At 38.7% G+C, this 57671-nt stretch carries 57 protein-coding genes (2 of these 57 cut by a window edge); 26 read left to right on the top strand and 31 right to left on the bottom strand.

What is annotated here, in order from left to right; translation table 11 throughout:
* The 5 genes from F2A31_RS09715 to F2A31_RS09695 all read left to right on the top strand — a co-directional run.
* Positions 1 to 914: the 3' portion of a type I glyceraldehyde-3-phosphate dehydrogenase gene (locus F2A31_RS09715; RefSeq protein ID WP_017396203.1), read on the top strand. It extends 112 nt beyond the left edge of the window; 914 of the gene's 1026 nt are visible here — the last part of the coding sequence; its start codon lies off the left edge, out of view; the stop codon is at positions 912 to 914.
* 33 nt (positions 915 to 947) lie between these two features.
* Positions 948 to 1259, top strand: a complete 312-nt coding sequence (locus tag F2A31_RS09710) for a hypothetical protein (protein ID WP_150026220.1) — start codon at positions 948 to 950, stop codon at positions 1257 to 1259.
* Between the two features lie 77 nt (positions 1260 to 1336).
* Positions 1337 to 2425: a hypothetical protein gene (locus tag F2A31_RS09705; protein ID WP_150026219.1), complete on the top strand. Its 1089-nt coding sequence runs from the start codon at positions 1337 to 1339 to the stop codon at positions 2423 to 2425.
* Between the two features lie 204 nt (positions 2426 to 2629).
* On the top strand, positions 2630 to 3796 hold the full coding sequence (locus tag F2A31_RS09700) for an ATP phosphoribosyltransferase regulatory subunit (RefSeq protein WP_150026218.1): 1167 nt from the start codon (positions 2630 to 2632) through the stop codon (positions 3794 to 3796).
* Between the two features lie 60 nt (positions 3797 to 3856).
* Positions 3857 to 5176 (top strand): adenylosuccinate synthase, encoded by a 1320-nt coding sequence (locus F2A31_RS09695; RefSeq protein WP_150026217.1) that lies wholly within the window; start codon positions 3857 to 3859, stop codon positions 5174 to 5176.
* 378 nt (positions 5177 to 5554) lie between these two features.
* On the opposite strand, the gene F2A31_RS15855 is transcribed toward F2A31_RS09695, so the two are convergent.
* Positions 5555 to 6559 carry a helix-turn-helix transcriptional regulator gene (locus F2A31_RS15855; protein WP_150026216.1) on the bottom strand — a complete coding sequence of 335 codons (1005 nt, stop codon included), beginning with the start codon at positions 6557 to 6559 and terminating at the stop codon, positions 5555 to 5557.
* 210 nt (positions 6560 to 6769) lie between these two features.
* Here F2A31_RS15855 and F2A31_RS09685 point away from each other — a divergent pair, with 210 nt between their 5' ends.
* From F2A31_RS09685 to F2A31_RS09665, 5 genes are all read left to right on the top strand, one after another.
* Positions 6770 to 8320 (top strand): circularly permuted type 2 ATP-grasp protein, encoded by a 1551-nt coding sequence (locus F2A31_RS09685; protein WP_150026215.1) that lies wholly within the window; start codon positions 6770 to 6772, stop codon positions 8318 to 8320.
* Between the two features lie 72 nt (positions 8321 to 8392).
* Positions 8393 to 8995: an alpha-E domain-containing protein gene (locus F2A31_RS09680; RefSeq protein WP_017396193.1), complete on the top strand. Its 603-nt coding sequence runs from the start codon at positions 8393 to 8395 to the stop codon at positions 8993 to 8995.
* Positions 8992 to 9771, top strand: a complete 780-nt coding sequence (locus F2A31_RS09675; protein WP_150026214.1) for a transglutaminase family protein — start codon at positions 8992 to 8994, stop codon at positions 9769 to 9771. Before F2A31_RS09680 ends, F2A31_RS09675 begins: the two co-directional genes overlap by 4 nt.
* A gap of 16 nt (positions 9772 to 9787) precedes the next feature.
* Positions 9788 to 10522: a proteasome-type protease gene (locus F2A31_RS09670; protein WP_004638533.1), complete on the top strand. Its 735-nt coding sequence runs from the start codon at positions 9788 to 9790 to the stop codon at positions 10520 to 10522.
* Positions 10523 to 10568: 46 nt separating this feature from the next.
* Entirely contained in the window at positions 10569 to 10994 is a 426-nt protein-coding gene (locus F2A31_RS09665; RefSeq protein WP_005090981.1) for a BLUF domain-containing protein, read from the top strand.
* Positions 10995 to 11031: 37 nt separating this feature from the next.
* Here F2A31_RS09665 and alr read toward each other — a convergent pair whose 3' ends face one another.
* The 3 genes from alr to F2A31_RS09650 form a co-directional block, all read right to left on the bottom strand.
* Positions 11032 to 12102: an alanine racemase gene (alr, locus tag F2A31_RS09660; protein ID WP_150026213.1), complete on the bottom strand. Its 1071-nt coding sequence runs from the start codon at positions 12100 to 12102 to the stop codon at positions 11032 to 11034.
* A 66-nt stretch (positions 12103 to 12168) separates the two neighbouring features.
* Positions 12169 to 13614, bottom strand: a complete 1446-nt coding sequence (gene dnaB / locus F2A31_RS09655) for a replicative DNA helicase (protein ID WP_150026212.1) — start codon at positions 13612 to 13614, stop codon at positions 12169 to 12171.
* Positions 13615 to 13733: 119 nt separating this feature from the next.
* A complete protein-coding gene (locus F2A31_RS09650) occupies positions 13734 to 14069 on the bottom strand; it encodes a winged helix-turn-helix transcriptional regulator (RefSeq protein WP_004682497.1) in 336 nt (111 codons plus the stop codon).
* Between the two features lie 135 nt (positions 14070 to 14204).
* Between F2A31_RS09650 and F2A31_RS09645 the strand changes: the two genes are divergently transcribed.
* Positions 14205 to 14759 (top strand): NAD(P)H-dependent oxidoreductase, encoded by a 555-nt coding sequence (locus F2A31_RS09645; RefSeq protein ID WP_150026211.1) that lies wholly within the window; start codon positions 14205 to 14207, stop codon positions 14757 to 14759.
* An 85-nt stretch (positions 14760 to 14844) separates the two neighbouring features.
* On the opposite strand, the gene rplI is transcribed toward F2A31_RS09645, so the two are convergent.
* From rplI to ppsA, 10 genes are all read right to left on the bottom strand, one after another.
* Positions 14845 to 15291 carry a 50S ribosomal protein L9 gene (gene rplI / locus F2A31_RS09640; protein WP_004638539.1) on the bottom strand — a complete coding sequence of 149 codons (447 nt, stop codon included), beginning with the start codon at positions 15289 to 15291 and terminating at the stop codon, positions 14845 to 14847.
* A 12-nt stretch (positions 15292 to 15303) separates the two neighbouring features.
* Entirely contained in the window at positions 15304 to 15531 is a 228-nt protein-coding gene (gene rpsR, locus F2A31_RS09635; protein ID WP_000090661.1) for a 30S ribosomal protein S18, read from the bottom strand.
* 11 nt (positions 15532 to 15542) lie between these two features.
* Positions 15543 to 15926 carry a 30S ribosomal protein S6 gene (gene rpsF, locus F2A31_RS09630; protein WP_150026210.1) on the bottom strand — a complete coding sequence of 128 codons (384 nt, stop codon included), beginning with the start codon at positions 15924 to 15926 and terminating at the stop codon, positions 15543 to 15545.
* 188 nt (positions 15927 to 16114) lie between these two features.
* The gene (gene cyoE / locus F2A31_RS09625; RefSeq protein ID WP_150026209.1) at positions 16115 to 16993 is read right to left on the bottom strand and encodes a heme o synthase; all 879 of its coding nucleotides are present in this window, start codon (positions 16991 to 16993) and stop codon (positions 16115 to 16117) included.
* Between the two features lie 10 nt (positions 16994 to 17003).
* Positions 17004 to 17333, bottom strand: a complete 330-nt coding sequence (locus tag F2A31_RS09620; protein WP_150026208.1) for a cytochrome o ubiquinol oxidase subunit IV — start codon at positions 17331 to 17333, stop codon at positions 17004 to 17006.
* Positions 17333 to 17953 carry a cytochrome o ubiquinol oxidase subunit III gene (gene cyoC / locus F2A31_RS09615; RefSeq protein ID WP_150026207.1) on the bottom strand — a complete coding sequence of 207 codons (621 nt, stop codon included), beginning with the start codon at positions 17951 to 17953 and terminating at the stop codon, positions 17333 to 17335. The genes F2A31_RS09620 and cyoC overlap by 1 nt, the downstream gene beginning before the upstream one ends.
* Before the next feature lie 4 nt (positions 17954 to 17957).
* Positions 17958 to 19940: a cytochrome o ubiquinol oxidase subunit I gene (gene cyoB, locus F2A31_RS09610; RefSeq protein WP_150026206.1), complete on the bottom strand. Its 1983-nt coding sequence runs from the start codon at positions 19938 to 19940 to the stop codon at positions 17958 to 17960.
* Between the two features lie 3 nt (positions 19941 to 19943).
* Positions 19944 to 21011 carry a ubiquinol oxidase subunit II gene (gene cyoA, locus F2A31_RS09605; RefSeq protein WP_150026205.1) on the bottom strand — a complete coding sequence of 356 codons (1068 nt, stop codon included), beginning with the start codon at positions 21009 to 21011 and terminating at the stop codon, positions 19944 to 19946.
* A 298-nt stretch (positions 21012 to 21309) separates the two neighbouring features.
* Positions 21310 to 22089 (bottom strand): RDD family protein, encoded by a 780-nt coding sequence (locus tag F2A31_RS09600; protein ID WP_150026204.1) that lies wholly within the window; start codon positions 22087 to 22089, stop codon positions 21310 to 21312.
* 66 nt (positions 22090 to 22155) lie between these two features.
* Positions 22156 to 24534 carry a phosphoenolpyruvate synthase gene (gene ppsA / locus F2A31_RS09595; protein ID WP_150026203.1) on the bottom strand — a complete coding sequence of 793 codons (2379 nt, stop codon included), beginning with the start codon at positions 24532 to 24534 and terminating at the stop codon, positions 22156 to 22158.
* Positions 24535 to 24692: 158 nt separating this feature from the next.
* Here ppsA and ppsR point away from each other — a divergent pair, with 158 nt between their 5' ends.
* Both ppsR and F2A31_RS09585 read left to right on the top strand, forming a co-directional pair.
* Complete coding sequence (gene ppsR, locus F2A31_RS09590) at positions 24693 to 25529, top strand: posphoenolpyruvate synthetase regulatory kinase/phosphorylase PpsR (RefSeq protein ID WP_150026202.1); 837 nt, start codon at positions 24693 to 24695, stop codon at positions 25527 to 25529.
* A gap of 294 nt (positions 25530 to 25823) precedes the next feature.
* Entirely contained in the window at positions 25824 to 27911 is a 2088-nt protein-coding gene (locus F2A31_RS09585; protein WP_456049274.1) for a sensor domain-containing protein, read from the top strand.
* A gap of 64 nt (positions 27912 to 27975) precedes the next feature.
* Here F2A31_RS09585 and F2A31_RS09580 read toward each other — a convergent pair whose 3' ends face one another.
* Positions 27976 to 28977 (bottom strand): LLM class flavin-dependent oxidoreductase, encoded by a 1002-nt coding sequence (locus tag F2A31_RS09580; RefSeq protein ID WP_150026200.1) that lies wholly within the window; start codon positions 28975 to 28977, stop codon positions 27976 to 27978.
* Positions 28978 to 29116: 139 nt separating this feature from the next.
* Entirely contained in the window at positions 29117 to 29614 is a 498-nt protein-coding gene (locus F2A31_RS09575) for a glycine zipper 2TM domain-containing protein (RefSeq protein WP_150026199.1), read from the bottom strand.
* A 237-nt stretch (positions 29615 to 29851) separates the two neighbouring features.
* Here F2A31_RS09575 and F2A31_RS09570 point away from each other — a divergent pair, with 237 nt between their 5' ends.
* A complete protein-coding gene (locus F2A31_RS09570; protein WP_150026198.1) occupies positions 29852 to 30568 on the top strand; it encodes a pseudouridine synthase in 717 nt (238 codons plus the stop codon).
* Positions 30569 to 30605: 37 nt separating this feature from the next.
* Here F2A31_RS09570 and F2A31_RS09565 read toward each other — a convergent pair whose 3' ends face one another.
* From F2A31_RS09565 to F2A31_RS09555, 3 genes are all read right to left on the bottom strand, one after another.
* Positions 30606 to 31049, bottom strand: coding sequence for a GNAT family N-acetyltransferase (locus F2A31_RS09565; protein ID WP_005082104.1), 444 nt, complete (start codon positions 31047 to 31049; stop codon positions 30606 to 30608).
* 98 nt (positions 31050 to 31147) lie between these two features.
* Positions 31148 to 31456 (bottom strand): type II toxin-antitoxin system RelB/DinJ family antitoxin, encoded by a 309-nt coding sequence (locus F2A31_RS09560; RefSeq protein WP_004638556.1) that lies wholly within the window; start codon positions 31454 to 31456, stop codon positions 31148 to 31150.
* Positions 31457 to 31565: 109 nt separating this feature from the next.
* On the bottom strand, positions 31566 to 32465 hold the full coding sequence (locus tag F2A31_RS09555; protein ID WP_150027754.1) for a pseudouridine synthase: 900 nt from the start codon (positions 32463 to 32465) through the stop codon (positions 31566 to 31568).
* 126 nt (positions 32466 to 32591) lie between these two features.
* On the opposite strand from F2A31_RS09555, the gene tsaE reads away from it, so the two are divergent.
* The 7 genes from tsaE (at position 32592) to F2A31_RS09520 (ending at position 38844) form a co-directional block, all read left to right on the top strand.
* Positions 32592 to 33068, top strand: a complete 477-nt coding sequence (gene tsaE, locus F2A31_RS09550; protein WP_004638558.1) for a tRNA (adenosine(37)-N6)-threonylcarbamoyltransferase complex ATPase subunit type 1 TsaE — start codon at positions 32592 to 32594, stop codon at positions 33066 to 33068.
* Entirely contained in the window at positions 33058 to 35031 is a 1974-nt protein-coding gene (gene mutL, locus F2A31_RS09545) for a DNA mismatch repair endonuclease MutL (RefSeq protein WP_150026197.1), read from the top strand. Before tsaE ends, mutL begins: the two co-directional genes overlap by 11 nt.
* A gap of 6 nt (positions 35032 to 35037) precedes the next feature.
* Entirely contained in the window at positions 35038 to 35982 is a 945-nt protein-coding gene (gene miaA / locus F2A31_RS09540) for a tRNA (adenosine(37)-N6)-dimethylallyltransferase MiaA (protein ID WP_150026196.1), read from the top strand.
* 90 nt (positions 35983 to 36072) lie between these two features.
* Positions 36073 to 36582 (top strand): RNA chaperone Hfq, encoded by a 510-nt coding sequence (gene hfq / locus F2A31_RS09535; protein ID WP_150026195.1) that lies wholly within the window; start codon positions 36073 to 36075, stop codon positions 36580 to 36582.
* A 78-nt stretch (positions 36583 to 36660) separates the two neighbouring features.
* On the top strand, positions 36661 to 37518 hold the full coding sequence (locus F2A31_RS09530) for a DMT family transporter (protein WP_150026194.1): 858 nt from the start codon (positions 36661 to 36663) through the stop codon (positions 37516 to 37518).
* Positions 37519 to 37552: 34 nt separating this feature from the next.
* Positions 37553 to 38149 carry a TetR/AcrR family transcriptional regulator gene (locus F2A31_RS09525; protein ID WP_150026193.1) on the top strand — a complete coding sequence of 199 codons (597 nt, stop codon included), beginning with the start codon at positions 37553 to 37555 and terminating at the stop codon, positions 38147 to 38149.
* Between the two features lie 71 nt (positions 38150 to 38220).
* Positions 38221 to 38844, top strand: a complete 624-nt coding sequence (locus F2A31_RS09520) for an NAD(P)H-dependent oxidoreductase (RefSeq protein ID WP_150026192.1) — start codon at positions 38221 to 38223, stop codon at positions 38842 to 38844.
* A gap of 56 nt (positions 38845 to 38900) precedes the next feature.
* On the opposite strand, the gene nfsB is transcribed toward F2A31_RS09520, so the two are convergent.
* From nfsB to F2A31_RS09505, 3 genes are all read right to left on the bottom strand, one after another.
* Complete coding sequence (gene nfsB / locus F2A31_RS09515; RefSeq protein ID WP_150026191.1) at positions 38901 to 39554, bottom strand: oxygen-insensitive NAD(P)H nitroreductase; 654 nt, start codon at positions 39552 to 39554, stop codon at positions 38901 to 38903.
* Positions 39555 to 39752: 198 nt separating this feature from the next.
* Positions 39753 to 40469 (bottom strand): UDP-2,3-diacylglucosamine diphosphatase, encoded by a 717-nt coding sequence (locus F2A31_RS09510; RefSeq protein ID WP_150026190.1) that lies wholly within the window; start codon positions 40467 to 40469, stop codon positions 39753 to 39755.
* A gap of 21 nt (positions 40470 to 40490) precedes the next feature.
* A complete protein-coding gene (locus F2A31_RS09505; RefSeq protein ID WP_150026189.1) occupies positions 40491 to 41000 on the bottom strand; it encodes a peptidylprolyl isomerase in 510 nt (169 codons plus the stop codon).
* Between the two features lie 167 nt (positions 41001 to 41167).
* On the opposite strand from F2A31_RS09505, the gene F2A31_RS09500 reads away from it, so the two are divergent.
* On the top strand, positions 41168 to 42895 hold the full coding sequence (locus tag F2A31_RS09500; RefSeq protein ID WP_150026188.1) for a glutamine--tRNA ligase/YqeY domain fusion protein: 1728 nt from the start codon (positions 41168 to 41170) through the stop codon (positions 42893 to 42895).
* Positions 42896 to 43322: 427 nt separating this feature from the next.
* Here the strand turns inward: F2A31_RS09500 and F2A31_RS09495 are convergent, their stop codons facing one another.
* The 5 genes from F2A31_RS09495 to F2A31_RS09475 form a co-directional block, all read right to left on the bottom strand.
* The gene (locus tag F2A31_RS09495) at positions 43323 to 44039 is read right to left on the bottom strand and encodes a glutamine amidotransferase (protein ID WP_150026187.1); all 717 of its coding nucleotides are present in this window, start codon (positions 44037 to 44039) and stop codon (positions 43323 to 43325) included.
* A gap of 167 nt (positions 44040 to 44206) precedes the next feature.
* Positions 44207 to 45019, bottom strand: a complete 813-nt coding sequence (gene eutC, locus F2A31_RS09490; protein ID WP_150026186.1) for an ethanolamine ammonia-lyase subunit EutC — start codon at positions 45017 to 45019, stop codon at positions 44207 to 44209.
* Positions 45020 to 45029: 10 nt separating this feature from the next.
* Positions 45030 to 46415 (bottom strand): ethanolamine ammonia-lyase subunit EutB, encoded by a 1386-nt coding sequence (locus F2A31_RS09485; protein WP_005082130.1) that lies wholly within the window; start codon positions 46413 to 46415, stop codon positions 45030 to 45032.
* Positions 46416 to 46432: 17 nt separating this feature from the next.
* The gene (gene eat, locus F2A31_RS09480; protein ID WP_150026185.1) at positions 46433 to 47869 is read right to left on the bottom strand and encodes an ethanolamine permease; all 1437 of its coding nucleotides are present in this window, start codon (positions 47867 to 47869) and stop codon (positions 46433 to 46435) included.
* A gap of 276 nt (positions 47870 to 48145) precedes the next feature.
* A complete protein-coding gene (locus tag F2A31_RS09475; protein ID WP_150026184.1) occupies positions 48146 to 49111 on the bottom strand; it encodes an alpha/beta hydrolase in 966 nt (321 codons plus the stop codon).
* A gap of 228 nt (positions 49112 to 49339) precedes the next feature.
* Here F2A31_RS09475 and F2A31_RS09470 point away from each other — a divergent pair, with 228 nt between their 5' ends.
* Positions 49340 to 51055 (top strand): AAA family ATPase, encoded by a 1716-nt coding sequence (locus F2A31_RS09470; protein WP_005082137.1) that lies wholly within the window; start codon positions 49340 to 49342, stop codon positions 51053 to 51055.
* A 10-nt stretch (positions 51056 to 51065) separates the two neighbouring features.
* Complete coding sequence (locus tag F2A31_RS09465) at positions 51066 to 51428, top strand: 5-carboxymethyl-2-hydroxymuconate Delta-isomerase (RefSeq protein WP_150026183.1); 363 nt, start codon at positions 51066 to 51068, stop codon at positions 51426 to 51428.
* 64 nt (positions 51429 to 51492) lie between these two features.
* Here F2A31_RS09465 and F2A31_RS09460 read toward each other — a convergent pair whose 3' ends face one another.
* Together F2A31_RS09460 and trmB are read right to left on the bottom strand one after the other, a co-directional pair.
* Positions 51493 to 51852 (bottom strand): hypothetical protein, encoded by a 360-nt coding sequence (locus F2A31_RS09460; RefSeq protein ID WP_005090952.1) that lies wholly within the window; start codon positions 51850 to 51852, stop codon positions 51493 to 51495.
* 375 nt (positions 51853 to 52227) lie between these two features.
* Positions 52228 to 52944, bottom strand: coding sequence for a tRNA (guanosine(46)-N7)-methyltransferase TrmB (trmB, locus tag F2A31_RS09455; RefSeq protein WP_005082143.1), 717 nt, complete (start codon positions 52942 to 52944; stop codon positions 52228 to 52230).
* A 183-nt stretch (positions 52945 to 53127) separates the two neighbouring features.
* Between trmB and F2A31_RS09450 the strand changes: the two genes are divergently transcribed.
* Together F2A31_RS09450 and F2A31_RS09445 are read left to right on the top strand one after the other, a co-directional pair.
* On the top strand, positions 53128 to 55590 hold the full coding sequence (locus F2A31_RS09450) for an ExeM/NucH family extracellular endonuclease (RefSeq protein WP_150026182.1): 2463 nt from the start codon (positions 53128 to 53130) through the stop codon (positions 55588 to 55590).
* A 239-nt stretch (positions 55591 to 55829) separates the two neighbouring features.
* Positions 55830 to 56441 (top strand): glutathione binding-like protein, encoded by a 612-nt coding sequence (locus tag F2A31_RS09445; protein ID WP_150026181.1) that lies wholly within the window; start codon positions 55830 to 55832, stop codon positions 56439 to 56441.
* 64 nt (positions 56442 to 56505) lie between these two features.
* On the opposite strand, the gene F2A31_RS09440 is transcribed toward F2A31_RS09445, so the two are convergent.
* A complete protein-coding gene (locus F2A31_RS09440; protein WP_150026180.1) occupies positions 56506 to 56817 on the bottom strand; it encodes a hypothetical protein in 312 nt (103 codons plus the stop codon).
* A 157-nt stretch (positions 56818 to 56974) separates the two neighbouring features.
* Positions 56975 to 57671 carry the final stretch of an alkyl hydroperoxide reductase subunit F gene (gene ahpF, locus F2A31_RS09435; protein ID WP_150026179.1) on the bottom strand. 869 nt of this gene lie beyond the right edge of the window, so only the last 697 of its 1566 coding nucleotides appear in the window; its start codon lies off the right edge, out of view — the gene reads right to left on this strand; it ends in the stop codon at positions 56975 to 56977.

Raw genomic sequence — 57671 nt, 5'->3', positions numbered from 1 at the left:
CTGACGTACAAACATTGGTACATCTATTTAAATACGACACAACACATGGGCGCTTTGCTGGACAGGTTGAAATTCAGATTGAAAACCAACATATTTTTTTGAATATTCAGTCCCATCAGCGTCAGCTTAAACTGCAGGTATTTAAACAAGAGCAGCCTGAGTTGCTTCCTTGGAAAGATTTAGAGATCGATGTGGTGCTGGAGTGTACGGGGTTATTCCGTTCGCGAGCGGATGCAACTCGTCATATTGAGGCAGGGGCGAAACGCGTCATTATCGGTGCGGCACCATTTGATAGTGTAGATGCTGCAATTGTTTATGGTGTAAACCATGCCGATGTAAAAGCAACTGATCAGATCATTTCTAGTGTTTCATGTACTACGCAAGCATTAGTCCCTTTAGTGAAGATTATTGATGATGCTTTTGGTATTGATACAGCCTTAATGACTGAAATTCACGCAGTGACTGCAGATCAATCTGTTTTGGATCATGCGCATCGCGATTTACGTCGAGCACGGGCTTCTGGTCAGAATATTATTCCAACGACGTCAAGTGCTTTAGGTGCATTGAAACGTGTTATGCCGAAAATGGAAAATCGAATAGATGGTTACTCCATCCGAGTGCCTACGATTAATGTTGCAGCAATCGATTTAACCTTTGTATCACACTCACCAATTACGGTGCATAAAGTAAATGAAATATTAGTCAAGGCTGCACAGTCTGATTATGCACAGATTATGCAAGTGACCGATGAAGATCTTGTCTCTAGCGATTTTAATCATTCGCCATATTCCTTAATTGTAGATTTAACTCAGACCATGGTTGTCGGTCATCAAGCAAAAGTTTTTGCGTGGTATGATAATGAATGGGGTTACGCAAATCGTTTACTCGATTTGTGTGAGTCGTTCGACTCATAAATTTTATAACTAAAAAATAATTTGGAGATTTAAATGACATTTATGTTGATGTGGGGATTTATTGCTATTTTATTACTGGCGGTTATATTTTTATTTTGGTTTCAATTTAAAACGAAGTCAGAACCAACGTATGATGCTCAGGTGCTGCAAGTTGAAGAAAAAGTTTTGCATTTGGAATTACATTTAAAAAAAGGCTTAGAAATTATGCAAGATATGGCCAAAAAAATGCATGTGCAACAAGAAGTGTTAGATAAAACCATTGCGAATGTTGCCGCTTTGGAAAAACAGAATGCTGAGTTAGTTAGTGTTTTAGAAATGATGATTAAAACTGGGAATAAAAAATAAAGAAATTTTGTTGTTTGCTATATTTACTATTGTTATTCTTTTGTCGATTTAATAAGACTAAAATTAAAAGGAAATATATGAAGTTTTATTCGAGAAAAATAGGTGTATTTTTTATACTTAGTTCGGGGGGCATTTTAACAGCATGTGGAGGAGGTTCTAGCGAGAAAAGCAAAGCCGAAACAGGTGTTAAGAATGATGAGGCCTTATATCAAGTTTATTATCAAAAACCGCTTTTCTCTGAAGGTTATATTTTTGACTCTTTTGAAATCACAAAGTATTCGATAAGAAATAATGAAATTAATTTTTCAAAGTCACATAATGAACCCTTAGATTTGAAGATTCTGACTGAAAATAAGATTTTTGAAATTAATACCCCACAAAGTAATCTGATCAAGAGAGTTTCACCAACACAGTGGACCTATGAGCGTTTACCAGAACTAAAGCAAAATTTAACATTTGAAATTTTGAATTTGGATGGCGAAAATATATTTGATCGTGTGTTGCCTGGGTATCGTGAAACGCATGATTTGAATAACGAGCTAAAGGATCGCTCGGATCAAGAATTGGTTAAATTTTATCAAAATTATAAAGATGCCACTTTCCCAAAAGGTAGTTCTTGTTACCGCTTAAAAGAAACACAATGGAATCAACCCTATATTACTTTAAATTTTGTTGTTGATAATCAATCATTCAAGCAGGAGAAAGAAAATATTCTAAATACATACGAGAATTTAAATTCTCATGCGAATAGAGCAGATTATGACTTGTTTCGGGGGAATTGGCATAATTTGGATTGGATTTTTTTAGTTAATAAATACGATAGTTGGGGCACTTTCGGTGTTGTTGGAAATACCAATGATCAAACATTCCGTGCAGTCTTAACTTCACCATTAATATGGGATGCTGCACTGAGTTTGGATTATGAGAGCAAACGGTTAGAAGAACTTAAGAACTCTAATTTTGATTTCGATAGTAGAATTAAAGAAGAACTTCTATTAAGTCAGGAACTTCGCGTTGCTCAATTAGAAAAAGGGTGCTTTGCATATAATGAACAAGCTATTACAGCAATCCGAAAACTGAAATTGATCAATTGGAAACAAGGGGATAGTTCAGCTATTGGGCAGTTCTTTGGACAGCGAACTTGGGTTTTTGAACCTAATCAATAATGATAATTTATTGAAATTAATGATTAATTAAATAAAAACTGTTTGTCTCTTATAGGGTGGAATAAGCAGTTTTTATGCAAATTCTCAGGTGCATCATGTAAATCTTCATGCTACACTACGCTGAATCGGGCATTCACCCGATTTTTTTATGTGGTTGCTTTTTATGTGGATGCCTCCACGTTGAACAGATTTTAGGTTTGGAACATGACCATTTCACAGACATGGTTGCTCCCTGATGGGGTAGCAGATGTATTGCCCGAACAAGCGCAAGTCGTTGAAACATTGCGCCGAGAAGCTTTAGATTTCCTCGCTGTTCGAGGTTATCAGTTGGTGTATACGCCATTTATTGAATACATCGAATCGTTGTCTTCACTTTCAGAATCCAATCAAGATTTAGATTTAGTTACTTTCAAAGTGATTGATCAACTATCTGGTCGCTTGCTTGGTGTTCGTGCAGATATGACACCACAAGTTGCACGTATTGATGCTCATGTTCGACCAATTGAAGGTGTGGCTCGTTATTGTTATGCGGGCACAGTATTACATACTAAACCTCAGAACTTTAATTCAACTCGCGCACCTTTGCAGTTGGGTGCGGAGTTATATGGTCATGACAGCATTGAAGCCGATGTTGAAATGATTGATGTGATGTTGGCCTTACTTAAACATACACGTCGTTTAGAGGGTGTTCATCTAGATTTGGGACACGTTGGTTTATTCCGTAGTTTAGTAAAACGTGCTGGATTAAATAAAAATACTGAAAGTGAACTCTCTGATTTATATCAGCGTAAAGCATTACCTGAGCTTGAAGAATTTACTAAAGATTTAGCTATGGGCGCTGATTTTTATGCATTAGGTCGTTATGCAAGTGATCTAGATGCGTTAGAAAGTCACTTAAGCCAAGATATTCTAAAGGATGAAGATTTTAAAAATGCTTTTGATGCATTGAAATCAACATTCGCACAAATTCAATCACGCTGGCCGAATTTAAACATTGGCATTGATGTCATCGAATTACGTAGCTACCACTATCATACTGGTCTGATGTATGCCATTTATGCACCAAACCGTGCTGCACCACTTGCACAAGGTGGTCGATATGATGGTATCGGTGAACATTTTGGACGTGCGCGTCCAGCGACAGGGTTTAGTTGTGATTTATATACTTTAGGTGCAACACAGTTTGTAGAAATTGAGACTGTCGTTGCCCCAAAAGGTAATGATCAAGATTTATTGAATGCAATTATAGATGCACGTAGCCAAGGTTTACGTGTGGTGCAATTGTTAGGTAATGATGATTTAAGCTCAGTTCCATATGCGACCCATCAGATGGTGTCTCAAAATGGACAGTGGGTTATTGAAAAAATTTAATCGCTAAGTTGTTTGAAAACTTAGTTTCCAATTTTAACAGCATGATGTAATGAGGCTATTATGGGCAAAAATGTTGTGGTACTTGGTACCCAATGGGGCGACGAAGGAAAAGGTAAAATCGTCGACCTGCTCACAGATCAAGCGGCTGCGGTAGTTCGCTATCAAGGTGGACACAACGCAGGTCATACTCTTGTGGTCGGTGGTAAGAAGACTGTCTTACACCTCATTCCATCAGGTATTTTACGTGAAAACGTATTGTGCTTAATTGGCAATGGTGTAGTGCTTTCTCCTGAAGCATTAATCAAAGAAATGGCGATTTTGGAAGAGGAAGGCGTACCTGTTAAAGAACGTTTGCGTATTTCTCCAAACTGTCCATTGATTTTGCCAAACCATATTGCGCTTGACCAAGCACGTGAGAAAAAACGTGGTAATGCCAAGATTGGTACAACAGGTCGTGGTATTGGTCCAGCTTATGAAGATAAAGTTGCTCGTCGTGCGGTACGTGTAGCTGATTTGATTCGTGGCGGCGCTTTGCTGGAAGAAAAACTTAAGGAAATGCTTGAACTTCATAACTTCCAACTTTCTCAATTCTATGGTGTTGAAGAAGTGAAGTTTGAAGATGTTCTTGCGCTTTGTAATGAATGGCGTGAAGTGCTTGCACCACTCGTAATTGATGTAACTAAAGTGCTACATGATTACCGTAAAGAAGGTAAGGCAATCATGTTCGAAGGCGCACAAGGTTCATTGCTTGACATCGATCACGGTACTTATCCTTACGTAACAAGTTCAAATACAACTGCTGGTGGCGTAAGCTCTGGTTCTGGTATGGGACCATTACATTTAGACTATGTACTCGGTATTACCAAAGCATATACGACACGCGTAGGCGCAGGCCCATTCCCAACAGAATTGCATTATGATGCTTCGACGGATACAGGTGATGAGATTGGTCGTCATTTAGGAACAGTAGGTCATGAATTTGGTGCTTCTACTGGTCGTCAACGTCGTTGTGGTTGGTTTGATGCTGAAATCTTACGTCGTTCAGTTGAAGTGAACTCTTTATCTGGTATTTGCTTAACTAAGCTCGATGTATTAGATGGTTTAGAAGAAATCAAAATCTGTGTAGGTTATGAAGATGTAGATTCAGGCTGTGCAGGTTCTTCTGACGCGATTTCATTTGAAAGCTTGAAGCCGATCTATGAAACAATGCCTGGTTGGAGCGAGTCAACAGTAGGTTTAACTCAGCTCGACCAACTCCCTGCAAATGCTTTGGCATATGTTAAACGTCTTGAGCAGTTGATTGAATGTCCAATTGATATTATTTCAACTGGTCCTGATCGTGCAGAAACAATTGTATTACGTCATCCATTTTCAGCGTAAGCTGATGTGATGATTGAAAAGCTCCCTGATGGGGGCTTTTTTATTTTTATAGATTTATATATTTAAAATCTCTAGCAAATAATTAGATTTTTATTGCGATCTTTGTTATTTCACAGACTGAAAAATTCTCGTTATATTTGTTTTACGTTCAAACAAAGAGGATTTAATCATGACGAAAAAAACGATTCGCTACAATGGATATGAGCTAGCATGCCGATGTTAATTCATGTTTCAGTAATGGAAAAGGCACAAACCAATTCTAATCACGTAGGGGAAAAGAATGGGTTTGGTTATTTTAATAAAATAAGAACAACCTAAAAAATCTGATCATAAATTTATAATAAATCTAAGAGAGCCCAGACGGTTCTCTTTTTTTATTTAATTTTCTTCAACTTCCTTCACTGCATTATATACAGCAGCAGGTTCGATATTGAGGAGTTTCTTGCCAAAACTTCTGAGCCACCACACCAATTGTGAGGTGAAGGGGACAGTTGCAGATACTTCCACAATATTCTCTTCGATAGAGATAATCGTCTGGTCTTTACTTAATTGACTTTCATAGAAGCTTTGAGCTGTATTTTCAGTCATCGTAAGCTTCAACAAAATTTGTTCTGTTGGCTTATTATAGTCAACTCTGAAACCAAGGGCACCAGAGTCAATATAATCGTCGATATCAAAATTAACAGGGTGTAGAGCACGATTATCAAGTACTGTGGCTGCTTTAAAACGGTGCAAGGCAAAGGTTTGTACTTCAGTTTTGTCATTTCGAGTACAAATTAAATAAATTACAGCACCCTTTTGAACCAGAGCAAGCGGATTGAGGATATAGGTTTTATCTTCACCTTGATTGGTTCTAGCACGATAAATACATTCAATTTGCTTATCTTGTAATAAGCCTTCATAAATGGCTTGTTGAGCTTGTTTATCGACAACAGGGGGGATGAGAGGTTGGTTAGCGGGTACAATGCGCACACGGTTAATCCACTGTCTTACATTATTCTGAGTTGAAAGACTTCGTTTAGCGAGGTCAAACCAAGGCGTCATTTCTTCTAGCAAGCTTGGTGGAAGCAAATGTCGTAGATGTTCTTCAACCATCATGAAGGTAACAGCTTGGGAGCTGGTCATATGAGGCAAACTTTGAATCGGTGCATCTGAGCGCCAGCGCCAGCCTTGGGGTACTGTTTTATTACTTTCAATTGGAAAGCGTTGCGCGATTTGATTTAAATCACGTTGGATGGTGCGTAGACTGATCTCAATACCTTCACGTTCTAATATTTCTTGTAATTCTCGTGTACCCATCCATTTTCCAGTTGATAAGCGGGATAGGATTTGCCATTGGCGATATAAACTGTTCGATGTTTCTTTTTCTTGTGTGGAAGACATAAGCGTAATACGTAATTAAGTGGTCTAAAGCAGACACAATAAAAAATCTATCTCTATTTATCAAGCCCATCACATTTAGATTACGCTTTTACGACTGAAAAGTGTTGAGATTTGCTCGAATATCTTAGGTCTGATTAAAAAACAAACAAACTGTGTGTGGCACTGAAATTGCTTATTTGATTTATGTATAAATGATGAGACGAGGTTTCTATGTCAGAACAAGAACACAACCTAAATATCACTTCAGATTATTACACCGCAGATCAAACAGCGGCGGTTTCATTGCAGTCGTCTACATTTATCCAGCAGCTTCAAGCAAAGGTAAATCTATTTGAACAACTAAAATCCCAATTCTTTAACGAAATGTTAGATGATCATAGCTTTAATGGTGAGGCATCTAAGAAGATTGAACAATGGTTGAGTCTGCGTAGTTTGGATGAATTGAATCATTTAGAGTCACAAGCAAAACAGCATTTCTTATATCAGGGCATTACATTTAATGTGTATGGCGAAGAAGAGGGATTAGAGCGAACGATCCCTTTTGATCTGATCCCTCGAGTGATAGAAAAAAAGCAATGGGAAAAAATAGCTGCAGGTTGTACACAACGAGTAAAAGCACTCAATCATTTTTTAGATGATATTTATCATGGGCAACACATTCTCAAAGAGGGCTTAATTCCAGAGCATCAAGTCATGACACATGAAGCATTTCAGCCTCATATGTTAAAGCATCATTTAAAAGGGAAAATTTATTCGCAGATTAGTGGTATTGATATTATTCGAGATGGGAATGGTGAATTTTATGTACTGGAGGATAATTTAAGAACACCTTCTGGTGTTTCTTATATGCTTGAGAGTCGAAAGATTAGTCAAAAGTTGATGCCTGATTTATGTACGAGCAATAATTTGCAAAGCATTGAACAGTATCCCACTTTGCTTCGAGCAATCCTTGAAGAAAATGCGTATGTTGATAATCCTTTAATCGTGGTGTTGACACCTGGTCGATTTAATAGTGCCTATTATGAACATGCTTTTTTAGCTAGAGAAATGGATGTACCGCTCGTTACGAGTCGAGATCTGTTTGTAGATGGCGACAAGGTTTTTGTGAAAACGATTCGTGGTCGTCAGCGAGTTGATGTGATTTATCGCCGTTTAGATGATGATTTTCTAGATCCTTTAATTTTTAGACCTGATAGTACATTGGGTGTAGCAGGGTTGATGTCGGCTTATCTTCAAAATAATGTTGTAATTGCCAATGCACCAGGAACAGGTGTAGCTGATGACAAGTCTATTTATCCTTATGTGGACCAGATGATTCAATTCTATTTGGGTGAAGCACCGATTTTAAATAATGTACCAACTTATCAATGTAGAGAAGCAGATCAATTAGATTATGTATTGAGTAATTTAGAAAAGTTGGTTGTTAAGGAAGCACAAGGTTCTGGTGGGTATGGTATGTTAATTGGCCCGCAATCAGATCAACAACAAATTGAATGTTTTAGGCAAAAGCTAATATCAGCCCCACATTTGTATATAGCACAGCCTACTTTAGCATTATCGGTTGCACCAACACTGACAGATCAAGGTGTAGCTGAAAGACACATTGATCTGCGTCCATTTATATTGAGTTCACCGTATCGTACAGAGATTGTTCCTGGGGGATTAACTCGTGTTGCGATGCAAGCTGGTTCTTTAGTTGTCAACTCATCTCAAGGTGGAGGAATTAAAGATACTTGGGTTGTAGAAACATTGCGTTCTTAAAATCATTCTTAAATCGTGAGGGATTTTTATAAAACTATTGTGATTTTAGAAATGAATTTAAGGAGAAATTGGATGATTTTACTTCGCTCTAGTGCACAACATGTATATTGGTTAGGTCGTTATTTATATAGAATACAATATGTTACTAATCAGTTGCCCTTTACGGATGACCGGCAGGCTGCGGATTTTGCATACGCTCTTTGTTTGCAGATAGATAGTGCCGATAACTTAAATCAATTTATGTTAGACAAACAACAGCCATTTTCGCTGTTAAATCAATTAGAGATTGCTCGTGACAATATTCATGAACTAAGAGGATTATTGAGCGCACAGGCTTACGCTGAGCTGAATTTCTTGATCAAAAATGTGGAAGCAAATGCTTTAGATATTCAACGTATAGTGAATAGATGTTGTGAGCTTTTAACAGCAGAGCAAGAGGATATTTCTTTATTTTTTAGAATAGGGCAATGTATTGAGCAGATAGATACTTATTTTAGGTTTTATCAAAATATTCATAAGGTTATGGGTGTAACAGAATTAACGATTCATCAGTTGTTTGATTTAGGCTGGGATGAATTACAACCTAGTTGGGAGATTTTTAAATCTGAACCTTATATTAACCAGTTTTATGCATTTACATATCGGCTAGAGAATCAATTTGAGGTGTATGCATGAAACTTATGGTGAATCATCAAACACATTATCGTTATACACAGACTGCACGTAATAGCGTGCAGTCGATAAAAATGATGCCTCAAAGTTCTCAACATCAAACCGTTGAAACTTGGCATATTAGTGTGCCAGGAGAGTCAAACTGTAAAAGAGATGCATTTAATAATCTTTGGATGACAGCAACACAAAGGCATGATTATCGCTATTTAACGATTATGGCGCAGGGAGTTATTGATTTACATGCGACTGAGTTAGGCCATTTTGAAAGTCATATTTCTCCGATGCTGTTTTTACAGCGCACGACGATGTCTTGTTATGATTCAACGATGCTAGACTTTGCGAAATCTATTGTTCTGCGTTTAAATCGTCAGCATTTGATTGATTTGTCAGAAGCAATCCTAGAACGTGTGCCTTATCAACCGCAAAGTACATCAGTGACAACGTCCGCCATAGATGCATTTTATGCGGGACAAGGAGTGTGTCAAGATCATGCACATGTCTTTGTTGCTATGTGCCGTGCTTTGCAGATACCTGCACGATATGTTTCTGGTTATTTGTATGATCAAAACCAACCGCACCTTGCCAGTCACGCATGGGCGGAAGCATTTGTAGAGAATCAGTGGTATTGTTTCGATATTAGTAATCAGATATTTGCTCCAAAAAATCATATTTATGTTGCAATCGGACGTGATTATCTCGATGTCGCACCTGTTCGTGGTGTGCGCGAGCAAGGAGGAGTTGAAAGCATGATGTCTAGTGTTCAGGTTTTGGCGTGTTGAGTGTAAAGAGAAAAAGATGACCTATTGTTGTGCATTGAGATTAGAACAGGGTTTGGTGTTGATTAGTGATACGCGCACCAATGCAGGGGTCGATCATATTTCTGTATTTCGTAAATTGCATACTTTTGGTGTGGTTGGTGAACGCTTTATCGCAATTCAAACAGCAGGGAATTTGGCAACAACGCAAGCTGTGATTAGTCATTTGCAAAACGCGCTGAATTTTAATCACGAGCCAAACTTGTACAGTGCAAATAATATGTTTGAAGTGGCGGAACTAGTTGGCAAAACATTAAAAACTGTATTGGAAGATATTACTTCGAATACTCAAGAACAGATGAATTATTCTGGAAGTATTTTGGTGGCTGGTCAAATTAAAGGGGAGGAAATGCAATTATATAATGTTTATCCTCAAGGAAACTTTATTTCGGCCACTACAGATACTCCTTATTTTCAAATTGGTGAAAGTAAGTACGGTAAGCCCATTCTTGATCGTGCTTTACATTATGATATGCCTTTGGATGATGCTTTACGTTGTACATTAATTTCTTTTGATTCAACTTTACGCTCCAATGTTTCTGTTGGCTTACCTTTAGACGCTTTGGTTTATTATAAAGATAGTTTTATTATTCCTAAAGGAAAGAGAATCGGGGAAGAAGATCCTTATTTTACCCAAATAAGTAAACAATGGTCTGAAACGTTAAGGCGCGGGTTACAAGAATTACCGAAACCGACTGAAGATTATTGGGTTTAATCAAAAACTTGGGCATAATCAAGTTGAACCTATAAGAGTTATAAGAATGCTTTTTCAATTTTGTTATGCCAGTAAAACTTTATCAGATCCACAGAGCCTATTGTCTGATTTGAGAGATATTTTAAATGAAGCACATCATTTTAATTATTTGAATCGTATTTACGGTGTGCTTTATTTCGCGGATGGTTATTTTTTCCAATGCTTGGAAGGGGATCAAACCACCATTATGCAGTTATTTGAAAAAATTAAAAAAGATAGGCGGCATGAACAAGTTTATGCATTTCCTGCACGAAATGTGGAGCAGGGGCTATTCCAAGATTGGTCTATGAAGTTTGTACGGAAAAATAGCGCTATTTCGATTTTCTTTCAACAACTTGGACAGGAAAGTTTTAATCCTTATCTTTTAAATAAGGATTCAATTTGTGCATTTATTCCCTTGTTGGCTGAAATTGAAATGGATCAAGTAAGTTAACTAAGTTCAAAACAGCTTTGAACTTAGCATTATCTTTTTAGTTAAGTCTGCGTTGAGGTCGTTGGCTCAGCCTACAGAGTAGTTCATAGCCAATGGTTCCATTTGCCTCTGCAACGTCATCGACCAGTCGAGTATTACCCCAAAGCTCGACTTTAGTTCCGATTTCTGCATTTAAATTACTGATATCAATCGCAATCATATCCATGCTTACACGTCCTATGACGGGTATAAGTTGATCGTGAATTGCCACAAAGTTAGGTTTTATATATGCACGAGGATAGCCATCTCCATAGCCGATCGAAACGATAGCGATCGTCATATCTTGTGTAGCGACATAGGTTGAACCATAACCAACATATTCACCTTGCTGAATTTGATTTAAGGCAATGATTTCTGCGCTGAAGGTCATAACTGGCTTTAGATCAAGGGCTTCAACATTCTTGTCTGCAAATGGTGATGCGCCGTAGAGCATGATTCCTGGCCGTACAAAATCGAAATGCAATTCTGGATATCTATAAATGGCAGCAGAATTACAACATGAAGTAAGAATAGGTTCACATGCTTGTTTCACTTGTAAAAACTGCATTTTTTGTTGTTCATTTAGTGGATGATCCGTATCAGCATTGGCAAAATGCATTGTTAAAACGCAGCTAAAACCTTCAGCTTTTAAACGTTGGATCACATTAATGATTTCAGGAATTTTGAAACCTAAACGATTCATCCCGCTATTGAGTTTTACCCAAACTTTTAAATCCAAAGCTTGATATTGATCTTTATGTGCAAGCAACCATTCAACTTGTTGTGTATGATGAACGACACATTCAAGTTGATGTTGAATGACCTGAGTCATTTCGTCAGCTGAAAATACACCTTCAATCAGGGTGATTGGCTGTAAATATCCAAGTCGCCTGATCTCTAGGGCTTCTTCTAAACAGGCGACACCAAAAGCATCCGTGGCCTCTAAGGCGTTTAAACAATCTTTGATTCCATGTCCATAAGCATTGGCTTTGACCATACTTACAATTTTCGAGTTTGGTGCAAGTTGTTTAACACGGTTTAAATTATATTGCAGTGCTGTACTGTCAATATAAACTGTTGCTTGGCGCACCCTGATTTCTCCTTTGGGACGACTTGGATAAAATATAAAAATCAATATTAATAAGTTTGATAGGAATTATTCTTCATCATCATATTGAGCGTAGAATTCAGGTGAAAGATTACTGAAACGAGTGTATTGTCCTTCAAAAGCTAGACGAACACTACCGATCGGACCATTACGCTGTTTACCAATAATGATTTCTGCTGTACCTGCTTCTTTTGATTCTTTGTTATAGACTTCATCACGATAAATGAACATGATTAAGTCAGCATCCTGCTCGATTGCACCTGATTCACGTAAGTCTGACATTACTGGACGTTTGTTTGGCCGATTTTCCAAACTACGGTTAAGCTGTGAAAGTGCAATTACTGGGCAGTTCATTTCTTTGGCCAAGGCTTTTAAGCTACGAGAAATTTCTGAAATCTCGCCAACACGGTTATCGCCCATGCCTGGGACCTTCATCAATTGTAAGTAATCGACCATGATACAACCGATTTTACCATCATGCATTTTGGCAATACGCCGTGCACGTGCACGTACTTCTGTCGGTGGAAGGGCAGAAGAGTCATCAATATATAGATGCATTTCTTGTAACTGTAAAATTGTACCTGTAACTTTGGTCCATTCATCCGCATCCAGGTTACCTGAGCGCAAATGTCCCTGATGAACTTTACCCATTGCAGAAATCAAACGCATGGCGATAGAGTCTGCTGGCATTTCCATAGAGAACACTAACGCTGGTAATCTGTTGTATTGCAATACACTTTCAACCAAATTCATGGCAAAAGTAGTTTTCCCCATAGATGGACGAGCCGCAACAATAATCAAGTCACCCGCTTGCATCCCTGAGGTTTTATTATCAAGTTCCACAAATCCTGTAGTTAAACCAGTAATGTTTCCATCAAGTTTTGATAATTCATCTAATTTAGTGATGACATCTGCGGTAACTGAGCTAATCGATTTGGGACCCGAATCTTTCTTATTATTATTGTGTTGTTCTGCTAAAGAGAAAATTTGAGTTTCTGCTAAATCTAGAATTTCACTGACAGGTCGACCTTTGGTGTCATAAGCATTTTGTAAAATATCACTGCTGACTTTGATCATGGTACGCAGTGTTGAGAACTCTTTGATTTTATTGGCGTAAGTTTCAAGATTATAGAAGCTTGAAGGTGAATCAGCCATCAATTGCATCAAGTATTCTTCACCACCAATTGCATCTAACAGGTTTTGTTTGAGTAACCAGTCATTGACCAAAACGGCATCATACGGTGAGTTTTCCTGTGCTAGTTTTTCGATGGCACGATAAATGTATTTATGACGTGTTGCATAAAAATCATTTTCTTTGAGTAGATCACTCACTTGTTCAAAAGACTCAGCAACTGTCATCAATGCAGCAAGTACTGCTTGTTCAATTGCGAGATTGTGGGGAGGGGTACGAAACTCCTTTAGCTGACCTGAGTCACTCACTTTACTCTCTGTGTTTGGAGAACTTTTCGTAAAATTGGCATTCGCCTGTGACATAACAAGACCTAATAAAAAAGATGAAACATGACCGAGTGACTATCTTAATCCAAATGAGGGTCAACGCGACAATTTAATTCAGGGAAAATTGTGTAAGTGGTGAAAAAGTGTGGGTGAGTTCAAAGACGATTGGCTGCCCCCCATTGACACATCATATCTAATAGAGGAATCAAGGATAGTCCTCGTTCTGATAAGCTATATTCAACTTTAGGGGGAATTTGTGGATATTCCTTACGAATAATCAGTTGATCTTTTTCCATTTCCTTCAAGGTTAAGCTTAAGGTTTTGAATGAAATATTACCAATTGAACGTTTTAACTCATTGAATCGCATAATAGATTTATGTTGATAAAGCCAATACATAATAATCATTTTGTACTTACCATTGATTAAGGAAAGCGTATATCCAAAATCAGTTTGTCCTAAGTCAATATGTGGTGGTGCGCAGGTTTCCATCGTTTTCTTCTGACACTAACTTTTAGTTTAGTATAATAACCATAATGACCGTACTTATATAATTAGTAGCATACTTTTATAATTAATTTCATACTTGTTAGTGAAAGACTTAAATGTCTGTTGTGATGGTTTGAAATGAAGAAAACACTCGTGATTGTTGCTCATCCAGATATTGAAAACTCTGTCATAAATAAACGATGGATTGAGGAGTTAAGCCAATACTCAGATGAATTTACTGTGCATCAACTTTATCAACAGTATCCTGATGGGCATATTGATGTGGCAAAAGAACAGGCATTGGTTGAATCACATCAAGATTTGGTTCTTCAGTTTCCGATATATTGGTTTAACTGTCCGCCATTATTGAAACAGTGGCTTGATGATGTACTAACTTATGGTTGGGCCTATGGCTCAGCAGGAAATCAGTTAAAAGATAAGAAAATAACGCTAGCAGTTTCTGCTGGCATTAAAGAAAAAGATTATGCAGCAGATGGTCGCTATCAATTTTCTCTAAAAGAGTTGTGTTTACCTTTTGAATTAACTGCGCGATATGTAAAAGCCGATTATCAACCCATGTATGTTTTTTATGGAATGGATACTAATCCTGAAGAAGGAGAGACTCAACCTACGAGGAATGAAATCAATCAGAGTGCGGTGGATTATGTGAAATATTTATTACAGATAGGTTAGCTATATGTTCAATAAATAGGATAATTTACAAATCAGCAGACATAAAAAAAGAGCATGTAAAACATGCTCTTTTTCTTTGCAGAAATTACTCAGATACGATAGTAACGAGAACTTCAGCAACAACATCATGATGCAATTGGATTGCGATGTTGAATTCACCAGTGTGACGAAGCGCACCATTTGGTAAACGAACTTCAGCACGGTCAACAACAAGACCAGCGTTCGTTAAAGCATCAGCAATATCACGAGTACCGATAGAACCGAATAGTTTACCTTCATCACCAGCTTTAGCTGTGATTACGATATTTACTTCGTTCAATTGTTCAGCACGTGCATTTGCAGCAGCTAAAATATCAGCTTCTTGTTTTTCAAGTTCAGCACGACGAGCTTCAAAAGCAGCAGTGTTTGCTTCAGTTGCAGCTACAGCTTTACCTTGAGGGATCAAGAAGTTACGACCGTAACCAGCTTTAACTGATACTTTGTCGCCTAATTTACCAAGGTTCTTAATGCGTTGTAATAAGATAACGTCCACAGCTCACCTCACTTACTTATGGTTGTCAGTGTACGGAATCAAAGACAAATAGCGAGCTTGTTTGATAGCTAACGCTAATTGACGTTGATAACGAGCTTTAGTACCTGTAATACGGCTAGGAACAATCTTGCCGTTTTCAGTGATGTACTGTTTTAAAGTGTCGATATCTTTGTAGTCGATGTACGCAACATTCTCAGCTGTAAAGCGGCAGAACTTGCGACGACGGTAAAAACGTGCCATTGATGTTCTCCTTATTCAGCTTCTTGAACTGCTTGTTGTGCTTCTTCACGTTGAGCTTTACGCGCACGTTTTTCTTCAGCACTCTTAGCAAGTAAAGATTCTTCAGTAATTGCGTGTTCACGACGGATGATAAGGCTACGAATAATTGCATCGTTATAACGGAACAATTCTTCTAACTCATCAAGAGTCGTTTGACCACATTCAACATTCATAAGAATGTAGTGTGCTTTGTGAATTTTGTTAATTGGGTAAGCCAATTGACGACGGCCCCAATCTTCTAAACGGTGAATTTGACCTTCAGCTTCTTTGATCTGAGAGATATAGCGTTCAACCATACCTACAACTTGATCGCTTTGGTCTGGATGTACCAAAAGTACGATTTCGTAGTGACGCATTGTCAGCTCCTTACGGTTTAAACAGCCCCTAATACATAGATTAGAAGCAAGGAGTCATAACTAAATAGTTATGTCGCAAATTGCGAAGCGTGAATTTTAGGTGGTTTTTAACCAAATAACAAGAAAAAATTCTAAGAAATGTAAGATGTTTACGGAGAGAAAAAAGATAGAGAGTTTCTCTATCTTTTTTAAAAAATCGGAAAGAGTGGTGCAGGGGTTTTAAAGGTAAAGCTAAAACTTAAACTAATCACTGTAATTAAAATCACAGAAAATAAGAAAAAGCGTTTTGCCCAAAGTTGATCATTTTCTGCTTTGAACCCTAAAATACCAATATAAAACCAGTAAACACAAAGTACATTACAGATCACCAAAAACAGAATATTGGTATATCCATAAATAAATAATGCGTTCATTGCTAGTGTAAATAAAACTACATAGATCAGTGATTCTATTTTAGTTCGTATGATTGAACGAGCGACTGGTAATATCGGAACTCCTGCATTTTTGTAGTCGTCAAAACGATAGATTGCAATTGCCCATGAATGTGGCATTTGCCATAAAGCATATGCAGCAAAGAGCAATAAAGCCGCCATATCAAATTGATGACTCACAGCCGTATAACCAATGACAGGTGGACTCGCCCCAGAAATACTACCAATAACGGTTTGGTGGATTGTGGTGCGTTTAGTCCACAAACTATAAAAACCGACATAGACTACAAAACCAATCACAGCAAATAAAAAAGCATACGCATTGATATAGAACCAAAGTATGCTGAAACCCATTACACCTAACACAAAGGCATAACACATTGCGATTGTAGGGGAGATGGTTTTCTTTACAAGCGCACGGTTCATGGTGCGTTGCATTTTTTGATCGATGTCTTGGTCAATTACGTTATTTACCACACATCCTGATGCAACGACGAGCGTTGTTCCGATGAGTGTGAGTAATAATAAGAGGTAGTCTATAGAGCCTTGGGCGGCTAAAAAGAAGCCGCCCAAAGTGGTAATAAAATTACCGAAGAGAATTCCTGGCTTAGTCAGGAATAAGTACTTTTTCCACATGACAATCAGTTTAGATCATCATGTTGTAGTGTAGGTAATTCATAATCCACACAGAGCCAACTAGAAGTACAGCAATACATAAAATTGTGTAGATAAATGCAATAAGGTTCCAGCGTTGATCAGATGAAGTGTTCATGTGTAGGAAATACACAAGTTGTACAAGTACCTGAGCAACTGCAGTAATTGCAATGACAGTAACTAAAATGCCACGGCTAAAACCGCCTGCCATCACCATCCCAAAAGGGATGATGGTGAGAACGACAGAAAGAATAAAGCCAACTGTGTATTGTTTTACATTACCGTGCGATGCACCTGCAGCATTATGGTCATGACTACTCATTAGAGAACTCCCAGTAAGTAAACGACGCTGAATACACAGATCCAAACGATGTCAAGGAAGTGCCAGAACAAGCTTAAGCAAGCAAGACGACGTGTATTCGGTAGTGTCAAACCGTTCTGTTTGATTTGATACATCAAAACAGCCATCCACACTAAACCAGAAGTTACGTGGATACCGTGCGTACCAACCAAAGTAAAGAACGCTGATAAGAATGCACTTGTACTTGGACCGTGACCTTCATGAACAAGGTGATGGAATTCATAGATTTCCATCCCAATGAACGTTGCACCAAAAATAAAAGTAATAATTAACCATAAGAGAACTTGGTTAACATTCTTTTTGTATGATGCAAGTACTGCAAAACCAAATGTCACAGATGAAATAAGGAGTGCAAAGGTTTCAGCTAATACGAATCCCAAAGAATCATGGAATAAGTCGTATGCACTAGGTGTACCTGGTGGAATATGACTGCTTAATACAGCAAATGCGATGAAGAGTGATCCGAAAAGGATCAAGTCACTCATCAAATATGTCCAGAAACCAAAGACCGTTAAGTCTGTATCATCATGTTCGTGATGACCATCATGTCCGTGGTTATCGTGATGAAGTACTTCAGCCATATCCTTAGTCCTTCTTCAAGTGTTTTTCAAGTAACGCATAACGTTCATTTTCAATACGTTCAACTTCAGCAGCCGGAACATAGTAGTCAACATTCTTAGTGAATGAGCTTACGATAAAGCTGATGATCGCAGAAACGAATGAAACCGCTACAAGCCACCAAATATGCCAGATGAGCGCGAAACCAAGAATGGTAATGAACATCGCAATAACGAAACCAGCAGCACGATTTGTCGGCATGTGGATATCTTCATACTTTGTATTGCGAGCGTATGCGACACCATTTTCTTTGTCAGTCCAGAAGCGATCGATACCATCAGCAGCAGGAACATGCGCAAAGTTATAGAATGGAGCAGGGGAAGAAGTTGCCCATTCAAGTGTACGGCCATCCCATGGGTCGCCAGTGTAGTCCATATTGTCCTTACGTTGTAAGAAGCCAACGATGATTTGCATCAAGAAACATGCAATACCGATTGCAATAAGAACAGCACCAAATAAAGCGATAGCTAAGTATGGATCCCATTCAGGGTTGTCATATGTATTCAAGCGACGAGTCATACCCATGAAGCCAAGGATATAAAGTGGCATGAATGCAAAATAGAAACCAATGAACCAGAACCAGAACGCAGCTTTACCCCATGCTTCATTGAGCTTCCAACCAAACATTTTTGGCCAGTAGAAAATGATGCCAGCAAACATACCAAACACCACACCACCGATAATTACGTTATGGAAGTGAGCGATCAAGAAGAGTGAGTTGTGTACAAGGAAGTCCGCAGGTGGAACAGCCATAAGTACACCGGTCAAACCACCGATACCGAATGTTACAAGGAAGCCAAGCGTCCATAACATTGGAGTCGTATAGGTAATGCGACCTTTGTACATGGTGAACAACCAAGAGAAGATTTTTACACCAGTCGGAATCGCAATAACCATGGTCATAATACCGAAGAACGCGTTTACGTTCGCACCAGCACCCATGGTGAAGAAGTGGTGAAGCCATACAACGAATGCAAGTACAGTAATTGCGATTGTTGCATACACCATTGATTTGTAACCGAACAACGTCTTACGAGAGAAAGTTGCAACGATTTCTGAGTATAAACCAAATGCTGGTAATACCAAGATATATACTTCAGGGTGGCCCCATGTCCAAATCAAGTTCACATAAAGCATTGGGCTACCGCCAAGCTCATTGGTGAAGAAATGGAAACCGAAGTAACGGTCTAACGTTAACATTGCAAGTGTACCCGTTAAAACAGGGAACGATGCAATAATCAAGACAGCCGTACAAAGAGAGGTCCAAGTGAAGATTGGCATGTCCATAAGCTTCATGCCAGGCGCACGCATTTTGATGATGGTAACGAAGAAGTTAACACCTGTTAAAAGCGTACCTAGACCAGAAACCTGTAGTGCCCAAATATAGTAATCTACACCAACACCAGGAGAATATTCGATTCCAGACAGAGGAGGATATGCCATCCAACCTGTTGCAGCGAACTCACCAAGTGCGAGAGAAACCATCATGAGACCCGCAGCACCAGCAAATAACCAGAAGCTAAGAGAGTTCAATAATGGGAATGCAACGTCACGAGCACCAATTTGTAATGGTACTGAGATGTTCATCATACCAACGACTAGACCCATTGCTACGAAGAAGATCATGATGACACCGTGTGCGGTGAAGATCTGATCGTAGTGTTCTGGGTGTAAATAGCCTTCGCCGCCACCTTTCGCAAGGAAAAGTTGCAAACGCATCATGATCGCATCTGCGAAACCACGCAAAAGCATGATGACAGAAACGATGATATACATGATACCAATTTTTTTATGGTCTACTGATGTGAACCATTCGTTCCACAGGTAGCCCCATTTTTTGAAATAAGTAATACCACCAACAAGAGCGATACCACCTAGAATCATCATTGCAACAGTAACCAACACGATTGGATCGTGCGGAATTGCATCAAGTCCTAACTTTCCAAACATGTCTTATTCCTCTGCAGAAGCTGTGGCATGTTCATCATTAGTATGAGCATCAGTTGCATGCTCAGCTGAAGCTGAGTGGTCTGCACCATGATAGTTACTCATATAATGATTGATAACAGATTCGAACAATTTAGGCTCAACTGAAGAATAATAAGTCACAGCATGTGGCTCAGTTGGATAAGGCTTCATTTCTTCAGCCGCTTTCTTTTCTTCTGGAGTCTTTGCTCTTGCTACAAGTGCGTCGATCTGATGTTTAGAACGATTACCATCTTTAAGCGTTGCTAATTCAGCTTGATCAAGCGTACCTTTTTGAATTGCTGTAGTGCCATTTTCGTCAACTACAACGGTATTGCCTTGACCAGATTTAACAGCTTCTACCCATTGTGCAAATTCAGCATCAGTCACACTATGTGCTTTAAAGCGCATTTGGGAGAAACCATAGCCTGAATAGTTTGCTGAGATACCACGGAATACACCTGGTTCATCTGCTAATAGATGGAGGTGAGTTTGCATACCTGCCATGGCATAGATTTGACCACCTAACTGTGGAATGAAGAATGAATTCATTGTGAAGTTAGATGTAATCTTAAAGCTTACAGGCGTTTGTTCTGGGAAGCGTACTTCATTTACCGTTGCAATGTTTTGCTCAGGATAGATAAAGATCCATTTAAACTGTTCAGCAATAACCTGAATCGTTAATGGGGCCTTATCAGACTCTAACGGACGGTAAGGGTCGTACTTGTGGGAACCCCACCAAGTTAACCAAGCTAAAATACCAATAATAATGACAGGAATACCCCAAACAACAATTTCAATTGCCGTAGAGTGTGCCCATGTAGGTTTATAGTCTGCATCTTTATTCGACGCGCGATATTTCCAACCAAACCACAATGCCATAACAATTGATGGAATAACCACCAATAGCATGAGATAGATCGCAGTCATCATCAGGCTACTTTGACCTTGACCAACTGGACCTTTATTGTTTAGAAGTACCATATCACCACCGCACCCTGTTAAGAGCACAGCAAGCGTTGATAAAGACAATACAGCTAAAATCGTTTGTCTCATTTTACAACCTCGGTGAAGAGTCCCATTCCCTAATTAAATTATGGGATAGCGATTAAAGTGTCGCATGGTTGATAAGATCTTTTTAAAAAAATGCTTAGCAACCATGCGACACCGCTACGTTGTTGGGCATTATGCCTCATATTGAAAAACTAAGCTACTGATAAAGTGGTCTGAAATGCTTGTTTTAAAACTCGATTTATTTTGTAGGGATTGTTATTTGGCTATATGCTTTTTCTATAAATATCAGCTTAATATAAAGAAAAGAGGATTAAATCCTCTTTTCTTTATTGATTTGTAATTATTGCTTAATCACTTTGGTTTTTGCGAATTTATCGTGCAAAGTTTGACGGTTTGAACTGATTGCGAAAGCATAATCGATGATGGTAATAATCGGGAAAAGAAGCATATTTAAAATAATAAATACAACGCTTCGCAACCAGAATGCTCGGATCAAGCTGACTTGGGTATTATTTTCTACATCTACAATTTTGATGCGTACTAATTTCTTACCAATACTTTGTCCAGATTTCGCAATGAAATAGGCTTGAATCATAAGCATCACGACAATATAAATCATCATACTTTGCCACGCTTCAGGTGGAATAAGTTGGAATAACTGTTGTTGTAATTCAGCTGCTTTGGTTGATGCAAACTCAGCTGCTTGCATTTGTTTCTGAATATCTGCGAGTTGTACGTGTTGTTCTTCACTAAAATAAAATGATGGAATTGCTGCGATCGGTAACCACAACACAAAGTCAATAATTTTAGCAAATGCACGAGATCCAATAGATGCTAGTTCTGTGGTCTTAGTTTCTTGTGCTGTAGTTTTTGTTTGGTATTGATTTGTATTAGATGCCGTATCAATAGATTGTGATGGTGGAAATGGGGTGGATGTATGACCGACTGGTTCATACACAAGTTTTCCTTGGGTTAACTCACCGAGCGTTTTCCATTCACTCATTCCTTCATGCCAAGCAAGATCAGTAAGTAGGACTTGTTGGCTTGCAAGCATTTGATTGACTTGTTCTAGGGTATATGGACCAGCTTGTTGATTATTACGTGCCAAGTAAATTTGCATATGTTCTAAATCTCTATCACAAATGATGAAAAAAGACCCCACCTAGGGGGTCTTTTAAAATAGTGGTTAAGCTTGTTTAATTTTTTCTTCAGCCAAGAAGAACCAAGTATCTAGAACTGAGTCAGGGTTAAGTGAAACAGATTCGATACCTTGCTCCATGAGCCATTTTGCAAGATCAGGATGGTCGGAAGGACCTTGACCACAGATACCTACATATTTTCCTGCTTTACGACAAGCATGAATTGCCATCGATAACAAAGCTTTCACAGCAGGGTCACGTTCGTCAAATAAGTGAGAAACGATACCTGAATCGCGATCTAAACCAAGCGTAAGCTGTGTTAAATCGTTTGAACCAATTGAGAAACCATCGAAGTGTTCAAGGAATTGCTCTGCCAATAATGCATTGGTTGGCAACTCACACATCATGATCACTTTTAAGCCATTCTCACCACGTTTTAAACCGTTTTGAGCAAGGAGTTCGATGACACGTTTCGCTTCAGAAACGGTACGAACGAAAGGAATCATAATTTGAACATTGGTTAAGCCCATTTCATCCCGAACTTTTTTCAATGCACGGCATTCGAGCTCAAAACAGTCGCGGAAATTGTCAGATACGTAGCGACTTGCACCACGGAAACCTAACATTGGGTTTTCTTCTTCTGGTTCGTATAATTTACCACCGATTAAATTGGCATATTCATTCGATTTGAAGTCAGACATACGAACAATCACAGGCTTTTCTGCAAATGCCGCAGCGAGAGTTGAAATACCTTCAACTAACTTTTCTACATAAAACTCGATAGGAGAAGAATAGCCAGCAGTACGTGTCATAACTGCTGCACGAGTTTCACGAGGAAGGCTCTCGATGTTTAGTAATGCTTTCGGGTGTACGCCAATCATACGGTTAATAATGAACTCAAGACGTGCAAGTCCGATCCCTTCATTTGGAATTTGAGCAAAGTCAAATGCGCGGTCAGGGTTACCCACGTTCATCATGATTTTAAACGGTAATTGTGGCATAGAGTGAATTGAATTGCGTTGCACTTCAAAGTCTAATGCACCTTCATAGATGAAACCGGTATCACCTTCAGCACAAGAAACTGTTACTTCCTGTCCATCAGTGAGTACTTCGGTTGCATTACCACAACCCACAATTGCTGGGACACCAAGCTCACGTGCAATAATCGCTGCGTGACATGTACGACCACCACGATTGGTTACAATAGCTGCCGCACGTTTCATCACTGGTTCCCAATCTGGGTCAGTCATGTCAGATACGAGTACATCACCATCTTGGACTTTGTCCATTTCCTTAATAGATGTTACAACACGAACTTTACCTGAGCCGATACGTTGCCCAATAGAGCGTCCTTCACAAATGACTGTTCCGCGTTGTTTTAATAAGTAGCGTTCCATTGTGCCGACATTTTGACGACTTTTTACAGTTTCTGGACGTGCTTGAACAATGTAGATTTGGCCATCATCACCATCTTTTGCCCATTCGATGTCCATTGGAGCACCGTAATGTTGTTCGATGATTAAAGCTTGTTTTGCAAGCTCATGTAATTCGTGATCATTTAATGCAAATTGTTGGCGTTCAGGTTTTTCAACATCTACAACAACAACTGATTTACCCGCAGTACCTTCTTCACCATAAATCATTTTTTGGTGTTTTGAACCAAGGTTGCGACGGAGAACAGAATGTTTACCAGCATTTAAAAGTGGTTTTGATAAATAGAATTCGTCTGGGTTTACTGCGCCTTGTACGACCATTTCGCCCAAACCGTATGATGCTGTAATGAAGACTACATCACGGAATCCTGATTCTGTATCGAGTGTGAACATAACACCCGCAGCACCAGTTTCTGAACGAACCATACGTTGTACACCAGCAGATAGAGCAACTACGCTGTGATCAAAACCTTGGTGTACACGATAAGCAATTGCACGGTCATTATATAGTGAAGCAAAAACTTCTTTAATTGCGATCAGGATATTATCAATGCCGCGAATATTTAGGAAAGTTTCTTGTTGTCCTGCGAAAGAAGCATCAGGTAAATCTTCTGCAGTTGCAGAGGAACGCACAGCAACAGCGATGTCTGGATTACCGTTTGAAAGTGCTGTGAAAGCTTCACGAATTTCTTTTTCTAGAGTTTCTGTAAGTGGTGTATCAACAATCCATTTGCGGATTTTTGCACCTGTTTCAGCAAGCGCGATAACATCATCAACATTGAGTTGTGCAAGTTCAGCCTGAATTCGAGCATTTAAGCCGCTTTGATCCAAGAACTCACGATAGGCAGCTGCAGTTGTAGCAAAACCACCAGGTACCGATACACCAGCATTGGATAAATGGCTGATCATTTCACCCAAAGATGAGTTTTTCCCACCTACGAGTTCGACATCGTGTTTTCCTAATTTTTCCAGACCGATTACGCGCGCTTCCAAAGTATTTACTCCACTTTTTTTGCAGTATGAATGACCATCATTGGTATGAAATTATACGAATGTGCTTAGATTTAGCGTTTTACTAAGCGACAGTCATGTTAGATGAGTTTACTATAAAGATTATAGAGCACTAAGACAAATGTTTAAGGAGAATTTTGATGCCCGAAAGTAAACAAATTAAACGGAGCGTATTTTTTATTTCAGATGGTACCGCAATCACTGCAGAAACCCTTGGGCATTCACTACTTGCACAATTTCCAAATGTTGATTTTGATATTCATATCATGCCGTATATTACGACAGAAGAAGCTGCTATGAATGTTGCGGTTGAGATTAATGCTTGCCAAAGTCGTGACGGTTCACTTCCTTTGGTTTTTGATACTTTAGTTGATCCGCATGTACGTGAAATTATTAATACAGCTAAAGCCGTAAATTTGGATGTTTTTGAGGGCTTGATCAGTAAACTAGAACAGGAGTTGGGAATTCCTCCAACGACGTTGGTGGGGCAGACCCATGCCGTAACAGATTCTGAATATTATAAGGCACGTATCGATGCTGTTCATTTTGCATTGGATAATGATGATGGGGCACGCACACGTCATTATGATAAAGCGGACATCATTTTAATTGGTGTTTCTCGTTCTGGGAAAACTCCAACCTCAATTTATCTATCATTACAATTCGGGATTCGAGTGGCAAACTATCCATTAACTGAAGAAGATTTGGATGATAATCGCCTGCCAAAAATATTAAGAGAGCATAAAAATAAGCTGTTTGGATTGATGATTGATGCGGAGCGTTTAGTCGCAATACGTAATGAACGAAAAGCGAATAGTCGCTACGCAAGTTTTAGCCAATGCCAAATGGAATTACGAGCGATAGAAGGGATTTATATTTCGGAAGGAATTAAGTACTTAAATGTTACTGAGATGTCAATTGAGGAAATTTCTACACGTATTTTGCAAATGACAGGTTTGAAACGGCGTATAGGTTAACTGGTATAGTTGCTGCCCTCGGTAGAGAGTGGCAGCCTATAAAAAAGTTGCTCTTAACGATTCGGGGTGTGAATACTGAAATAGTTAATTAAAAATAAACAATTGAACTTTAATAATAAAGTGAGATTAACTAGTATTTGTGTAAGGTATGTCAAAATTTACTCATTTATGTTAAAATATTGTGATGTAAATCTCACTTTTGCTATTGGTGGTATATGGTTTTCATTACGACTGAATATCTTGTAATAAAGAATTCTGTTTGGAATATAGCCAGTAAAGTTACTTAAGAAGCATGTGAATTCGGCTTTAACTTTTCAATCAAACCATCAAATGAATGAAGTCCAGCAAAACATTTTTAATCATATACCGAGTCTAGTTTGGTTGCTTTCAGACCATGGTGATGCTTATTTTTTTAATAAGGTCAGCCAAGAGTATATCGGTTTAAATGAATATCAAAAGTTCGAAAAAAACTGGATGGATTTACTTCATTTTGAGGATATTCCTATCTTTCAAAGTGAATGGCGCCAAGCATTTTATTCTAAAATACCTTTTCAGGTTGAATGCCGACTGAGACATCAATCAGGATCTTATCGATGGTTTTTATTATCGGCGCAGTTTGTAAAAGCTGAGCAAGGAATCCAAGGATATTGGTTTATCAATAGTGTTGATATTCATGAAACTAAACAATATCAACAAAATTTAGTTCAATGCATCAATGCACAAACTAACATGCTTGATAATAGTGTGGATTGTATCAAGCTATTGGACGTAGATGGGTGTTTGTTACATGTGAATAGAACAGGGTGCATTGCTCTTAATATTCCTGAAAATAACCACCGGTTTGGAATGAAATGGACAGAGCTATTAGCGCCAGAGATACGGTCCAAAGCAAATTATGCTTTAAAAATGGCACTTAAAGGAAAAACTGCACGTTTTCGTGGTATGAGTGGTGAGGGGGATTGTAAACAATACTGGGATAACTTACTTACACCCGTTTTAAATGATAAAGGTCAAATTGTGCAGATCCTTTGTATGTCACGTGATGTGACAGCACAACGACAAACTGAAATACAATTACGTATCTCCAGCGAGTTGGATGAGTTAACTGGATTGTATAATCGCCGCTTCTTTAAATTACAACTGAAACGTTCATTACAAAAGCATAAAAAGAGTGAAAAGTTTCTGGGTTTAATATTATTAGATCTAGATTATTTTAAACATGTTAATGATACGCTTGGACATGCAGCAGGCGATCATCTACTTCGCATTTTATCAAAGCGTATAGATAATATTTTACCCGAAAATACTTTTGTGGCACGTTTAGGTGGCGATGAATTTGCGATTTTGGTTAATGGAATGGAAGATAGGCTTGAACTTGAAAAAGTTGCAATAGATGTGAGTAGGCAGCTAGATGCGCCAATTACCTACGCCGGCAATTTAATTAATGGCAGTATGAGTATTGGTTGCGCGATTTATCCTTGCGATGCAAAAGATTCATCAAACTTAATGAAGTGTGCCGACACAGCTTTGAATGATTTAAAAGCAACAGGACGAGGTGGTTTCCGTATGTTTGATCAACAGATGGAGATTGCGGCACAAAACATTGCGATTCAGTTAAATGAAGCACGTCATATCATTCGTGATGATCTGATGGTTCCATTTTATCAACCAAAGGTACGTTTATCTGATGGTAAGGTTGTCGGATTTGAAGCTCTATTACGTTGGCAAACTGAGGACAAGCGTATTCATTCGCCGTGTAATATTGAACAGGCTTTCCAAGACTATGTACTGGCGACTAGAATTAGTGATGCGATACAGAATAAAGTCTTCAAAAATATTGCAATGTGGCTTGAGCAGGGGGTGGCAGTCGTCCCAGTGTCGATTAATGCTGCACCTGTTGAGTTTCTCAAGGACAATTATGCAGAGCGCCTGTTACAACGCTTGAATTTATACAAAATTCCGCATCATTTAATTGAAATCGAAATTACAGAACATATTCTAGATGATCGCGGTTCTGACTATGTGATTAGAGCGTTGAATTTGCTTAAACAGCAAGGTGTTAAGATTGCACTTGATGATTTTGGAACAGGGCATTCTTCTTTAACACGCTTAAGAGACTATCCTGTCGATTGTCTAAAAATTGATTGTGAGTTTATTCGTCAAATGAATGATGATGAGGCGATTTTGGCGATCGTTCAAGCGATTATTGCTTTAGGACCAAAATTGGCTTTGGATATTGTTGCAGAAGGTATTGAAAATTCGGAGCAATTAGAGTTGCTTATGCGATCAGGATGTTCAATTGGACAAGGTTATCTGTTTAGTCGTGCTGTAAATGTACAGCAGGCTACACAAATGATGAAACGTGGAACACGTCTGTACTAAGTTGTTAGAAATTGAAAGATAAAGGTCTATATGTGAATAGACCTTTTTCATTTTATTCAACGTATTAATTATGCTTTAGATCCATCAATAAGCTAAAGTTATCTAAGCGTTTTTGTGTGTCATAGATGTCACATGTGAAAATAAATTCATCTACATCATATTGTGCGGCAATCTTATTGAGGCCAGCTTTGACTGTATCTTGAGAACCAATTTGCACCATCGCATAAAAATTCTGAATCGTTAATTGTTCAGCACTATTCGCAAGCCCATGGATGGATTGAATAGGAGGCTTGAGTTTAAGACTATGACCTCGAATCAGATTTAATACTCTCTGATATGAACTTGTCGCTAAAAATTGCGCTTCGTCATCTGTTGTCGCAACAACGGTTGGTACACCCATAGAAACATAAGGTTTGTCCAAATATTCTGAGGCTTGGAAGTTTTCACGATAGATGTCGATTGCTTGAGCGAGCATTCTAGGTGCGAAATGTGAAGCAAAGGAATAAGGGAGTCCTAGTTTTGCTGCAAGTTGTGCGCTAAATAGACTTGAACCTAATAACCATACTGGTACATGTGTATTTTGTCCTGGGGTCGCAACAATTTTCTGATTCGGGGTAGGTTCTTTAAAATATTGTAGAATTTCAATGACGTCTTGAGGGAACTGATCTTCTGTTTCTTGACGACCGCGGCGCAATGCACGCATCGTAACAGGGTCGGTACCAGGTGCACGACCTAATCCTAGTTCAAAGCGATTCGGGTAGAGGGTGGCTAAAGTACCAAATTGCTCTGCGACGACCAATGGGGCATGGTTTGGGAGCATGATACCGCCGGATCCCAATCTAATTTTTTGAGTATGCGCAGCAATAAAACCTAATAAGACAGCAGTTGCTGAACTGGCGATACCATCCATATTGTGGTGCTCAGCAAGCCAAAAGCGTTCATAGCCCAGCCTTTCTGCGTGCTGTGCTAATTCCAATGCATGGCGTAAGGAAAATTCAATACTTTGATTATCTCGTACGGGGGCTAATTCTAAAATAGAGAATTTGATCTCTTGCAGTGATTTCATTTTAGATACTCAATCTTCTATATCGAAATAATACGATATAGGTGAGGGTTTGTATATCGGATTTATTCGATTTATTTGTATCTGTTTTTAAGCACAAAAAAAAGCACCCGAAGGTGCTAAGGAGATATCGAAAATTGATTTATCGATTTTTATACCAACCGCGATGTAATCCATTGTCATGGCGATGTTTTTTGTTCGATTTGTAATGGCGACGATTATCATATGAACGACGATTATCGTAGCGGCGGTCATAGCGACGATCAGCATCTCGATCTTGAGCAACTTTATTACCTAACGCTGCACCACCTGCTGCGCCCAGTGCTGCACCAATATATCCACCGTTAGTACCACCCATATTATTCCCGACAGTATATCCGCCAACACCACCTAGACCACCACCGATAGCTGCTTCAGTACGGTTGCGTTTATTGCTTGAAGCAGCAGCGCCACCAGCGCCACCGATTGCAGAGCCAATCATTGCACCTGTGTGACCACCAAGTTCTTTGCCGACTGCTGTACCGACAACGCTTCCTAGAGCAGATGTAGCAGCTACACGCGTTGTATTGTCTGCATGTGCAACACCCATTATAGATGTTGCTGCGAGGAAGATACTACATAACCAGATATTTGATTTCACTTTGAAGCTCCTTGTCCATATTGATTGGACAATATTCTTTTAACTTGTGACAAATGTAACAAGACTTTTGTTAGAAAGTATGGAGCTGTTTCACTAGATTGATGGGGTTTCTTGAGGGTTTTGTATACCGTCTATTACAAAAGGCATAAATGTGAATAAATATTGGTGAACATAAACTAAGCAACAGAGGGTAAAAGAATCAAGTACAATAATCACAGGTTTGATTTGGATTTTGTTATGTTGCTGGAAAAAATTCTGCAATCGCAAGGCTTTGGTTCACGTAAATATTGTCAGCAACTTATAAAAAAAGGCTCTGTCCGCATAGATAATCAGATTTGTGATAATCCAAAACAGAATTTTAGTACAGAAAATTTGAGTTTTGAGGTTTTTGGGGAAAAACATCAATATCGAGAATATGTTTATATTGTTCTTCATAAACCACAAGGCTATGAATGTTCGCATCAAGCTACACATCATAGAAGTGTTTTTAGTTTGTTGCCCGAAATTTTAGTTCATCGTGGTGTGCAGTGTGTTGGTCGCCTAGATCAAGATACAACTGGACTTTTGCTTTTGACGGATGATGGACAATATTTACAGACATTGACACATCCAAGGAAACACGTTCCGAAGGTCTATTATGTTTCCACAGCTGACCCAGTGACAACTGAACAAAAGCAACAATTAGAGTTGGGAGTAGAGTTACGCAATGAAAAGGGTATTTACGCGGCGACAGATATCAAATTAATTTCAGAGCGCCAACTTGCAATGACGATTCATCAAGGTGTTTATCACCAAGTCAAGAGGATGATTGCAGCAGTAGGAAATAAAGTTGAACGTTTGCATCGGCAACAGATCGGGTTGCTTGAGTTACCAAATTTAGAGGAAGGACATTGGGATTATTTAACGCCACAACAAAAGCAACTAAGTCAAAATATTCCGCTTGAGACAGAATGAATTTTGTATTAACAGTAACGTTTCGTTTAGAGCATTTTTATTTCAAAAAACAATGGAAAGTCTTAAACTCATCGTCATGAATAAAACCCATTTTTTCATAAAGTTGATGCGACTGGTAGTTATTACGTTGGGTTTCCAAACTAATACGTTGAGCATTTTCATGCCGTGCAAATAAAATTGCAGTGTCAATCAGTTGTTTGGCAGAGCCTTGCTTTCTAAAGCTTGGTGTGACGTAAACATCATCTAATATATAGTAGGTTTCGCAAGATACTGATGAGAAAGCTTGGTAAAGAAGAACAAATCCTGTAAAAATTTCATCTTTTACATGAATGAAAATAACGCTATCTTTGTTTTCAAAGCGATGATTTAAAAACTGATAAGATTGCGCAACATTTGATGAGGCACCGTAGAATTGGCGATATTCATCAAATAAAACTGCAAGTTGATGAAGATCTTCTTTCGCCGCTCTCTTTACGATCATTCCTATCCATCCTTGAGTTTATAGTTTTATTCGGAATGACAGAATAGCGAAAAAGAATCAGCTTAAAAAATAAAAACTTGTGTATAAATGCAACATTGTTAAGTTTTGTCACTTTCCCCTAAAAGCGCATTCAACTCTTCAAATAAATCCTCGTGATCATCTTCAACATCTATGCTTGGTTGATTCTCATTTGAGGCTGCAGCCTTCGATTTACGCAATTTAAGTAGTTGTTCCATGTTTATATTTTGGTTTTCGATTGCAAAGGGAATCGATTTTGTAAGAACAACCTGTTTGAAAAAAAGACGCACTGCTTGGGCAGGGGATATGCCGAGTTGTTTAAAGACAGCAAAAGCTTGCTTCTTTTCCTGTGAATCAAGTCGAACCTGATAAACTTCTGTTTTTCGCATGAAGAATAAGACCAAATATTTTTAGTTATCGTCATGTATTTTAAACGATCACAATGTAATTTCAATATTTTTGAAGTGAAAATATAGAATTTTTGTCATTACGATGTATCTACAATGTCAATTCAAGCTTGGAGTTGAAGTGCATTTCTTGTTTTGAGACTGGATCATTGAAAAAGATTTCCTTTGCAAGTAGCTGTAAAGGGTTAGAGAAATCATCACTCGATTTGTGCGCGATATCAGGATAAAACTCATCATCTAGAATGGGGATACCTAAATAGTTCAGGTGGACTCGTAATTGATGTTGCTTACCTGTTTGGGGCTTAAGTAAGTATTTTGCGTGGGATTTATTGTGCTCTAACAGCTCAATCAAAGTTTCAGTATTACTTGGTTTTTCTAAATTGACTTGCATGGTGTAAAAAGGCAAGCCTTTTTCTAAATGTAGCTTTACCGTTTGTGGGAAATGTAATTCAGGGCAATACGCTGCAATTGCATGGTAGATTTTTTGCACTTTTCTTTCAGCAAAAAGCTGCTGATAAATTCCTCTTGCACTTGCTTTTTTACAGAATAAAACTACACCTGCTGTTTCACGATCAAGTCGGTGGATTGGGGTCAGCTCTTTATAACCTGTCTGTTTTTTTAAGCGCACGAGTAGTGTTTCTTGTACGTATTGTCCTGTAGGACTCATGGTGAGAAAGTGTGGTTTATCAACAACGAGTAAATCTTCATTCTCAAATAAGATTTCATGTTGAAATGGCACATGTACTTCGTGAGCAAGAAAGCGGTAGTAAAAAATATGTGTATTGGCAGTATAGGGGCTATCTGATTTTAATTTTTCACCACCGGCTGAATATATTAATCCATCATCAAAGCGTTGTTGCCATTCTTCGATTTTAATGTGCTCAAAATGTTGGCATAGATATTCGAAAATTGTGTTTATGGTGATACCGTGCGGCAAAAAGACTTTACTCGCACTGACGCCGTCAATTAAAGGAGGAGTAAATTCAAACATGGACTTCATACAACAAAATTAACCTAATCTAAGCGGAGTAAAATAAGCCAGTTTCAATATAGTTGATTAGGCTTTAATTCGTGGCAATGTTATCATAGCCATCATTCCAATTTTGTTTTGATTGCCATGTCGTATTCAGTGAAATTTACTTTAAATCATGAACAAGACACTCAACGTTTTGCACAGATACTTTCTCAGCTGGTGCATTCAGGCATTATTTATTTAATTGGTGATTTGGGAGCAGGTAAAACCACGTTCACCCGCTATTTCTTGCAAAGTCTTGGACACCAAGGCTCGGTAAAGAGTCCAACGTATACTTTGGTAGAGCCTTATACCATACAAGGCAAAGAAATTTTTCACTTTGATTTATATCGCTTAGATGATCCTTATGAACTCGAGTTAATGGGGATTCGTGACTATTTGGAAACACCAGATGCGTTATTTTTATTTGAATGGCCATCAAAAGGTGGTAATGAAATTCCTAAGCCGGATGTTGTGATTGATATCCAAAAATCAGATGATGAACTGACTCGATTTTTGACGATTACTGTGAACTCTGAATCTTTATACCAAACGCTGCAGGAACAATTGCATGGCGCATGATGCAACTCGTCGTATTCATACCCTTGATGCTGCTTTAGCTAACCAAATTGCCGCAGGTGAGGTGATCGAACGCCCTTCATCTGTGGTGAAAGAGTTGTTGGAAAACTCAATTGATGCTGGTGCAACAGAGCTGATTATTCGTGTTGCGCAAGGTGGCGCCACATTGATTGAGATTATCGACAATGGGAATGGTATTCATCCTGAAGATTTACCTTTGGCGGTGATGCGTCACGCGACGAGTAAAATTCAAACCGCGGATGATTTGCATGCGATCGTCAGTTTGGGATTCCGTGGAGAAGCTCTCGCTTCTATTGCTGCAGTTTCTCGTCTAACTTTAACCAGTAGCCAAGATGAGCAAGGTGTTGGTTATCAAGTCGAGGTGAATGGTACCGCATTTGATCATCAACAAATTCAAGCTGTGGCTGCACAAAAAGGCACTCACATCCGTGTACAGGATTTATTTTTTAATGTACCTGCTCGGCGTAAATTCTTAAAAAAGCCAAGTACTGAGTTTGGTCATATAGAAGAAATTGTACGCCGTTTGGCTTTGACTCATTTTGAGATTCGTTTCGTACTCGAGCATAACGACAACATTCGGTTAAATCTGCCAGTTGCTGATAGTGGTGAGTTACGTTATCAACGTGTTCAGCAGTTATTAGGCCAACAGTTTATTCAAAATGCGTATTGGATTGATGCTGAAAGTGTCAATATGCGTTTGTCAGGATGGCTAGGTCATCCATCTGATGCACGTGCTCAAGCAGACTTGCAATATGTTTATGTAAATGGTCGTATTGTTAAAGATAAAACCATTTCACATGCCTTGCGTATGGCCTATGAGGGTATCTTGCATGGGCATCAACATTCTTCTTATTTGTTGTTTTTAGAAGTTGATCCTGAAAATATTGATGTGAATGTACATCCAACGAAGCACGAGATTCGCTTTTTGAATCAGCGTGAGGTACATGAGTTCGTACGTCATTACGCCAAAGCGACGTTATCACAATTTCAAACGGCTAGTGCTGATTTAGCTCAAGCGATGAAAGTTGATGAAACTGATCATCAAGTGGCACAATACCAACCACAGCCGAAATACCAAGAACAATTTAATTTACATAAAGCTGTTGTAACCGAGCCGTTATCAGATCAACAAACAGATGTATCAACTGAGCTGTTAACTGAATTTAATCAAAGTCGCCCTCAAGCGGTTCATTACAATTCAGGTCAATCACAGCAGCCTCGATATAATGGTTCAGGTCAACTCAATAACGCACTTAAAACTTATTTAGCGCCTTTAAGAGAGTCGGACGTTCCGACAACAGCTTTTGATAGTGGCAATGATACAGTTGATCGTGATGTAGCACAGTCACGAGTAGATGAGTTTCCGCTCGGTATTGCAATTGCGCAATTACATGGCATTTATATCTTGGCGCAAAATACAGAAGGTTTGATTATTGTTGATATGCATGCCGCGCATGAACGGATCTTATTGCAACAAATGAAAGCCGCATGGGATAAGCCAGAATTTTGGGTGTCTCAGCAATTGCTGATTCCTAAAGTGGTATCAATTACTCGTATGCAAGCAACACGCATAGAAGAGTTACAGCCACAGTTACAACGTTTGGGGCTTGAAATAGATCAGTATGGCGATGAGCAAGTGATTGTACGAGGTGTTCCTGCGATTCTGCATAAAGCTGATTTTTCAAATTTGATTCCAGAATTGCTTAATGATTTGGATCCAAATGATGAGGCGCGTGGCTTATTACAAAAACGGGATGAGCTGTTAGCGGGTATGGCATGTCATGGCGCAGTGCGTGCCCATCGCCAATTAAGTCTGTCTGAAATGAATGCTTTGTTACGTCAAATGGAGCAAACTGAATTTGCAAGTCAATGTAATCATGGCCGTCCAACTTGGCGCGCATTTCCACTTCACCAATTAGATAAATTATTTGCTCGAGGAGAGTAGTTTTACATGTCGAATCAATTGCCCGTCATCAATTTAATGGGGCCTACCGCAAGTGGTAAAACAGCATTGGCATGTGAACTCTATGAACGCGGTCATTATGAACTTATTTCTGTTGATTCAGCTTTAGTTTATCAGGATATGGATATTGGTACTGCCAAGCCGACTAAAGAAGAACAAGCGCAATACCCACATCATCTGATTGATATCATTACGCCATTAGAAGTGTACTCAGCCGCGCAATTTGTTGAAGATGTTTGTCCCCTCATTGACGATATGCATGCCCGTGGTAAAACTCCGATTTTGGTCGGTGGAACCATGCTGTATTTTAAAGCTTTACTTGAGGGGCTTGCTGATAATTTACCTAATGCTGATCAAGCAGTACGTGATGCAATTGTGGCAAAAGCGGAAGCGGAAGGCTGGCAGTCTGTTTATGATGAGTTGGTTGAAGTGGATCCAATTGCTGGTGAGAAATTTAAAGTTTCAGATAGGCAAAGAATTATTCGAGCTTTAGAGGTTTATCGAATTACAGGTGAGCCAATAACAAAACTACAAGCTGAACAACCTAAAAATCAACCGTATCGTTACACATTTTATAACTACGCACTGATGCCTGATCGGTTAGAATTACATCAACGCATTGAGCAAAGATTAAGCAAAATGTGGAGCATTGGTTTTTTAAATGAAGTTGAGGAATTGATTAGAAAATACGATTTAACTGATAATTTACCCTCCATGCGTTCTGTGGGTTATCGTCAAGCTTTAGAATTTTTATTAAAAAGTGACTTAAGTCTCAAAAATAAAGTAGAAATGGAGAACAAAGCGTTATTTGCGACACGGCAACTTGCTAAACGTCAATACACTTGGTTACGTTCTTTGCAAGAAATACACGATTTTAAAACTTACGTGACGATAAAGCAGGCGAAAGAAGACTTGCGAAACTTCTTGGGATAAAGCAAAATTCGCAGGCTGTCTTTTTATAATTTTTAGTTGAAAAATAAAGATAGTTTTTTTGCGCTGATTTAAAAATTTTTGGAGTTAAAAATGTCTAAAGGTCAAACTTTACAAGATCCGTTCTTAAATTCTCTCCGTAAAGAACGTATTCCAGTTTCTATTTTCCTTGTGAACGGTATCAAGCTACAAGGTCATATTGAGTCTTTTGACCAATATGTTGTATTGCTTAAAAACACTGTAAGCCAAATGGTTTACAAACATGCTATTTCTACAGTTGTTCCTGCACGTAACCCACGTCCAGCTGGTGCTCAAGGTTCTGGTGGATTCCCAGCACAAGGCGCTACTGGTGGCTTTGGTGGTCAAGGCACTACTGGTGGCTTTGGCGGTCAAGGCGGCGGCTTCGGTGGTCAAGGTGGCTTTGGTGGTCAAGGCGGCTTTGGTGGTCAAGGTGGCTTTGGTGGTCAAGGTGGCTTCGGTAGTCAAGGTGGCTTTGGCGGTCAACAAGGCGGCTTTGGTGGTCAAGGTGGCTTCGGTGGTCAAGGTGGTTTTGACAGCGAAACTAAATTTGAAGATGGTCAAGACGACGAAAACAATCGTTAATAGATTGATGATCTTTAAGATGCCAGTCTCTATTTAGACTGGCATTTTTTTGTTTATTGAAAAGCTAGAATAGATATTATGGAAATTATTGCTGCCGCAGCCTGTTGTAGTGTCATTGTTTCGATTTTATTGAAATATTTCAAAACTAAAGGATTTGATGTTTTTCAAATGATTGCATGGAATTATTTAAGTGCAAGCATTTTATGTTTCTATTGGTTTAAAACTGATATTACCCATGTATCACTCAACCATACACCTTGGTGGTTAATTTTCATTTTAGCTGTTCTATTGCCGAGTATTTTTTTGTGTTTGGCTAAATCATTGCAATATGCGGGAATTTTAAAAACAGAAATTGCACAACGGTTAGCTGTAATCCTATCTTTGTTGGCTGCCTATTTTATTTTTGGCGAACAATTTAGCCAATTGAAATTAATTGGTGTAGTTTTAGGTATTGTTGCAATTTTAGCAATCATTTTTGGACAAGCAACGGAACATTCTAATAAATCAATCAATCTAAAATCTGCTTTATTCCTGTTCAGCGTTTGGGCGGGTTATGCGATCATTGATGTATTGCTTAAATATAGCAGTAGCCTTGGTCTACAGTTTGCAGTTACTCTCAATTTAACTTTTATTGGTGCTTTCATTTTATCAATCGCCTATCTTGCGATAACTCAGCCACATTGGCAGCCTAAAAATATCTTTATGGGCTTGATTTTAGGTGGACTTAACTTTGCCAACATTGCTTTGTATGTGAAAGCGCACATGGTATTTAAAGAAACACCTGCGATTGTCTTTGCTGGTATGAATATTCTTGTGGTGATTTTAGGCGTGTTGAGTGGTGTGGTTTTATTCAAAGAGCGTTTAAAAGGGTACACATGGCTTGGATTGGTATCAGGTATCGTAGCGGTTCTTTGTTTAGCTAGAGCAATGATGTAACTTCGGTATGAATTATTCTCTAATGAGATGAAATATGGTTGGAAAAAGGCTGACGAAAGAACAGCGTAGGCAGCAACTGCTACAAGTTGCGCGTCTAATTATCCGTAAGGAAGGCGTGGAAGCACTTACACTTGGGTATTTAGCACAACAAGCGGGAATAACCAAACCAATCGCTTATCGGCATTTTATTGATAAAGAAGGCTTATTAATTGCGATTTATAAGGAGTTTAGTGACAAGCAGAAGCAGGATTTATCTACTTCCTTGGAACAAAATACTGGTGGTTTAGGTCGTACTATTCATATTTTCTGCAATGCCTGTTTGAATTGCTATATCGCAACAGGTCCCGAAGTTGGTTTGGTGGTTGCTGCACTCTCTGGTACGGATATATTGCAAAACTATTTGCTGCAATGTCAGCAGGAGTTTATCGAAATTTTTAAACATAGTATTCATCCTTTTGTTTTTCTTGAAGGTCAAGAGGGTGAGGCCATCATCATTGCGGTAACAGGATTGATGGAAACAATTTGTGTAGCAGCAAGTAATGGCGTGATTGATGCAGAAACAGCTCAGCGTGTTATGGAGAAATCAACTTTACTGATATTAAATGATTACTTGAATAAAAAACAAACATAACCAAGAAGACTATTGCTTGTATAAGTTACCAATGGTAACTTATGGGTTATAATAACGCTTGGAAAAATCTCATGCCCATTTCTAAACAATATAAAAATGCTTTGATTGTCATTACACATCCAGACTCAAAATCTTTATCACATCAAATTTCAAACCATATTGCCAAACATTTAACTCATCGGGGGATGAATGTTGAATATGCGGATCTACATAAAGAAGATTTTAAATCAGCGATTACCATTGCCGATCTTGAAGCTTATCGTGGTCAGCAAGTTGTAGGTTCTGATATCGTGTCTGAACAAGCTCGTTTTGATCGTGCAGATATCGTTTATTTTGTTTTTCCCATTTATTGGTGGTCAGTACCTGCGATGTTAAAAGGTTGGTTTGAACGTGTTTTTACACATGGTTGGGCATATAAAATAGATGATCAAGGGTGCCTATCAGGTGAGCTGAAAAATATCCCAGTCAAGCTGATTGCAACAGGAACTGGGGATGAAGCTGGTTACGATAAACATGGTTATACTCAAGCGATACAAACACAAATCGTAGAAGGTATATTTGGTTTTTGCGGGCTTCACGATGTGCAAACATCTGTACTTTATGGAGCTGATTTTATACAAGCAGATGGTTTGCAGGATTTTTTCAATCAATTAGATCAAGATGTTTTAGCCATAAAACAGCTCAGTTCGTGTTGATGGAATGGCTGCGATCTTCTAATATTTTGCTTAGATCACAGCCATTGGTCTAAAATTTATAAACGCGTAAAGATAACCTCATCTGCCAAGCGTGATTTAGGAAGTTTTGCATTAAAGTCCGTTTCACTGCGATAACCTAGCGATACAATCACTGATGCTTTGAGGCCTTTTTCGGCCAACCCAAATTCTTGATTAATCGTATTACGGTCAAAGCCTTCCATTGGGGTCGCATCAATCCCCTCAAGCCCAGCTGCAAAAAGTAGCTGTCCTAACGCGAGATAGGTTTGATTTTCCATCCAAGCTGGAAGGTTTTTCAATTCATTGCGATAAAACTCAACATAGCCTTGGCGTGTGTCACGCTGACCTTGTTTTGCAGTTTCATCTTTAAAGCGACCACTTAATTCATCTTGTTGAAGGAGTTGTTCCAAATATTCAGTTGAAATATCAGTACGAGTGCAAAAGATGATGGTGTGAGAAGAGTTCAATACTTTTGCTGCGTTATAGATATAGTTACCTGTTAAACCTGCTGCGATTCTTTGTTTTGCAGCATCTGTTTCAGCGACAATAAAATGCCATGGTTGAATATTCACAGAAGAAGGGCTAAAGCGTAATACTTCTAAAAGTTTTTCAAATTGTTGTTTTGGTATTTTCTTTTCAGCATCATAAGCTTTTGTTGCATATCGTGTTTTTGCTGTAACGAGTGTATCCATTCGCCGTATCTACTCAATTAAAAATTTAATTTATTCTACTTGATATCTATTTCGCTGAAAGTAGCTAAATGTGAAATTCTATATAGATTTAAGTCGTATGTTATTGAATTGAAGTAATAACGTGTAACAAGCTCTTTTTAAGTTTTAGCGCTATCAATAAGTCGTCTTTGGGAGGTTGATACCCCACATTGTATAGGGTCAATATGACCATTTCTTAAAATCAATTTTATAATTTTCTTGTTCATTCATTTCGAGAATCCATGCGGAATCCATGCGCCAATCGCCCAATACGATTCTTTGTTTATTTTGTATTTGATGAATTTCAGGGCGATGGGTATGACCGTGGATTAAATAATCAACTTGTTCGATCGCAGATTTTACGGCTTGAGTATTCACATCCATGATGTCATAGCTTTTCAGTTGTTTGGTCTCGCGACTTTTTTTACGGAAACCATTGGCCAGTTTTTGTCTAAAGTTCAATGGAGTACGTTTTAACAATCCCAATAAGATGGGGTTGCGAATCACTTTGCGGAAACGCTGGTAAGCAACATCATCGGTACAAAGTGCATCGCCATGTTCCAAACGAAACATATGTTGTTGAATATGCAGGGTATAAACGTCAGGTAATAGGATGCCATTAAATTGATCTAAGAATTTCTGTCCTAAGGCAAAATCTCGATTGCCCACTTGGAAGTAAACTTGATTGCCAGCAGTTGAGAACTTCTGTAATGCATTGATAATTTCATCTAGCCATGGGGCTGTGTAATCATCACCAATCCAAGCATTAAACCAATCACCTAAAATATAGAGTTGGGTATTTTTAGTTTGATATTCTTTGAGTAAAGCTAAAAACCCTCGAACAAGTCGAGGGTGATCAGGTGACAAATGTAAATCTGAAATAAACAGATAAGTCACAAAGAATCCTGTTGGATAAAATTATTCAGAGATAATTTTAGCAGATTCGATAACTACATTCTCTAAAGGAACATCAGCATGATAACCACGGTTACCAGTACGCACGCCTTTAATTGCAGCTACAACGTCCATGCCTTCAACCACTTTACCAAATACAGCATAGCCCCAACCTTGTGCTGTTTTACCAGTGTGGTTTAAGAAAGAGTTGTTTTTAACATTGATGAAGAATTGAGCAGAAGCAGAGTGAGGAGCTTGGGTACGCGCCATTGCGATTGTACCTTCATCGTTGCTTAAGCCATTATCAGCTTCGTTTTCGATTGCATCGCGTGTTGCTTTTTCTTTGAAGTTTTCATCCATGCCACCGCCTTGGATCATAAAACCATCAATCACACGGTGGAAAATTACGCCGTCATAGAAACCGTCACGTACATATTCTAAGAAATTTGCAACCGTTTTGGGTGCTTTTTCAGCATTAAGCTCAAGAACAATACGACCTTTATTGGTATTTAATTCGACTTGAGGAAAACTCATTACATTAATCTCCTAAACATGGGCAAATTGACCATGGGTTTTTGGTTGAGAGAAGCATAAGCAAACTGTAAACTACAAGGCAAGTAAAAAACGTTAAAATCTTTCAGAAAAAGTAAAGATTGCGTTTTTATTCCCTATTTTTAACTGTAAGAAGTGATTTACACCCTATGAAGCCAAATGATGTTGTTTCAGAACTGCCAAAGAACCCGACACCGAATACGCATGCCTCTGTCGATAACGCGCAGCAAGAACAACAGGCAGGCTTAGATTTTGTACGTCAGGTAATCACCGATGACCTAAAAGAAGGACGTACTCAAAAAGTTGTGACGCGTTTCCCACCTGAGCCGAATGGTTATTTGCATATTGGTCATGTGAAAGCAATTTGTCTCAACTTTGGTGTTGCTGAAGAATTTGACGGTTTATGTAATCTACGTTTTGACGATACAAATCCAGATGCCGAAGAACAAGAATACGTTGATGGTATTGCCAATGATGTGAAATGGTTAGGTTTTAACTGGAATGGTGAACCTCGCTATGCTTCAGGATATTTTGATCAACTTTATGCATGGGCTATTCAGTTGATTGAACAAGGTGATGCTTATGTGGATTTGCAATCTCCTGAAGAAATTAAGCTGAATCGTGGTAATTTTGTTGAGCCTGGAAAAAACTCGCCGTATCGTGATGCGACCGTTGAAGAAAACCTAGCGCGTTTTGAACAAATGCGTAATGGTGAAATCCAAGAGGGCGGTGCTGTATTACGTGCCAAAATCGATATGGCAAGTCCAAATGTCCATATGCGTGATCCAATTTTGTATCGTGTATTGCATTCCGAACATCACCAAACAGGTGATAAGTGGAAAATATACCCAATGTATGACTATGCTCATCCATTGTCTGATGCAATTGAAGGAATTACCCATTCACTCTGTACTTTGGAGTTCCAAGACCATCGCCCATTTTATGACTGGATTGTTGAGAAAGTTCACTCAAAAGCTGTTCCACGTCAGTATGAATCTTCGCGTTTAAATATTGATTATACGATTACCTCTAAACGTAAATTACGTAAATTGGTCGAAGGCGGTTATGTAAATGGCTGGGATGACCCACGTATGCCTACTGTTGTGGGTATGCGTCGCCGTGGTTTTACAGCAGAAGGTTTACGTGATTTCTGTAAGCGTGTTGGTGTTTCTAAAACTGATGGTATTGTTGATGTAGCAATGCTTGAATTCTGCATACGTCAGTCTCTAGAAAATACTGCTGCGCGTGGTATGGCGGTACTTGATCCATTGAAAGTGACGTTAACCAATTTACCTGAAGAATTAGATTTAACACATAAACGTCATCCGAATGTCGATATGGGTGAGCGTGTGATTCCTTTAACTCGTGAGCTTTATATTGATCGTAAAGATTTTGAAGAAGTTCCACCAAAAGGATTTAAACGTTTGATTCCTGAGGGTGAGGTTCGTTTACGTCATGCTTATGTGATCAAATGCGATGAAGTCATCAAAGATGCAAATGGTGAAGTCATTGAACTGAAATGTTCAATTGATCCTGATACATTGGGTAAAAATCCTGAAGGTCGTAAAGTAAAAGGTGTGATCCATTGGGTATCTGCGACAAAAGGCGTTCCTGCTGAGGTTCGTATTTATGATCGTTTATTTACTGAAGCTGCGCCAGATGCAGACGATGATTTCTTGGCAAATCTAAATCCTGAATCATTGAAAGTGGTACAAGCGGTGATTGAACCAGCTTTGGCACAAGCGAAACCTGAAGATCGTTTCCAGTTTGAACGTGAGGGTTACTTTGTTGCAGATCAATATGATCATCAGGCTGAGAAGCCAGTCTTTAACCGTATTCTTGATTTAAAAGATAGTTTTAAAGTTGAGAAAAAATAAGCTTAAATTTATTTTGGAGCGAGACTTCGTTATCTAATAAAAAGCCCAATTTGTAATTGGGCTTTTTGCATTTTAGGGATTTAGATAAAAGTAGATCACAAGAAAAATAAGTAGCACTGTTGATGCGATTAAATACGTATTAATCGTATGAAAACTCTTGAGAAACTTCAGCATAACTCTCACCCACCTACGCAAATAAACAAAATGCAAAAACATATAATGTTTATATTCTATTGTTTATTATAAAATTTTTTCAAATTATCTTGTGGGTGCTTGATGTGTTTCATGTTTATGTTATGTAATCTAAGCTTAACAAATGTAATATTTTAAGGTTTTTTCCAACAGTATTAATTTTTATGATTGGTTTTATAGATTTTATTTAAAATTGAGCAAGTTCATCAAAGTTAACTTGCTCAAGCCGAGAATATTACATCACAGTGATCTGACTAAGAAATTTTTGAATGACGTGTTGTGCCTTATGTTCCAATTGCAAAGCGTAATTGAGATTTTCTGCTCTAAGTTTAGAAATAGATAAACCTGCTTGGCGAATTTCACAGGTATGGCCAATCAACCACTTTTCAAAACTTTCTTTTGTAATTTCTATATGAAACTGAAGTGCTAAAATATTATTTCCAACTGAAAAGGCTTGATTTGGATAGATAGCAGAACTGGCAAGCAGGGTGCTATTGTCAGGTAAATCAAAAGTATCGCCGTGCCAGTGTAAAACTTCAATCTTTTCAAGTGTAGCTAAGGGATTGTCTGCACTTGGTTTGATTTCTAACGGACTCCAACCAATTTCTTTTTGATGGCCTGCATAAACTTTTGCACCCAGCGCATGTGCAATCAGTTGTGCGCCTAAGCAGATACCGAGCGTTGGTTTGTTGGCTTTTAAGCGTTGTTTTAAACCTGCTATTTCATCAATAAGAAAAGGGTAGTCTTCAGTTTCATAAACCCCAATTGGTCCACCTAAAACAATGGTTAAACCTTCATAATTAAGTGCGGGTGTAAGATCATCAACACCCGCTTCAAAATAACGGACACGAAAACCGAGTTGGTAAAACAGATCTTCTAGTGAACCTAAATCTTCAAAAGCGAGATGTTGAATGGCATAAATAGTTTTAGGCAGTGTTGTCTCAAAGCTCATGGATATTATTTCTTCGGATGGATAGGTTTTGGGGCTATTTTTCAAGGCAATCAGTCTGAGTTATCTTTCCAGTCAGACTGAAGTAAGCCCTAGTGTAGCAAATCAAGAAATTGATTTGACCAAAAAACTACCTTTCAATAATAAATAGTGCGTTTGATTAAATGTTATTAAAAAAGAAGTCTAGTTGGACTCATTGTTTGAACTTCTGGTACTTGATGATCATCTTTTAAATCAACGCCTGATAAACCAAGTCGTTTTGATTCTTTCATTAAGTTCATCAGTCGTTGTGTGGCAATTGGAATACTCAAACCTGCTGGGCGAACATTCGAAATACAATTACGTTGTGAATCGAGGCATCCTGTATGAGCATGCCATGTGTAGTAAATCCCCATGCTATCTGGTGAACTAAGACCTGGACGTTCTCCAATTAGCATGACCAACATCGAAGCTTTAAAGATTTGAGCAACATCATCGCCCAAGGCAACTCGGCTACCTGTTGCTAGAATAATTGGCGCAAGTCGCCAATCTTGTTGCTGAATATATTTGTTTAGAGACAAAATAAAAGGGACCGCATTTGCTTCAATTGCACGTGCAGAAAGTCCATCACCTACAACGATGCATACATCATAAGGTTGTGCATCTTTGAATTGTGCCATGAGCTGTTGTTTGGAACGCTCACACAGTTGTCGACCGAGATCCGGTCGTTTTAGATAAATCTCTTTATTTTGTGCATTGCTACTTACATGAATGCTTTGAAGTGAGTTGTTTTGTAATTGTTCAGCTAAATAAGCTGTATCTAAGCTCTGATAGACTGCATCTTGTGCTTGAGCATGTGATAGCTGAAATTCCAGTAATGCTCGTGTCGGTATGCTACAACCTGCACGACCAAGTGCGATTCGTGCATCCGTAAATTGTTTAAGTTTTTCCCACTGATCTTGGTGTAAATGCGTAGGATAATGTACGTCACGATTAAGTTTCATCGATATTCTCCTAATGCATGAGTAAACGTGAAAATTTCTCTGGCATATGATCAGACCAGTGAATTTTTGCATGTTGTTGTTTAAAAATACCTTGTTGTTCTAACCATGCAGCAAACTCAGGGGCAGGTTTCAAACCTAATAATTGCCTTAAATACAAAGCATCGTGAAATGAAGTAGTTTGATAATTCAGCATGACATCATCAGAGCCGGGGATACCCATTATGAAATTAAGTCCTGCTGCTCCAAATAAAGTGAGTAATACATCCATATCATTTTGATCTGCATCAGCATGGTTGGTGTAGCAAATATCACAACCCATCGGTAAGCCGAGTAATTTTCCACAAAAATGATCTTCTAAGCCTGCTCGGATAATTTGTTTGCCGTTGTAGAGATATTCAGGACCAATAAAACCAACGACGGTATTTACAAGAAGGGGGTTATATTTTCGTGCAACGGCATAAGCACGTGTTTCGAGTGTTTGTTGATCGACACCATGATGAGCATTACTAGATAAAGCACTGCCTTGTCCTGTTTCAAAGTACATGACATTTTGTCCTAAAGTACCGCGATTTAGTGCTAACGTTGCTTCATAACCTTCTTGTAATAGTTCTAGTGAAATACCAAACCCTTCGTTGGCACGTTGTGTTCCTGCAATTGATTGAAACATCAAATCAATCGGCACATTTTTCTCAGCCAGTTGAATACCTGAGCTGATATGTGTGAGTACGCAGGATTGGGTTGGAATTTGATATTCTTGAATAACATGATCGATGAGTTTTAATAACTCTGCTAGATTATGCAAATTGTCTGTCGCAGGATTAATTCCAATTACTGCATCACCATTACCGTACATTAAACCATCTAGAATACTGGCTGAAATGCCCAGTACATCATCAGTGGGATGGTTGGGTTGTAAGCGGGTAGAGAGGTGTCCTTTGAGTCCAATGGTATTGCGGAACTGGGTGATGACTTCACATTTGCTGGCTACATAAATCAAATCTTGATTGCGCATGATTTTGCTTACAGCAGCCACCATTTCTGGTGTAAGTCCAGAAGAAAGATTGGATAATGTTTCAGTGGTCGCGTGTTCGCCAAGTAACCAATTTCTAAAGTCACCGACTGTGAAATGTGAAATTGGAGCAAAAGCATTCTGATTGTGTTCATCAATGATTAATCGTGTAATCTCGTCTATGTCGTAATCGACCACAGTTTCATTGAGAAATGTTTTAAGTGGTACATCAGCCAAAGCCATTTGTGCAGCAACGCGTTCAGTTGCATCCAGTGCGGCAATACCTGCTAACTCATCGCCCGAGCGTAAAGGTGTTGCTTTTGCCATGAGCGTCTTTAAATCAGCAAAGTGGTATTGCTGATTGGCAACCATAATTCGATAGCTCATTGTGATTCCTTATTCTATTAGGTTTGTTCTTCTGCTGCTTTGATATTGGCAAACTCTTCTTCTGGCGTACCTTTAATTAAATGATAACGGCTGTAGAATAAAAAGTAAGCAATAAAGCAGGCATAGATTGCCGCAGCGATAAACCAAATTTTAGGATTAACAACGAAACCCGCTACTACTGCCCCAATTGCTAGGACTAAGGCGATGCTTGAAGTAAAAATGCCACCAGGTGTTTTGTAGGGGCGCGGCATATGAGGTTTTGATAAACGTAATTTGATATGTGCCAAAAGTATCAGTACATAGGAAATGGTCGCACCAAACACCGCAATTAAAATCAGTGAGTCACCTTCACGGCTAAGTGAAAGAAAAAAGCCAATAATGCCCGGAATAATAATAGCCAAATAAGGTGCTTTATTTTTATTCGTAAGTGATAGCGAGGTTGGCAAATATCCAGCTCGGGAGAGCGCAAAAATTTGACGCGAATAAGCATAGATAATCGAGAAAAAGCTTGCTATTAAGCCCGCCAAGCCAACGAAGTTTACAAAAGTCGCAAGCCATGTCCCTGTTCCATATACTTTCGTTAGTGCATCAACTAACGGTGCGTCTGAGTTTTGTAATGTGCTTGCACCAGCAGCTCCAGCACCTAAGACTAAGATCAAGATTGCGAAGGTTGTTAAGATCAACATCGCACCAATGAGTCCTCGAGGTAATGATTTTGCTGGATCTTTTGCTTCTTCTGCTGCGAGTGGAACCCCCTCAACAGCAAGAAAAAACCAAATTGCAAAAGGCACAGCTGCCCAAATACCCAAATAGCCGTGTGGGAGAAAAGCACTTGCACCTGTCGCCACGCCAGCTGGAATATCAAATAAATTTTGTGCTTTAAAGTGTGGTGCCATTGCAGCAACAAATACCACAAGGGCGATGACTGCTACTGAGGTAATGACAAACATGATTTTTAGCGCTTCACCTGCGCCTTTTAAATGAATGCCCATAAAGATCAAATAACAGCTCAAATACACCATCCAACCATTCAGACCAAACAGTGCCTCACAATAACCACCAATAAAAACAGCAATCGCAGCTGGAGCAATCGAATATTCAATTAAAATAGCTGTGCCTGTCAGATAACCACCGAATGGACCGAAAGCTGCTCGTGCAAAACTATAACCACCACCTGCAGTCGGCATCATGGTCGACATTTCCGACATAGATAGACATAAACACAGATACATGATTGCGACTAGAATTGTCGCAACAAACAGGCCACCCCAGCCACCTTGGGCTATGCCAAAATTCCAGCCAGCGAAATCACCCGAAATAACATAGGCGACACCTAAACCAATGAGGAGAAGCCAACCAACTGTACCTTGTTTGAGTTGACGCTGAGAAAAATACTCAGTCGATGAAATATCTGCACTTGTTGATGTGGTTGATACAGTGTTTGCATGGTCCATACAATCTTACTCCTCAGAGTGAACTTGTATCTAACAGTGCAAAAGTAATGCCTAAATTTAGAAATGCAGATTTTTTAAATATTTTTTATTCCAAATGGTAAAAACAGATGTTTTTGACTTTTTATAGCTGAGTTTATAATCGTTATGAATCGTGGAATTTGCTTAAAAATAGATACAACTAAATAAATTATATTTTATGTTGTTCTAAAATGGTGCGGAACAGCTGGGAAAAAGGAACTTCAAGACACATATGAAGTTCCTTGATGATTGATGGTATCAGTTGATCTTTTGATCCAACCATTGGAAGAGTTGTTGATAAACCTCTGTTCGGACTGTTGGTGCAGACAGTACCAAATCATGCAAACCATTTTGAATAGCGAGTGTTTGTACGTCGCCTTTCATTTTTTTTGCATTATGTGTCATGTCTTTTACATCAAGAATAACATCACTTTGCTGTGCATCTACACCCCATTTTTTTGGGTATTTAGATTGGTGCGAGTGCATAATCAGGATTGGAACGTTGAGGTGGATACCGTGGTGAATTTCTTTTTGTGCTTCATGAATTGCATGAACGAAGCATAATCGGACAAACGGAACAGATTTTGGTTTCCAGTTTAAATTAAAGTCCCATTCACCATAAAATGCTTTGTGTAGGCTAGGTGTATACCACTGATTTAGACCACTTGGGAACTTGGCATTGGGTAAGCGTTTTCCAACTTTACTGAGTAAAGGTATACCAACTTTTTTTTCAATAGTACTTTTATAAAAATCATAAAATGGACTGTTTGCCCAGACTGCTTTGATTAGGCGATGATCAGGGTAATGTGCTGCGTAGAGCGTTGTAATTAATCCGCCTGTCGAGTGACCTGCAAGTAGTACCTGATTGTGATTTTCTTGACCAATGATTTCGAGCGCTTTGCTGATTTCTGCATCATATTCACGCAGATCTAAAACGTAATACAGTTTTTGATGTGGAAGTTTTGAACGTCCGTATTTTCTTAGATCAAGCGCATAGAAGTCATAACCTTGTTGGTTAAACTGTTCAGCCATTTCAGTTTGAAAAAAATAATCGGCGAAACCATGAATATATAACACTGCTTTTTTTGTAGCTTGATTTACTTTCTTGCGTACCAATGTTGCAACTACTTTTCCATCATAATCAACAGCAAAATTTAAAGTCAGTTGTTGGTAATCATCACCGAGTATATCTGGTTGATAAGTATGTAGATTTAAGCTATTCATTTTTATATTCAGCCCGAATTTATTTATAACCACCATAAATGAAAAGACCAATATGTCAATGAAAATATAAGATCCAAAGGGTTCATAGCCATCAGTTGACACTTAGATGACTGAATGTGTTAGTCGATCAAAAATTTTAAAATACCCAAGCCAAGTTTTCTTGTTTGAGTTTTTATTTTTGGAAAAAAATCGTTAAGCTATGTGCTGTTGTTTTTGACTGATGAAATTATGAAACAAGAGACTGCACTGAAACTTTTAAAAGCTGGGGAAAATGTTTTTTTGACAGGTTCAGCAGGTGCAGGAAAAACCTATACGCTTAATCAATATATTCATTATCTAAAAGTGCGAAAAGTTCCCGTTGCAATTACGGCATCTACAGGGATTGCAGCAACTCATATGAATGGAATGACGATTCATACATGGGCGGGGATTGGAATTAAAGATAGTTTGAGTGATGATGATCTCAAGCGAATGAAAGAACGTAAATATTTAAAAGAGCATTTAGAAAATGCCCAAGTTCTGATTATTGATGAAATTTCCATGCTGCATGCCAAGCAGCTTAATCTGGTCAATCAAGTATTGAAATATTTCAAAGAAAGCGATGAGGCTTTTGGTGGAATTCAGGTTATTGTGGCTGGCGATTTCTTTCAGTTGCCGCCTGTAGGGCGTAATGGTGAAGCCAACCGCGATAAGTTTTGTTTTATGTCTGATGCTTGGGTTGAGGCGAAATTTAGAGTTTGTTATCTCACTGAACAGCATCGTCAAGACGATGAAATACTGAATCAGATCTTAAATGCGATTCGCGCTCAAAATATTCAGGCGGATCATATTCAGGCTTTACAACAATCTCGTGATCAAGATATCGGTGATACCTTTACTCGGTTATATACTCATAATATGGATGTAGATAATATCAATTATCAACATTTAAATGAGATCGACACTGAAAGCCATCAATTCAATGCTGTGCTAGATGGCAATGAGAAGCTCATCGAAACCTTAAAATCCTCTGTGCGTGCCCCAGAAGAGCTGAGCTTGAAAAAAAACGCCAAAGTTATGTTTGTTAAAAATAATTTTGATATGGGATATATCAATGGCAGTTTAGGAGAAGTTATTGGTTTTGAGGAAGATGATCAACAGGGATTACTCCCTAAAGTAAAGTTAACTGATGGCACAACGTTGTTAGTGGAACCTGAAACATGGTCTATAGAAAACGAAGCAGGTAAAGCGATCGCAAGCTTTCAACAAATTCCTTTGCGTTTGGCTTGGGCGATTACCATTCATAAGAGTCAGGGAATGACACTTGAAGCGGCTGAAATCAATTTAACGCATACTTTTGAGAAAGGTCAGGGCTATGTGGCACTGTCTCGATTAAAGTCACTAAGTGGACTTAGATTACTTGGGTTTAATCAGCAGGCGTTAGAGCTGGACAGTTTGGCGATAAAAGCAGACCGCCGTTTTCAGGAGTTATCCACGGAAGCAGAAGCAAATTTTGAAAATGTTGATTTAACCACGCAGCATAATGCATTTATTCGTCATTGTGGCGGTACCTTAAATACAACCGAAATTGCACGCAATGAAAAGAAATTATCCAAAAGCGGTACGAAGCAAAATTATGCAACCGCGACCTTAGATGAAACGAGAGCTTTGTTTGAGGGTGGCTATGAGATCGAAGACATTGCACATGAGCGTGGATTAACGCCTGCGACGATTATTAATCATTTGGCACGTTTGCATAAAGAACAAGCTTTAGATATTTCTGTTGCACATCCCGGCGATGAAGTGGTGGAAGAAGTGCGCAAGATTTATAAACGTTTGCATAAACGTAAGAATCCCGAGCATTTTACCGATGATGGTGCGATCAAGTTACGCCCAATTGTAGAGGCAACGAGTCCTAGAATGTCTTATGACCAAGTTCGATTAGCTTTGTTATTTGTTGAGTAAGGGGAATACATTGCCACATATCACGGTGAATTACTCAGCACAACTGATTGATTTAGATCAACAGAAGTTGCTTCAAGAAATTAACACATCATTAATTGCAACAGCGCTATTTGATGCAAATGATATTAAATCTCGTATTTTCAAAGATGAAATGTTTTTGATTGGTCTGGGTAATGTACAAGATGCTTATATTCATCTGAAACTTTATCTGCTCAGTGGACGGTCTGCAGCACAAAAGCAAATTTTAGGACAGAGTTTGCTAAGGACGCTTGAGCATAAAATATATTTGAAATCCGAGTTTGAGTTTCCGATACAACTTTGCATTGAAGTGATTGATATGCCAAAAGAAAACTACTTTAAGGCAATTGCTTAGCTGAGCAAAACAGGTTATAAAAAAATCTGGCTTAGATGCCAGATTTTTTGTTTTTCCTGTCATATTAATTTTTTAATTTAAAGCGGTAGTTACATTTTAAGCAGCGATAGTCCTGAAAAATATTTTTGTCGATTATGACACCTGCTTTTTTTCCAAAAATATTACCCACCACACCGCCAGTGATTCCCACACTGATTGCACCAACAAATGTTCCTACTGTACCACCGACAATGATTCCTAATGGACCCGCTACGGTACCAATCGCTGCACCTACGGATGCTCCCGTCGCTGCACCGCCTACAGTACCTGCTGTTGTGCCAGCAGCAGTCATTAAAACACCGCCAGTGGTTTTCAGTAATTTGTCATGATCACGTGTTTCAATTTCTGTAGAACCACATTTCGGACATTGCAGTGTTTTTTCCATAAAAGTTATCCTATCTTTCATCATTAATTGACATGGCTGTGCTCATTCACTAGGGGATGGCAGCTAACAACACGTTAATTGATTAGTAAATGATACACCTTGTCAGCTTTAATTTTAGCTCAACATTGACACAGATATTTATAGATCATGTAAACACTTGTATTTTAATGACTCTCTTATCAGCAAAATTGTTTGTTTTTTTATGAGATATTCAATCTTGAGACTAATTTATAGAGGAATAGGTTTGGTGGCTATCTTGTGGCTAAAAAGTCCACTATTTATAAGATTGATTTAAATATCACTAGACATAAAAATAGCATTAAATAAATGATATTTAATGCTATAAAGTTTAAATAAGTTAAAGTTGGCTAGGCTCTAATTTATTTTCTTAAAAATGAAATCATTGATTTTGTGACCAGACTCGATACCACGACGCTCGAATTTTGTCACAGGACGCCAGTCTGGGCGAGGGTAGCTATTGCCTTTACCTGCCAAGTTTTCCAAATTTGGGCGATTGTCTAAAACATCAAGCATCCACTCTGCATATGGTTCCCAATCGGTTGCAGCGTGGAATGTTCCACCTAACGCGAGTTTCTGTTCAACCAATTGCATGCGTTCATGGATCACAAAACGACGTTTAAAATGACGCTTTTTTTGCCATGGATCAGGGAAATATAGTTGTACACAGTCGATACTATTATCAGGCATCTCACGAAGTACTTGAATCGCATCAGCATCCAGTACACGTAAGTTTTTTAGCTCGGCCATGCCCGCTTCATAAACACATTGTGCGATACCAGGGACATGTACCTCGATCCCAACAAAGTTACGTTCAGGATTCGCTTTTGCCATCAAAACCAAAGAACGTCCCATACCAAAACCAATTTCGACGGTTAGAGGGCGTTCAGGATGTTCAAAATGCTGACGTAGATCGCCAACAGGATATTCCAAAATTAAATCACGATAATTTTCTAAAGCAGTGCGTTGTGAAGTGTTGAGCGGTGCTGAACGACGCATAAATGTCACAATTTCACGGTGCTCTGGCAAATTGTCGAGTTCGGTAATTTGCGTTTCTAACTGATCGGTTGACATGATTCTGGAGATATAAAGATAGAAAAGGCGTATTTTAAGTGTTCACGGGGTCAAGTCAAATCTTTAAATGATTTTATTTGCTCAATCATTTTTAAAATTACTGAAGACATGCAAGCAATTCTTCATCCAGATGTCACAAAGATTGAATAGGCTAATGGCGATTTGAATATAAAGTAAAATACGATGAAAACATTTAAATTGCGTACAGTCACTGTTTGCCTTGGTCTTCTTGGCGCTTGTTCAGCTTTTTCACAAGCATATGCTCAACTGATGTTTAGCCAATATGTGGATGGTAGTAGTAATAAAAAAGGCTTGGAAATCTACAATCCAGATGCGACAGCTGCAAATTTGGCTGAATATGAAATTCAGCAGTTTAATAATGGTGCATTGACGAAAACTGTGGCTTTCCAGCTACAAGGTACGTTGGCGAGTCAAGCCAAATTTCTAGTTGGTCGTACTGAATTACAAGCAGTACTAGGCTCTCAGGTCAATCAGGTTGCAGCATTATCATTCAATGGGGATGATGCAATTGTACTGGTACATAAGGGCAAAGTTGTTGATCGTTTTGGGCGAGTCGGTGAGCAGCCTGTGAATGGTTGGGGAAATACCGTGTTTAGCAAAGGCAATAGTTTTACCCGCCTGCAAAACACAAATCCCGCGACTGAGATTGATCCAACAACAAGTTTTGATTTAGACAGCGCATGGAAAGCTTGGACAGATCGAAATGATTTTTCCAATCTCACAGGATCTACAACACCGCCGCCTACCGATGAGACGATTAGTTGTTCTAGTTCAAATACTGCAATCGCTGATCTAAATCAGCAAGCAACACAGGGGCAGAATTATACGGTACGTGGTGTGATTACCGCAGATTATCGTTATAACAATGGCTTCTCGGGTTTTTATGTACAAACACCAGATAGCAAAGCGAAGGCGAATATCAGCAACGCCATTTTCGTCTATATACCAGCAAGTAGTACGATTAAAGGTGGGAAAGTCGGTGATGAAGTGGTTTTACGAGGACGCCTAACCGCTTATCAAAATCAATTGCAAATCGATCAAATTCAGCAAGACATTCAAACTTGTAACTTCAATATGTTAGGTCAGATTCAGCCAATCAGTTTGAATTTACCTTTTAGAAGTCTGACAGAATTAACTGAAAACTCTCCACAACGTTATCAGGGCATGTTGGTTAAACTTCCACAAAGCTTAACCATCAGTGAAAACTATAATTATGGTCGTTTTGGCGAATTATCTTTAAGCTTAGGGCGCTTGTATATTCCAACTAACTTACATGCACCATTATCTAACGAAGCAAAAGAGTTAGCACAGAAAAATTTATTATCAAAAATTATTTTAGATGACGGTTACAACAATCAAAACAGAACACCGTGGTTACCTCAGAATTTTAGTGCAGCCAATACATTGAGGGTTGGGCATCAACTACAAAATGTTGAAGGTATCTTAGAATACCGATTCAATGGTTGGCGTATTCAACCAATTCAAGATGGTAATCTTCCGACGATTATTAAACCTACACCAGAACGGCCAACTGTAATTGCCAAAGAAGATAAGTTAATTCGTGCGGCAGCATTCAATGTCCTGAATTACGATAATGGTAAAAATGGTTTTCCAACTGAGCGTGGTGCAACTTCGCAAGCAGAGTTTGATAAACAACATCGTAAGATTGTCAGTGCGATGCGAGCAATTGATGCTGATATTTATGGTCTAATGGAGATTGCCAACAATGGTTTTGGCGAAGACAGTGCGATTGCTTATCTCACTCGTGCTTTAGGTACGGATTGGCGTTATGTGGTACCAGAAAACTTAGATCGTTTGGGTACAGATGCGATTGCGGTCGCAATTATTTATAACAGTAAGCGTGTCAAACCTGTAAATAAACCTGTGGTTTTGGATTTGGGAGATAAAAACAGAACCACAATTGCGCAAACCTTCCAGCCTATTTCAGGAAAGCAAATGTTGACGGTGATACCGAATCACCTTAAATCTAAAAGCTGTTCTGGAGTAAATGCAGCATCACTAGATGCAGATCAGAAAGATGGGCAGGGATGTTGGAATCCAACACGTGTTAAGGCGGTGGAGCAATTAATTCAATGGGCAGCAAAAAATCCAACTCAAGTTGAAACGCCAAATATTTTGTTATTAGGTGATATGAATAGTTATGCCAAAGAAGACCCAATCTTGGCTCTAGAAAAAGCAAATTATAAAGTGCTATTGAATGACAAAACGATTGGACAAGGTGAACAGGCCTATAGCTATGTGTTTGGTGTATCCAGTAATGCTGACGGTTATGGTGGCGCTGGTAATTTAGACCATGCCATTGCGGATTCTAATCTTTACAGTAAGGTCAAAAAAGCTTTTGCTTGGCATATCAATGCGGATGAGCCAACCGTTTTGGATTATAACGAAGAATATAAAACCGATGAGCAAAAGGCCTTATTCTTCGCAGAAGACCCTTATCGCTCTTCCGATCATGACCCTGTGATTGTGGATATTGATTTACAAGATACTGAGAATAAGCCATCTACCCAAAAAAGTTCTTCAGGAAGTTTTGGATGGTTGTCGATATTAGGATTATTGGGGCTTACGGGTTATTCGTTACGTTCTCGAAAAGTGAAAGTTTAATTGGTTCAATACTGAGAAGAGTAGAAAATGATCTGCTCTTCTAAACAATTAAGTTTATTTGAACAGGATGTATACGATCACTATAAAAAGTTGACATAAGACTACTTGCAAAATCGCATAAATTCGCCAATAGTCAGATGAACAGGCATTTTACGTTTATTGACAAATTTGTGAAAACATACTTTGCAAATTTTGGTCAAGCGTTTTAGAACATAAGAGTTAGATAACAAGGATCAAACATGAAGTTGTATTATTCACCTGGTGCTTGCTCATTGGCAGCACATATTATTTTAAATGAAATAAATGTAGATTTTGATTTAGAACGCGTTGATTTAAAAACACATAAAACCGAAAAAGGTGTGGATTATTATGAAATCAACCCGAAAGGTTATGTACCTGCTTTAGAAATTAATCCGGGTTTAATGTTAACTGAAAATGTGGCAATTTTACCGTTTTTGGCTCAGCATGATCCTAAGCAAGATTTAATTCCGCCATCAGGCATGGGACGTGCGAAAGTTCTTGAGTGGTTAGGATATTTAAACTCAGAGTTGCATGATGCATATGCTGTTTTCTTTAGTGGTCAATTAACCAATGATGAGAAAACCAAAGCGTATGCAGAGATTGATCGTCTACTCAAATATATTGATAATTATTTAGCTGAGTCTGAGTATGATTATTTAGTTGATGATAACTTTGGCCCAGCAGATGCATACTTATTTGTATTAACAAATTGGTCAAATCATATTGAGCATGATCTAACACCTTATATCAATATCATTGCGCTACGTAATAAAGTTGCAGAGCGTCAATCCGTTCAGATTGCAATGCGAGATGAAGGTTTATTGGGTTAATTATCCATATAGCATTAAAAAGCCTCTGATCAGTGAATGACAGAGGCTTTTTAGTTTCAATAGATTATTGCTGAGCTTTTTCTTTTACATCAGCAGCAGCAGATTCAACCGTACCCGCAACATTCGCAGCGGCATCACGTGCAGCAGCTTCGGTTTCTGCAGCAGCTTCAGCCGTTGCAGTTGCAGTGTGGTCAGCAGCAGCATCGATTTGATCAGCAGCCGAATCGACAGCAGTTGCAACATCATGACCTGCTTGTTCAGCAGCATGCTCTAAGTGTTCACCAGTTGTTGCACCTGTTTCAGGCGCTTTTTCTTTACTACATCCAACAAGAGCAACAGTCGCAGCAAGACCTAAAGCAACAAGTAATTTATTCATTTTCATATTTCCTTTTCGTTGTGGCATCCAAAAAGTGGATAACAAAAATATAAACACAAAGTTTAGGAATAAGAAAGTTGAAAATTTGTTGATAACTTGTAAAAACACGCACTTACACTGAGAAATGTAAATGCGTGCACATGTTTTTTAAAGCAGTTTAAACGCCAGAACGAATCATATAATCAAAAGCAGAGAGCGATGCTTTCGCGCCTTCACCTGTGGCAATGATGATTTGCTTATAAGGCACTGTAGTACAGTCACCTGCAGCAAAAACACCTTTCACATTGGTTTCATTGCGATCATTCACCATGATCTCACCACGATTACTCAATTCAATAGCGCTGTCTTTTAAGAAATCTGTATTTGGTAATAAACCAATTTGAACAAAGATCCCTGCAAGCTCAACCACATGTTCTTCGTCTGTAGCGCGATCTTTATACTTCAAGCCAGTCACTTGTGAACCATCTCCAAGCACTTCAGTACTCAATGCATTCATGATCACCGTCGTATTAGATAAGCTGTTTAACTTATCTTGTAATACTTGATCAGCTCGAAGTTTGGTGTCGAACTCAACCAAGGTTACATGTTCAACAATCCCAGCAAGATCAATCGCAGCTTCCACACCAGAGTTACCACCACCAATCACAGCAACACGTTTACCTTTGAACAATGGACCATCACAGTGCGGGCAATAAGCGACACCACGGGTACGATATTCAGCTTCACCTGGTACATTCATCTCTCTCCAACGTGCACCAGTTGAAAGAATAATGGTTTTGGATTCTAGTTTGGCACCATTCTCCAGTTCAACCTCAACCAAGCCCGTTGCTGTTTGATCCGCACCAGTCACTTTG

This window comes from Acinetobacter suaedae (genome assembly GCF_008630915.1).
Lineage (GTDB): Bacteria > Pseudomonadota > Gammaproteobacteria > Pseudomonadales > Moraxellaceae > Acinetobacter > Acinetobacter suaedae.
The sequence above is the reverse complement of the archived record's forward strand: the minus strand, read 5'-3'. Positions and strand labels throughout refer to the sequence as shown.

What these genes read in the sequence shown, in the direction of transcription:
- F2A31_RS09620 (WP_150026208.1), bottom strand. Translation starts at nt 17,333, where the DNA reads ATGAGTAGTCATGACCATAATGCTGCAGGTGCATCGCACGGTAATGTA.
- F2A31_RS09475 (WP_150026184.1), bottom strand. Translation starts at nt 49,111, where the DNA reads ATGAATAGCTTAAATCTACATACTTATCAACCAGATATACTCGGTGAT.
- F2A31_RS15855 (WP_150026216.1), bottom strand. Translation starts at nt 6,559, where the DNA reads ATGTCTTCCACACAAGAAAAAGAAACATCGAACAGTTTATATCGCCAA.
- F2A31_RS09505 (WP_150026189.1), bottom strand. Translation starts at nt 41,000, where the DNA reads ATGAGTTTTCCTCAAGTCGAATTAAATACCAATAAAGGTCGTATTGTT.
- F2A31_RS09645 (WP_150026211.1), top strand. Translation starts at nt 14,205, where the DNA reads ATGAAGAAAACACTCGTGATTGTTGCTCATCCAGATATTGAAAACTCT.
- cyoE (WP_150026209.1), bottom strand. Translation starts at nt 16,993, where the DNA reads ATGTGGAAAAAGTACTTATTCCTGACTAAGCCAGGAATTCTCTTCGGT.
- F2A31_RS09675 (WP_150026214.1), top strand. Translation starts at nt 8,992, where the DNA reads ATGAAACTTATGGTGAATCATCAAACACATTATCGTTATACACAGACT.
- F2A31_RS09705 (WP_150026219.1), top strand. Translation starts at nt 1,337, where the DNA reads ATGAAGTTTTATTCGAGAAAAATAGGTGTATTTTTTATACTTAGTTCG.
- F2A31_RS09580 (WP_150026200.1), bottom strand. Translation starts at nt 28,977, where the DNA reads ATGAAATCACTGCAAGAGATCAAATTCTCTATTTTAGAATTAGCCCCC.
- F2A31_RS09650 (WP_004682497.1), bottom strand. Translation starts at nt 14,069, where the DNA reads ATGGAAACCTGCGCACCACCACATATTGACTTAGGACAAACTGATTTT.
- F2A31_RS09440 (WP_150026180.1), bottom strand. Translation starts at nt 56,817, where the DNA reads ATGAATAAATTACTTGTTGCTTTAGGTCTTGCTGCGACTGTTGCTCTT.
- F2A31_RS09560 (WP_004638556.1), bottom strand. Translation starts at nt 31,456, where the DNA reads ATGCGAAAAACAGAAGTTTATCAGGTTCGACTTGATTCACAGGAAAAG.
- F2A31_RS09695 (WP_150026217.1), top strand. Translation starts at nt 3,857, where the DNA reads ATGGGCAAAAATGTTGTGGTACTTGGTACCCAATGGGGCGACGAAGGA.
- miaA (WP_150026196.1), top strand. Translation starts at nt 35,038, where the DNA reads ATGTCGAATCAATTGCCCGTCATCAATTTAATGGGGCCTACCGCAAGT.
- F2A31_RS09710 (WP_150026220.1), top strand. Translation starts at nt 948, where the DNA reads ATGACATTTATGTTGATGTGGGGATTTATTGCTATTTTATTACTGGCG.
- eutC (WP_150026186.1), bottom strand. Translation starts at nt 45,019, where the DNA reads ATGAAACTTAATCGTGACGTACATTATCCTACGCATTTACACCAAGAT.
- F2A31_RS09520 (WP_150026192.1), top strand. Translation starts at nt 38,221, where the DNA reads ATGCCCATTTCTAAACAATATAAAAATGCTTTGATTGTCATTACACAT.
- F2A31_RS09700 (WP_150026218.1), top strand. Translation starts at nt 2,630, where the DNA reads ATGACCATTTCACAGACATGGTTGCTCCCTGATGGGGTAGCAGATGTA.
- F2A31_RS09530 (WP_150026194.1), top strand. Translation starts at nt 36,661, where the DNA reads ATGGAAATTATTGCTGCCGCAGCCTGTTGTAGTGTCATTGTTTCGATT.
- trmB (WP_005082143.1), bottom strand. Translation starts at nt 52,944, where the DNA reads ATGTCAACCGATCAGTTAGAAACGCAAATTACCGAACTCGACAATTTG.
- F2A31_RS09450 (WP_150026182.1), top strand. Translation starts at nt 53,128, where the DNA reads ATGAAAACATTTAAATTGCGTACAGTCACTGTTTGCCTTGGTCTTCTT.
- ppsR (WP_150026202.1), top strand. Translation starts at nt 24,693, where the DNA reads ATGCCCGAAAGTAAACAAATTAAACGGAGCGTATTTTTTATTTCAGAT.
- cyoB (WP_150026206.1), bottom strand. Translation starts at nt 19,940, where the DNA reads ATGTTTGGAAAGTTAGGACTTGATGCAATTCCGCACGATCCAATCGTG.
- nfsB (WP_150026191.1), bottom strand. Translation starts at nt 39,554, where the DNA reads ATGGATACACTCGTTACAGCAAAAACACGATATGCAACAAAAGCTTAT.
- F2A31_RS09565 (WP_005082104.1), bottom strand. Translation starts at nt 31,049, where the DNA reads ATGATCGTAAAGAGAGCGGCGAAAGAAGATCTTCATCAACTTGCAGTT.
- F2A31_RS09680 (WP_017396193.1), top strand. Translation starts at nt 8,393, where the DNA reads ATGATTTTACTTCGCTCTAGTGCACAACATGTATATTGGTTAGGTCGT.
- F2A31_RS09570 (WP_150026198.1), top strand. Translation starts at nt 29,852, where the DNA reads ATGTTGCTGGAAAAAATTCTGCAATCGCAAGGCTTTGGTTCACGTAAA.
- F2A31_RS09460 (WP_005090952.1), bottom strand. Translation starts at nt 51,852, where the DNA reads ATGGAAAAAACACTGCAATGTCCGAAATGTGGTTCTACAGAAATTGAA.
- F2A31_RS09495 (WP_150026187.1), bottom strand. Translation starts at nt 44,039, where the DNA reads ATGAGCTTTGAGACAACACTGCCTAAAACTATTTATGCCATTCAACAT.
- tsaE (WP_004638558.1), top strand. Translation starts at nt 32,592, where the DNA reads ATGTCGTATTCAGTGAAATTTACTTTAAATCATGAACAAGACACTCAA.
- cyoA (WP_150026205.1), bottom strand. Translation starts at nt 21,011, where the DNA reads ATGAGACAAACGATTTTAGCTGTATTGTCTTTATCAACGCTTGCTGTG.
- F2A31_RS09555 (WP_150027754.1), bottom strand. Translation starts at nt 32,465, where the DNA reads ATGTTTGAATTTACTCCTCCTTTAATTGACGGCGTCAGTGCGAGTAAA.
- F2A31_RS09685 (WP_150026215.1), top strand. Translation starts at nt 6,770, where the DNA reads ATGTCAGAACAAGAACACAACCTAAATATCACTTCAGATTATTACACC.
- F2A31_RS09665 (WP_005090981.1), top strand. Translation starts at nt 10,569, where the DNA reads ATGCTTTTTCAATTTTGTTATGCCAGTAAAACTTTATCAGATCCACAG.
- F2A31_RS09485 (WP_005082130.1), bottom strand. Translation starts at nt 46,415, where the DNA reads ATGAGCTATCGAATTATGGTTGCCAATCAGCAATACCACTTTGCTGAT.
- rpsR (WP_000090661.1), bottom strand. Translation starts at nt 15,531, where the DNA reads ATGGCACGTTTTTACCGTCGTCGCAAGTTCTGCCGCTTTACAGCTGAG.
- rpsF (WP_150026210.1), bottom strand. Translation starts at nt 15,926, where the DNA reads ATGCGTCACTACGAAATCGTACTTTTGGTACATCCAGACCAAAGCGAT.
- F2A31_RS09525 (WP_150026193.1), top strand. Translation starts at nt 37,553, where the DNA reads ATGGTTGGAAAAAGGCTGACGAAAGAACAGCGTAGGCAGCAACTGCTA.
- F2A31_RS09670 (WP_004638533.1), top strand. Translation starts at nt 9,788, where the DNA reads ATGACCTATTGTTGTGCATTGAGATTAGAACAGGGTTTGGTGTTGATT.
- F2A31_RS09600 (WP_150026204.1), bottom strand. Translation starts at nt 22,089, where the DNA reads ATGCAAATTTACTTGGCACGTAATAATCAACAAGCTGGTCCATATACC.
- F2A31_RS09445 (WP_150026181.1), top strand. Translation starts at nt 55,830, where the DNA reads ATGAAGTTGTATTATTCACCTGGTGCTTGCTCATTGGCAGCACATATT.
- dnaB (WP_150026212.1), bottom strand. Translation starts at nt 13,614, where the DNA reads ATGTCACAGGCGAATGCCAATTTTACGAAAAGTTCTCCAAACACAGAG.
- F2A31_RS09500 (WP_150026188.1), top strand. Translation starts at nt 41,168, where the DNA reads ATGAAGCCAAATGATGTTGTTTCAGAACTGCCAAAGAACCCGACACCG.
- cyoC (WP_150026207.1), bottom strand. Translation starts at nt 17,953, where the DNA reads ATGGCTGAAGTACTTCATCACGATAACCACGGACATGATGGTCATCAC.
- hfq (WP_150026195.1), top strand. Translation starts at nt 36,073, where the DNA reads ATGTCTAAAGGTCAAACTTTACAAGATCCGTTCTTAAATTCTCTCCGT.
- eat (WP_150026185.1), bottom strand. Translation starts at nt 47,869, where the DNA reads ATGGACCATGCAAACACTGTATCAACCACATCAACAAGTGCAGATATT.
- F2A31_RS09470 (WP_005082137.1), top strand. Translation starts at nt 49,340, where the DNA reads ATGAAACAAGAGACTGCACTGAAACTTTTAAAAGCTGGGGAAAATGTT.
- mutL (WP_150026197.1), top strand. Translation starts at nt 33,058, where the DNA reads ATGGCGCATGATGCAACTCGTCGTATTCATACCCTTGATGCTGCTTTA.